We start from the raw sequence: 56,960 nt of genomic DNA on the forward strand, positions 1-56,960 counted from the left end.
CTGCCGGTCGTCATTGGCGGCGCGGCGGCCCGAGGGGCCTTCGGTCGTGGAGATGTCGGCACGCGAGGCGTCGACGCGCGGCTCGCTGCGCGGCAGGGCCGCCGTCGCCGCGGCTCCAGCCGCTGCGGCGACGAGCGCCGGCTCGATGGCGGGGGCGGCGATCTCCGCCGGCTCGTCGTCGCGCGCGGCGAAGTCGTCATGCGCGGCGAAATCCCGCACGGAGAATTCCGGCGTCGCCGATGCGCGCGGCGCGTACGCGTCCACTTCGGCTTCCGGAGCCTGCGCCTCGGAGGCGCGGGCGGCGAATTCCTCCGGTGCGAATTCGCTCGCGGGGAGCTCCTCCGGCGTCGAGAAACCATCGTCGGCGGTTTCCACGGCGAAATCCTGCGTGGACAGCTCTTCCGGGGTCAGCTCGAAGGTCGGCTCGACACCCGTCCCGGAAAGCTCGGACGCCTCTTCATAGTCGGCGGTGGAGAGATCGAAGTCGTCGGCAAGCGTCGCCGTTTCCTCGGGGCTTGCGGCCGGGGCGTGGTCGTCGTCGAGAAGGTCGAGTTCGCTGAGATACAGGGAGACGTCGCTCTCGCCTTCCTCCCCGGTGCCGCCGCGGCTCTCGATGCGCGGACCTTCCGGCTCGCGGGGCGGCGGCAGTCCGTCCTCTGCGTGCGATGTGTCGTCTGGCGCGGCGTGCCCGTCGTCCGTCGTCAGGTCGAGGTTCAGTGCCTCCTCGATGGCCGACAGTGCGACCTCCGCGGGATCCTGATGAACCTTCTTCGTATTCGTCGACATAGGCGCCTGCCTCCGGTCCGTACGCTACTCCGACCGGCTTACGCCGTCGGGCCGGGGTTTCGCGGAGTTCTGACACTCCCGTCTGCCGTGAAAAGCATGGCACTTGACGAGAGGAATGCCAGTTCCCCGCACCTTTATCCTACGCTCTTGACCAATAAAAATGGAACTGGGGTTAATGGCGGTGTTGCAGTTATCGTTAACGGCCTGTTCACCATGCTCGGAAACGTTTGATTCACATAGGACATTGCAATCCCGCATCTGTCTGTCCGGGAGCGGCCGCCGGCCCGGTTGATTCCTTTCCGCCTGGGGGTGCCGGCACCGCTGGCATTCCATGGCGACGAGGGCTATCTAGAGCGGCCCTCCTTGTAATCCTTCAAGACCGTCGAAACCGCATCCATGCCCAAGATCACCTTCATCGACCCCACCGGCACCGAGCGCGCCGTGGAAGCTCCGGTCGGCTCCACCGTGATGGAAGCCGCCATCCGCAACGGCGTGCCGGGAATCGATGCCGAGTGCGGCGGCGCCTGTGCCTGTGCGACTTGTCACGTCTATGTGGACGAAGCATGGCAGGCCGCGACGGGCGAGCCGGGGCCGATGGAAGAGGACATGCTCGACTTCGCGTCCGACGTGCAGCCCAATTCGCGCCTGTCGTGCCAGATCAAGATTACCGAGGCGCTCGACGGGCTGATCGTGCGCACGCCCGAGCATCAGGGCTGAGCGGGCCGCTCAGGGCTCCTTCGCCTCGTCGCGGCCGATGAGGCCGGAGGCCACGTCCTTCAGCGCCGGCGCGGGCAGGGCGGCGAAGGGCAGTGGGCGCGTCACCTCGATGGCGGCGAGGCCCAGCCGGGCGGTGAGCAGCCCGTTCACCACGCCTTCGCCCAGCCGGGCGGAGAGGCGGGCGGCCAGCCCCTGTCCCACCACCTGCTGGATCAGCGAGTCCCCGGCCGCCATGCTGCCGGTGACGGCGAGATGCGCCAGCACCTGCCGGAACAGCCGCACCATGCCCAGCGTGCCGGGCCGCCCGCCATAGAGCAGGGCGAGCCGGCGCACGAGGCCGAGCGCGGTCAGCAGCACGAAGATCAGGTCGACCGCCGCGCGCGGCGAGACCGCGGTGACGACCGACACCCGCTTGGCGGCATCGGAGACGAGCTGCGTCGCCTCCGCGTCGAGCGGCGCCATGAGCTGGCGCTCGGTGAGCCTGATCAGGTCGGCGCCGTCGATGATCGCGTCGAGATGGCCGGCAAGCTCGGTGCGGGCGCGGAACAGGCGCGGCGATGCGTCGGCAATGGCGAGCAGTTCCTTCGTCACCGTCTCGGCGAGCCGGCGGTCGTCCTTCGCCAGTGCCGTGGCCGCCTGCTCGCGCAGATGGTTGAGCGTGCGCAGCCGCATCAAGCCGAACACCTCGCGGGTGAGGATGGCAAGGCAGGCCAGCGCCAGCGCGGCGGCGAAGGCGAGGCCGACATAGCCGAGCCAGTCGGCGCGGGTGAACAGGTCCTCGATCAGTCGGGTGACGGCCAGCCCGACGCCGAGGCTCACCAGTCCGCCGAGGCCGGTCCAGAACAGCGTGCCCCAGCGCGAGGTCTTCGGCGGGGTGGGCGGCAGCACCACGACATCCTCCACCGCCTCGGACGGCGGGGCCGGCGTCACCACGACCGCACCGCGCGGCGCGGGGCGATCCTCCCCGGCCACGACGACGCTGGGGTCGTCAAGACGGAAGGCCTGCGGGCGGCGAGGGGTACGATCGCTCATGATGTCCTATTTCAGCCGGTCGCCGAGGAGAAATTCCAGCGCGCGATCGAGACGTATATGGGGCATGGGCAAAGCGAGGCCCTCCGCGTTGCGCTCCACCACCGGGGGACGGAAGCGGAGGAAGCGGAAATCGCCGCCCGAAGCATCCGACAGGCCGTTGAAGCCGAGCGCCGGATCGAACAGCGCCGACGGGTTCTCCGGCAGGTCGCCGGGGAAGACGGCGGCCTCCGCCAGCCCGTCGAATTCGTCGGCGTCGTGCTGGCCGGCCTCCGGCACGCCGACGATGGCCGGCAGATGCGCACGCCCGCGCTTCACCATCGCCTCGCGCGTCGCCCGCACGGCGGCCAGGGCCACCACGTCGATCTCGGCCCCCGCGCCCTCCGCCCGCGCCAGCGCCCGCTCGACGAGGCGGCGCAGGATCGCCTCCAGCGGGTCGTGGCTGGTGTGGTGGAGATGGTCGGCCTTGGTGGCGGCGAACAGCACCTTGCCGATGCGGTGGCGGAACAGGGCGGAAAGCCATGAGTTCCGGCCGATGCGGAAGGCGGTGAGGATGCCGTCGAGCGCGGCTTCCAGATCGGCCAGCGCCGCCGGGCCGGCATTGAGCGCGGAGAGCACGTCGATCAGCACGATCTGCCGGTCGAGCCGGGCGAAGTGGTCGCGGAAGAAGGGACGGACGACCCGCTCCTTATACGCCTCGAAGCGCCGCTCCATCATGGCGTGCAGCGAGCCGGACGGTGCTTCCGCTCCCTCGGGCAGGTCGAGCGGCGCGAAGGTGAGCGCGGGCGAGCCTTCGAGGTCGCCCGGCATCAGGAAGCGGCCGGGCGGCAGCAGGCTCATCGACACGGTCTCGGCGCGGCAGGCGGCGAGATAATCGGTGAACAGGGCGGCGATCCGCCGGGCTTCCGGCTCGTCCGCCGTGCCCGCCGCGTTCGAGGCTTCCAGCGCCGCCAGAAACGGGCCGGCCAGCGGCCGGCGTGCCGGCGCGCGGGCGAGGGACAGGCTCTTCGCGGAGAATTCCGCATAGGTCTGGTCCAGCAGCGGCAGGTCGAGCAGCCATTCGCCGGGATAGTCGACGATGTCGAGGGTGAGGGTCCGCCGGCCTCCGCGCGCGGGGGCATAGTCGACGGCGAGGCGCAGCTCGCTGATGCGCCGGGTGGATTCCGGCCAGCGGCGGTCGTCGACCAGCGTCGCGACATGGCCTTCATAGTCGAAGCGCGGCACGCCGTCGTCCGGCTGGGGCTCCAGCCGTGCCCCCGCGATCCGTCCCTCATGCATGGCGCGGAAGACCGGCAGCCGCCCGCCGCGCATCAGCGCGTGGATCAGGGCGGTGGTGAAAACCGTCTTGCCGGCGCGCGACAGGCCGGTGATGCCGAGCCGCAGCGTTGGGCTGGCGAGTTCCTCGGCGCGGTCGAGCATCGTCTGCGCGGTCAGGCGCGCCTCGTCGATCAGCCAGTCGAAGCGGGACGCCACGGCTACTCCTTGTCCTTCTCCACCCCGAGGGCGCGCGGGGTGACGAAGCGTTCCAGCGTGCCCTTGCCGGCGCGCAGATCCGCCCAGCGCTCGACGGGAACGTCGATCACTGCGAGCGTGCCCGTGGGGTATTTCGGCAGCACCTTGGCGCGCTGGTCGCGCTTGAGAAGCTGCGCGGCGAATTCCTCCATGCCGGGATTGTGCCCCACCAGCATCAGCGGCGAGGCGTTTTCCTGCGCCCGCACGATCTGCATCAGCCGTTCGGCCGGCGCTTCGTAGATCCCGTGCTCATAGGCGGGAGGAATCGTCACCGGCCAGGCGCCGGTGGCGATCTCCCAGGTCTCAATCGTCCGCCGCGCCGGCGAGACGAGCGCCCGCGCGGGAAGCAGGCCCTGTTCGGCCATATAGGCGCCGATGGCCTTCGCGCCGCGAATGCCGCGCGGGGCGAGGGGGCGTTCGATGTCTGGCACGCCATCGGGCCAGGCGGATTTGGCGTGGCGGAGCAGGAGCAGGCGGAGCATGGCGTGCGGCGGGTCCGGTGGCTATGGTCCCGAGCATATAGGTACGATGGCCGGGGACGCGAGCCGGTGGCGTGTCGCGTGCTGGGCACGATAAGCCGTCTATGTGACTCGTTTGACGTTAAGTGACTTTTCAGCAACCACAGGCGTCTTATGGTGCTGTAAGGAAGTAGCGTAACTCACGGGATAGTGGCGATGCGAGCGATCGGCTGGGCGGGTGTTGTGGTTGTCGCGGGCGCGATGGGGCTTTCGGCCTCGTTGGCTCAGGCGGCCGATGTATATACCGACCCTTCCTATGCGAAGGCCGAGACGGCCGATCGCCAGTGGACCCTGACGCTCGGCGGCTATGTGTTGGCCCAGCCGGAATGGGCGGGTTCGGACGATTACGAGTTCGGCTTCCGGCCGCTGATCAGCATCAGCCGCGCCGACCAGCTCAGCCGCTTCACCAGCTTCAACGACAATCCCAGCATCGCGCTGTTCGATACCGGCGTGTTCGAGGCGGGCGTCGTCGGCAAGCTCAACTGGAAGCGCGACGCCAGCAGCTCCAACGCCCTGACCGGCCTCAAGGACATCGACTACGCCTTCGAGGTCGGCGGCTACGCCCAGTGGTACCCGGCCGACTGGCTGCGCCTGCGCGGCGAACTGCGCTATGGCTTCGGCGGCTTCGACGGTCTGGTGGGCGATATCGCCCTCGACGCCATCTATTTCAGCGAGCCGCTCGGGGGCATCACGCTCTCCGCCGGTCCGCGCATGACGCTGGCCAGCTCCGGCTACATCGACACCTATTACGGAATCACCGCGCCCGAATCGGCGCTGGCCACGGCGCTGGGCAACCCGCTGGCGCCCTACAAGGCCGGCGGCGGCATCTATTCTGTGGGATTCGGCGGTCAGATCACCAAGCGGTTCACCCAGAACATCACCGGTTCGATCTTCGCCGAGTACGAATATCTGCTCGACGATGCCGCCGACAGCCCGCTTGTTGTGCAGAACGGCGACCGGAACCAGTTCCAGGCGGGCGTTTCGCTCTCCTACACCTTCTTCCTCGGCTTCGACTAGTTTGCGGGCGCAGACCGGCGCTTGCGCGGCGGTCTGCGGGGCTCTCGTTCACTTCCGAACACTTCGATTTGCCTCGTTTCGGCGCGCAAGATGCTGAAAAATCCAGCATTTTGTGTCGCGCCGATGACGTCGACGGGTGTTGTACCGGGCTTTTCGTGGCGATATAAGCTGCCCGCGATAGGGGTGCCCCCGGAACACGAGGACGAAGGCCGATGTCGGTTGAGATCGACCAGGAGTACCGCCCCCGCGAGGACGAGCCTTTCATGAACGAGCGGCAGCGGGAATATTTCCGCCACAAGCTGCTCCAGTGGAAGGAGGATATCCTGCGCGAGGCGAAAGAGACGCTGCAGCACCTTCAGGACGAAAACCAGAATCACCCGGACATTGCCGACCGGGCTTCTTCCGAGACAGACCGCGCCATCGAGCTCAGGGCGCGCGACCGCCAGCGCAAGCTGATCGCCAAGATCGACGCCGCGCTCGAACGCATCGATGACGGCAGCTACGGCTATTGCGAGGAGACGGGCGAGCCGATCTCGCTGAAGCGCCTGGAAGCGCGGCCGATCGCGACGCTGTCGATCGAGGCGCAGGAACGCCACGAGCGGCGCGAGCGGGTCTATCGCGACGATTGAACCGGCGGTACGGCCGGCCCGCTCCGGCAGCCGGTTCGGCCTCATGAAATGAAAACGGCGATCCGTTCAGCGGATCGCCGTTTTTCTTTTGCCTGGCGGCGGTCTTCTGCGCCGCCCCGTGCGGGCTAGGGGCGCTGCGCGCCGCGGCCGAGCAGGTTTGCCATTTCGTTCTCGAAGGGATCGTTGTCCGCCGGTGCATCCGTCACGCGGACCTCCGGCGCGCGCACATCCGGCGTGCGAGGCTCGGGAGCGCGGATGTCCGGGGCGCGAAGCTCCGGCGCCTCGGGGGTTTCCGCCGCCCGCGGAGCCAGGATGCGGGGCTCGGGCGCGGCCGGCTCGGCCGGGGCGGGCCTGGCTTCCGCGGGGCTTCCTTCCCCGGCGATGCGCGCCGACAGGAAGGGCGGGAGCGGCCGCTCGGCCGGTGCCGGCGCTGCGCCGGACGGTACGGGGCGGCGCAGGGTTTCCTCGAGCTGCTCGACCATGCCGGCAAAGGCGGGGTCGACCTTCACCGTCACCCGCGGCCCCGGCTCGCTGGGCGGCGTCGGGGCCGCGGGCTCGAGGACCGGCTCGGCCCGCAGCGGAATGGCGGGCGGGGCGGTCGGGACGCTCTCGGGCTCGCCGGCGCGGGTCGTCACGGGTGGCAGCGGCCGGCGGGCCGGAGCTTCCGGCGCCACGTCGAGGCGGGGAGCCCGGGGCGCGGGGGCCGGCCGAACGGCCTCCGGCGCCGCCGGAATCGCCGCCGAGGGGCGGGCGGGCGGAACCGGGGCGGCGGGCCGCTCCACGGGATGAGTCTCGACCGCCGGCTGGCGCGCGGCGCCGATGCCGCTTTCCACGAGGAAATCGCCGCCGCCGCCGAGGATGACGAGATGCTGCACGTCATCGCGCTGGATCAGCACGAGCCGTCGCGTTTCGTCGATCGGCACTTGGTCCACCACGGCCAGTCTGTGGCCGGGCACCGTCCCGTGGCTTGCGTGCTGGCGTCCGCGCCGTCCGACGAGGACGACGAGCGCCGCCAGCAGCACCAGGGCGGCCAGCACGACGAGCAGCACGCCGATCATGCCGAGTCCCGACAGAGCATCCATCATGATCTACATCTCCGCGATACGCAGTCGGCACGCCGATGATACCGGCGGCCGGGATACACATTCCGTCCTTTGTGTCGCGGAAGGGGGCTCGCGGCAAGGGGCGGGGGATTCGCGGATGGGTGCCGCCGGGGCGGGACGGGCGGCGGATAAGGCGAATCGGGCCTTGCCCCCGAGGGCCGGGTCGGGCACCAAGAAGGGAGTTTGAATCGCCTTGGTGCGCCGCCGGCGGCACGGGGCTTCTGGCTTGGACATGGCGGACAGCGGACCCGACGACCCCACGCTCGACCGATCCGAGATCGGCGGAAGTATCCGGCTGGTGCTTCTGGTCGCCCTGGCGCTCGTCGGCGCCGTCGTCTCGTTGCTGCTGCTGGGCCGCGACCGGGCCGATCCCTGGATCATCGGTCTTCTCACCGTGCTCGCGGTGGTCGGCGTCTTCGCGCTTTTCGCCTATGCGACCGGCCTGCTGCGCTTCGGCGTTCCCGATTTCCGGGATGAGCTTGCCCGCCGCATCGTCGACAGCGCCACCGACGGGGTGAGCATCGTCGACGGGCTCGGCCGGGTGCTCTACGCCAATCCGCGCTATTGCGAGATCATCGGCGCCGCCTCGCCGCAGGAGGCGCGCCCGGTCGAACGGCTCTTCACCAGCGACCCCGACGCCTCCGAGGCGGTCTACCGCCTCGCGCAGGGCGTGCGGGAGGGCAAGGCGCTGACCGAGGAGGTACGGCTCGCCGTTCCCGGCCATCCCGTGCGCTGGCTCAAGCTCGCCGCCCGCCCGGCCGGCACCAATGGGCGCGGGGCGAAGGCCGCGGTGTGGACGGTGAGCGACCTGACGCGCGAGCGCGAGCGGCAGGAAACCGCCTTCCTCGAGCTCCAGCACGCCATCGACTATCTCGACCACGCCCCGGCCGGCTTCTTCTCGGCGGCGGGCGGGGCGATCCACTACATCAACGCGACGCTGGTCGACTGGCTCGGCTACGACCTTGCCGAGTTCGGCCCCGGCGGGCTCACCGTGGCGGACATCGTACCGGGGCCGGCGGCGGCGCTGCTCACCGGCATGGCGCCGCTGCCCGGCGGCGTCCGCACCGAGGTGCTCGACCTCGATCTCAAGCGCAAGAACGGCCAGACGCTGCCGGTGCGCATCTGGCATCGCGTCGCCTATGCTTCGGACGGCACGCCGGGCGCTTCCCGCACGCTGGTGGTGAACCGCTCGCGCGAGGACAACGCCGCCGATCCCGCCCGCGCGGCGGAAGTGCGCTTCGCTCGCTTCTTCCACAATTCGCCCATCGCCATCGCCGAGGTGGACCCGGAAGGGCAGATCGTGCGCGCCAACGCCATGTTCGCCCGGCTGTTCGGCGGGCGCGAGGGCGAGCGGCGACGCCTGCTCGACGTGGTGTCGGAGACGGCGCGCGCGCTGCTGGAGCCGGCCGTCACGGCGGCGGTGCGGGGGCAGGCACCTTCCAGCCCGGTGGACATCGGCCTCGACCGTGAGCGCTCGGCGCGCTTCTACTTCGCCTCCGTCGAGGATGGCGGCGCGGATCGCGAGGCGGCGATCGTCTATGTGATCGAGACCACCGAGCAGCGGGCGCTGGAGGCGCAGTTCGCCCAGTCGCAGAAGATGCAGGCGGTCGGCCAGCTCGCCGGCGGCGTGGCGCACGACTTCAACAACGTGCTCACCGCCATCATCGGCTATTCGGACCTCCTCCTGGCCAATGCGCGGCCCACCGATCCGTCCTTCCAGGACGTGATGCAGATCAAGCAGAACGCCAACCGCGCGGCGGGGCTGGTGCGCCAGCTTCTCGCCTTCTCCCGCCGCCAGACGCTGCGCCCGCAGGTGCTGAACCTCGGCGACGTGATGAGCGATCTCTCCATGCTGCTGCGCCGTCTGCTCGGCGAGACGATCAAGCTGGAGGTGAAGGAGGAGCGCGATCTCTGGCCGGTGAAGGCGGACCTCAACCAGTTCGAACAGGTCATCGTCAATCTCGCCGTCAATGCCCGCGACGCCATGCCGGAGGGCGGCACGCTCTCCATCCGCACGGCCAATGTGAGTGCGGAGCAGGCCGCCCAATATGCCGAGGCGGGCCTGCCGGCGGCGGACCATGTGCTGGTCGAGGTGGCCGATACCGGTACCGGCATTCCCCCGGCGATCCTCGACAAGATCTTCGAGCCCTTCTTCTCCACCAAGGAGGTCGGAAAGGGTACGGGCCTCGGGCTTTCCACCGTCTACGGCATCGTCAAGCAGACCGGCGGCACGCTGCAGGTCGACAGCGAGGTCGGCAAGGGCTCCGTCTTCCGTGTCTTCCTGCCGCGTCACGTGCCGGAGAGCGTGGAACTGGCGCCCAAGGCGGTCGAGCCGGAAGCGCCCGTCAAGGCCGCCGACCTCACCGGGCGCGGCACGCTGCTGCTGGTCGAGGACGAAGAGGCGGTGCGCGCCTTCGCCGCTCGCGCGCTGGTCTCGCGCGGCTATCAGGTGCTGGAAGCGGGCTCGGGCATCGAGGCGCTGGAGGTGATGGGCGAACATGCCGGCGAGGTCGATCTCATCCTCTCCGACGTGGTGATGCCGGAAATGGACGGGCCGACGCTGCTCAAGGAGTTGCGTGCCACCCATCCCGACATCAAGGTGATATTCATGTCGGGTTATGCCGAGGAAGCCTTCGCCAAGAACCTGCCCGAGGGAGCGGATTTCGGTTTCCTGCCGAAGCCCTTCACCCTGAAGCAGCTTATCGAAGCCGTGAAGAAGAGCATGGGCCGGAGCGATTAGCTCCGGCACGACGAAGTTCGGAGAAACGCATGAGCGCTGCGATCGAGGATGTCTTCAAGGCTCTGGCTGCCGACCGTACGGCGCGGGCGGACGAGAAGGTGGCGGATCTTTTCGCCCGCGATCCCCTGCGTTTCTCGGCCTTCTCGGCCGCCTTCGAGGACATGCTGCTCGATTTCTCCAAGGTCTCGCTGACCGGGGAGACGCTCGGCCTGCTCGTCGAACTCGCGCGCGCCGCCGGCGTCGAGGCCAGGCGGGCGGCGATGTTCGCCGGCGAGCACATCAACCTCACCGAGGACCGCGCGGTGCTGCATACGGCGCTGCGCGATCGCAGCGCGACGCCGTTCGTCGTCGACGGGCAGGATGTGCGCGCCGACGTCGCCTCGGTGCTGGCGGGCATGGCGACCTTCGCCGAGGGCATCCGCTCCGGCGCGCTCAAGGGCTGGACCGGCAAGCCGATCACCGACGTGGTGAACATCGGCATCGGCGGTTCCGATCTCGGCCCGGTGATGGCGACGCTGGCGCTTGCGCCCTATCACGACGGTCCGCGCGCGCATTACGTCTCCAATGTCGACGGCGCGCACCTCTACGACACGGTGAAGGATCTCGATCCGGCATCGACGCTATTCATCGTCGCCTCCAAGACCTTCACCACGCAGGAGACGATGGCGAACGCCGCCAGCGCCCGCGCGTGGATCGTGGAGGCGCTCGGCGAGGCGGCGGTGGCGAACCACTTCGTCGCCGTCTCCACCGCCCTCGACAAGGTGGATGCCTTCGGCATCGCGCCGGACCGGGTGTTCGGCTTCTGGGACTGGGTGGGCGGGCGCTATTCGGTGTGGTCGGCCATCGGCCTGCCGGTGATGATCGCGGTCGGGCCGGCGCATTTCGGCCGCTTCCTCGACGGCGGCCATGCGATGGACGAGCATTTCCGCACCGCGCCGCTGGAGAGGAACCTTCCCGTCCTGCTCGGCCTCGTCGGCATCTGGCACCGCGACGTGTGCGGCTACGCCACTCGGGCGGTCATTCCCTACGACCAGCATCTCGCCCGCCTGCCGGCCTATCTCCAGCAGCTCGACATGGAGAGCAATGGCAAGCGCGTGACCCGCGAGGGCACGCCGGTCGCCCATGACACGGGGCCGGTGGTGTGGGGCGAGCCCGGTACCAACGGGCAGCATGCCTTTTTCCAGCTCATCCACCAGGGCACCAGCCCGATCCCGGTCGAGTTCCTCATCGCGGCGAAGGGGCACGGGGAGGAGAGCGAGCCGGGGCTGAAGCGCCAGCACGCCATGCTGATCGCCAACTGCCTCGCCCAGTCGGAAGCGTTGATGCGCGGGCGCACGCTGGAGGAGGCGAAGGCCCAGCTTCTCGCCGCCGGCCGCGACGAGGCCTCGGCCGCGACGATCGCGCCGCATCGCGTCTTCCCCGGTAGCCGCCCGTCGGTGACGATCGCCTATGAGCGGCTCGATCCCTACACGCTCGGGCGCATCGTGGCGCTCTACGAGCACCGCGTCTTCGTCGAGGGGGCGATCTGGGGCATCAACAGCTTCGACCAGTGGGGCGTCGAGCTCGGCAAGGAACTCGCCAGCACGCTGCTGCCGGCGGTGGAAAGCGGCGTGGCGCCCGATACCGTCTCGACCTCGGCGGCCGGGCTCCTGCATCATCTCGTGTCGCGTTCGTGATCCGGCGCGTTTCACTGTTCTCGGGGGAATTATGATCCGCGTCGTCGCTACCACGCCCTTCGACGGCCAGAAGCCGGGCACGTCCGGCCTGCGCAAGAAGGTCCAGGTCTTCCAGCAGCCGCATTACGTCGAGAACTTCATCCAGTCGGTGTTCGACAGTCTGCAGGACTTCGAGGGCGAGACGCTGGTGATCGGCGGCGATGGCCGCTACTACAACCGCGAAGCCATCCAGACCGTCATCAGAATGGCCGCCGCCGCCGGCTTCGGCCGGGTGATGGTGGGCCGGAGCGGCATCCTGTCGACGCCGGCGGCCTCCTGCGTCATCCGCAAACACGAGGCGTTCGGCGGCATCATCCTGTCGGCAAGCCACAATCCCGGCGGCGAGCACGGCGACTTCGGCATCAAGTACAATATCGGCAATGGCGGGCCGGCGCCCGAGCATGTCACCGAGGCAATCTTCGCGCGCTCCAGGGAGATCCGTGAATACCGCATCTCCGACGCACCGGACGTCGATCTGGACACGCCCGGCCTCACCCGCGTCGAGGACATGGTGGTCGATGTCATCGACCCCGTGGAGGACTACGCGGAGCTGATGGGCGCACTGTTCGACTTCGACGCCATCCGCGACCTGTTTTCCTCCGGTTTCACCATGCGCTTCGATGCCATGAGCGCCGTGACCGGACCCTATGCCCGGGCTATCATCGAGGAGACGCTGGGCGCGGCGCCCGGCACGGTGGTGCATGGCGAGCCGCTGCTGGATTTCGGCGGCCATCATCCCGATCCCAACCTGGTCCACGCCAAGGATCTCGCGGACCTGCTGATGTCCGACCAGGCGCCCGACCTCGGCGCCGCCTCGGATGGTGACGGCGACCGCAACATGATCATCGGCCGCGGGCGCTTCGTGACGCCGTCGGACTCGCTGGCCATCATCGCCGCCAACGCCCATCTCGCGCCGGGCTACAAGGCGGGGATCAAGGGCATCGCCCGCTCCATGCCGACGAGCGGGGCCGCCGATCGCGTCGCGGAAAAGCTCGGCATCACCTGCTACGAGACGCCAACCGGCTGGAAGTTCTTCGGCAACCTGCTCGACGCCGGCCTCGCCACCGTCTGCGGCGAGGAGAGCTTCGGCACCGGCTCCAACCATGTGCGCGAGAAGGACGGCCTGTGGGCCGTGCTAATGTGGCTCAACATCCTCGCCGTCCGGCGCCAGAGTGTCGCCGACATCGTGTCGGAGCACTGGGCGACCTATGGGCGGAACTACTACACCCGCCACGATTACGAGGAGGTCGACAGCGCGGCCGCCGACGCGCTGATGGTCGATCTGCGCCGCCGCCTCGACGTGCTGCCGGGCACCGTCGTCAACGGCCTGACCATCGAGCGCGCGGACGACTTCGCCTATGACGATCCGGTGGATGGATCGGTGACGACCCGGCAGGGTGTTCGGGTGTTCTTCGACGACGGCTCGCGCATCGTCTATCGCCTGTCCGGCACCGGCACCGCGGGGGCGACGCTGCGCGTCTATCTCGAACACTTCGAGCCCGATCCGGCCCGCCACGATCTCGACCCGCAGGACGCCCTTGCCGGGCTGATCGAGATCGCGCGCACGCTGCCGGACATCGAGGGACGCACGGGGCGCCGTGCCCCGGACGTCATCACCTGAGAAAGGCAGATCGGGGCGGTGCCGCCGCCCCGCATCAGCCGCTGGTCAGCGCAGCGAGCCGGTCCAGAGGATTTCGAGGCGACGCAGCACGCTGTAGGCGATGCCGAGCTCGTACGCCTCGTTCTCGTCGCGTCCGCTCTGCCGGTTGTCGTGCATGGTGCGGATGGCGTCGCACAGGCTCTGCGCCTTGGCGGTGAGCCGCAGCCGCGCCGAGCGGCGGTCGCGCTGCGAGGCGGAGCGGTGCACATAGCCCGCATCCACGAGCTGCTTCAGGTTGTAGGAGGCGTTCGAGCCGAGATAGTGCCCGCGCTCCAGCAGGTCGCGCACGGAAAGCTCGTCCTGGCCGATGGTGAAGAGCAGCATCACCTGGGACGGGCTGATGTCGTCGGTGCCGAGGCGGGCGAGCTCGACGCGCAGGAGGTCGAGAAACCGACGGTGCGCCCGCTCGATCAGGCGCGCAATCTCAAGATGGGTCACGGGAACCTCGGCGCCCGAGGCGTCGATAAAGGTCGAGGGGGTGGAAAATGCCAAACGCTCCGGGTTCGCCTCTTCCATCATACCCCCTTTGGCTGCCTTGCCTGACATCCGCCTGGTCCTTGCAGTTATTCGCTCAATACCGATGCGTGATCACATCGGCGTCAAGTCCGATTCTGTGGCGGTGCAGTATGACATAAGCGAGGTGGCTCTCGCTGTGGCGAGATGACCAATTAGCAAAAAATGCGCGCAGTTCCCATGAAATCTTCGAATACTGAATTTCCAGTGGTATTGACGTATGTATAGCGACGGACCTCCAAGGTCCGTCGCCAGATGCATCGGCTGCCCCGGGCAACCTGTGCGCGTCAGTTCTTTTCCTGCAGATGCGCTTCGATGAACCACAGGGCCTTGTCGAGCGAGCGCGAGGCGGCGGTGAAGATGTCCGCGGTGGTGGGGTCGCCGGCCTCATCGGATTCGGTGATCGCCTTGCGCACGCTGTTGGCGACGGCGCCGAAGCGGTCCGTGAGCGCCTTCAGGTGGTCGTGCACGGCGTAGATGTCGACCGGGTAGGGCTTGAGGTGCGTCGCTTCGGCCACGACCTGCGTGGTGCCGAGCGCCGTACCGCCGAGCTGGACGACGCGCTCGGCCATGGTGTCGTTGTGATCGTCGAGTTCGGTGCGGAAACCGTCGAGCATCTCGTGCACCGCGATGAACTGTGGGCCCTTCAGGTTCCAGTGCGCCTGCTTCGTGGCCAGTGCCAGGTCGATGCCGGCGGCGAGATTGGCGTTGAGCAGCTCGATGGCGACCTTCTTCGCGTTCGAAGGAAGGTCGTTGACGGTCTTGTGGTCGCGCATGGGTTGGTCCTCTGCTTGTGACGCCCGGCATTATGGCACCGGGAGCGCATCGCACGATGCGGATTCGCACCGACCTCGCAAAAATTGGCCGGAACGCATGCCGTTCAAGGGGTGCGGTGATGCAGGATGCGACCGATGAAGTTGAGCAGCAACTGGGCGGCGAGGATCGACGTCACCCCGCCGGGGTCGTATTCGCGCGCCACCTCCACCAGATCGACGCCCACGACGCGGCCGCGCTGCGCCAGCCCGTCCAGAAGCTCCAGCACCTCGTAATAGGCGAAGCCGCCATGGCTCGGCGTTCCTGTGCCGGGCGCGATGGAGGGATCGAAGCCGTCGATGTCGATGGTGACGTAATAGCGCCGTCCTTCCGGGATGCGGGCTAGCACCGCCTCGGGCCCCAGCTTGCGGATCTGCCGCACGCTGAGGATGTCCGAGCCCATGGCGCGCGCCGCCTCGTAGCCCTCGCGGGCGGTGGAGGAGACGTTGCGGATGCCGAGCTGGGTTAGCCCGGTCACATAGGGTTTCTCGGCGGCGCGGCGCAGCGGGCTGCCGTGGCCGCGGCGCACGCCGTGGCGTTCGTCAACGAAGTCGAGATGGGCGTCGAACTGCACGATGTGGATCGGCTCCTCGTCGGAGAACGCCTCGATGCAGGGAATGTTGATCGAGTGATCGCCGCCCAGCACCACGGGAAGCGCGCCGGCCTTGAGGATCTTGCGCACGCCCAGCTCTATGTTGGCGTGGCTCTGCTCGGTGTCGGTGTGAATCATGTCGGCATCGCCGATATCGACGATGCGCGTGGTCCCTGCCGGCAGATAGGTGATGTCGTCCTCGTGGTCATAGGCGCCGGAATGACCGAAGGCGAACAGCGTCGATGCCTCGCGGATGGCGCGGGGCCCCGAGCGCGCGCCGGAGCGCCATTGCGTGCCCAGATCGAAGGGGGCGCCGAGAATGGCGACGTCCGCTTCGATCCGATCCCAGTGGAGCTGGAGCGGGTATTTGCCGAAGGTGCAGATGCCGACGAAGGGCAGGTCGAGCCGGCCGCCTTCATACCCATGAGCCATCAGCGCGTGCCCTTCTTCTCGACGACGCCGGCCAGCACGCAGAGCAGCTCGAATAGGATGGTGGCGCCGGTCAGGGCGGTGAGGCCCGAGGGGTCGAAGGGCGGCGCGACCTCGACGAGATCGGCGCCGATGATGTCAAGCCCGTCCAGGAGGCGCACCATCGCCTGCGCCTCGCGGGTGGAGAAGCCGCCGATCTCCGGCGTGCCGGTGCCCGGCGCCTGCGAGGGGTCGATCCCGTCGATGTCGAAGGTGACGTAGGTCGGCTTGTGGCCGACGATGGCGTGCACTTCCGCCATCACGTCCTCGACCCCGCGCTTCACGAACTCCTCGATGAAGATGATGCGCACCCCGGCGTCGCGCGCGTAATCGTAATTGCCGGCATCCGAGATGGCCCCGCGCAGCCCGATCTGCACGAAGCGCCGGGGATCGATCAGCCCTTCCTCGATGGCGCGGCGGAAGGGGGTGCCGTGCGTGTATCTGCTGCCGTTGAAGAAGCTGTCGTAGGTGTCGGAATGGGCGTCGAACTGGATGAGGCCGACTGGCCCGTCCGCCGCCAGCCCGCGCAGGATTGGCAGGCTGATGAGATGGTCACCGCCGGCGGTGAGCGGCAGGGCACCGGCCGCGCGCACGCCCGCATAATGCGCCGAGATCAGGTCGAGCGAGCGCATCAGGTCGAACGGATCGGTGATCACGTCGCCGCAATCGGCGATGCGGGCGCGGTCATAGGGCGAGAGGCCGGTGACGTGGTGCACCCGGCGCATCAAGCTCGACTGGTTGCGCAGCTCGCGCGGGCCGTGGCGCGTGCCGGCGCGGTTGGTGGTGCCGAGGTCGAAGGGCAGGCCGAGAATGGCGATGTCCACTTCCGATGGCTCGGCCACCGGCAGCCGCATGAAGGTGGGAAGGCCCGCATAGCGCGGGATGCTGCCGGAATCGAGCGGTTCGAACTTGGTGGTCATGACGTAACCTCGATGGGCATTGGCGCCCGTTGAACTTGTGTCCCGGACAAGCTGCGCGCAGCGCCGATCCGGGGTCCAGCGCAAGACTCCGCCGCAGGCGACGAAACAGAATCAAGCGCTTCGCGAATTCTCCCTGGTTCCCGCCTCGGCGCTTCGCCTTCGGCTCCGCTGGGCCGGGAAACGGGTGTCACAGCCCGAATTCCTTGCGGATGGCGGCGGAGATGTGGGTGATGTAGTCCGCCATCAGCCATTCGCCCTTCTCGGCGGTGGAGCCGGTGGCGACCGCCAGCACGCCGGAGGGCGGCAGGCCGAAATCATCCGGCACGGGGAAGCGGTCATAGGGCGGGAAGGTGGCGGGGCCGTCGGTGGGCGCCTTGTCCATCTCCACGAGATCGGGGCGCAGCACCAGCATCAGCGAGGTTTCCAGCAGGCTCGCATGCTCGAGGTCGATGCCGGGGAAGCCGTCGGGGAACAGCCGGTCCAGTGTCGCGCGCCGGGCGAAGTCCCAGTATTCGAGCCGCATCACCTCGAAGCCGGTAATGCCGTCGCGGGCGATCTCCCGCCGGGCGAGGTCCAGCCCCTCCACGGAAGGCCAGCAGTTCTCGTAATGGCCGTTGACGATCACCAGCCGGCGCACGCCCTGCCGGGCGAGGTTGCGGATGACGTCGCGCAGCACGAGCGCGAAGGTGTTGGCATCGACGCTCAGCGTGCCGGGAAACTGCTCGCCGCCGCCCGAGCGGGGCATGGACTTGCAGCCATAGTTGATCGTCGGCGCTACCAGCCCGCCGACCTCGCGGGCGACGCGCTCGCACACGCCGGTCGGCAGCACCACGTCGACATTGAGCGGCAGGTGCGGGCCATGCTGCTCGGTGGAGCCGAGCGGTAGCAGCACCGGCGCGCCGGCGGCGATCTTCGCCGCGAATTCGGGCCAGCTCAGTTCGTCCAAACGCATGCTGTCGACCATGTCGTTCCCCTGATGATTCCTCAGTGCATCGCCGCGCCGCCGTCGACGCTGATGCACTGTCCGGTGATGAAGCCCGTGGCACGGCTCGCCAGGAACAGTACCGCCTGCGCGACCTCCTCCGCCTGGCCGACGCGGCCGAGCGGGTTGCCGGTTTCGAGCCGCTTCAGCTCGTCGCTGAGGTTCTCGAAGTCGAGCAGGGGCGTGTCGACGGGGCCGGGCGCGATGGCGTTCACCAGCACCCGCGGCGCCAGCTCGCGCGCCCAGGAGCGGGTGAGGGCGATGACCGCGCCCTTGGTGCCGGCATAGCCGGAGAAGCCGGCGCGCCCGAGATAGGCAAGTTCGGAGGCGACGTTGATGATGCGCCCCGTCGCCGGTCCCTCGCCGTCGAAATAGCGTAGCGCCTCGCGAGCCATCAGGATCGGGCCGCGGATGTTCACCGCCGCCATGCGCTCATAGGCGGCGACGTCGAAGCCGTCGAGCGGCGTCTCCACGCAGATGCCGGCGCAGTTGACGATCACGTCGAGACCGCCGAGTTCCCGCACGGCCGCTTCCATGCCGCCCGCCACCGCCGCCTCGTCCGCCACATTGGTGAGGATGGTCGGCCAGGTGCTGGGGCGTTCCGGCGGATGCAGGTCGAAGCCGACGACCTTGGCGCCGGCGGCGCTGAGCGCGTCGGCGCTCGCCCGGCCGATGCCGCTCGCCGCGCCGGTGACGACGACGCGCAGGCCCTTGTGTGGCGCTACCATGGACATTCTCCCCGATCGATTCCGAGACTCTGGCCGGTGATGTTGGCCGCCAGATCGGAAGCGAGGAAGAGGTAAGTGCCGGCCACGTCGTCCGGGTCCATGAAGCCGGGCAGGATCTGCGCCGCGATGATCTCGTCCAGCAGCACTTCCGGCGCGACGCCGGTACGCGCGGCCATGGCGTGGAGGGAGCGCAGCGAGGCTTCCGTGCGCACCCAGCCGGGACACACGGCGTTGACCGTGATGCCGCGCGGGCCGAGCTCCTTCGCCCAGGTCTTGGTGAGGCCGATGACTGCGTGCTTGGAGGCGACATAGGCGCCGAACAGCGCCTCGGCGCTGCGCGACCAGATGGAGGCGGTGTTGATGATGCGCCCGCCATGGCCAAGGCGCGGCAACAGGGCGCGGGTGGCGAGGAAGGTGCCGACGACGTTGATCTCCACCACCCGGCGGAAGGTCGCTTCGTTCGCCTCGCCGGCGTCGTCGAGCGGGGTGACCAGCTCCAGCCCGGCATTGTTCACCAGCACGTCGAGATGCGGGATGGCGTCGGCGATCGCGGCCATCTCGGCGGCGCGGGTGATGTCGGCGCGGTGGCCGCGTGCCCCGAGGCGCTCGGCGGCCTCGTGGATCGCCTCGTCCTCGGCCAGCATGTGCAGCTCCGCACCGGCGGCGGCGAAGGCGCGGGCGACGCCGAGGCCGATGCCCCGGCTCGCCCCGGTGACGAGCACCGTCCGCCCGGAAATGCCGTCGAGCGTCATGTGGATGTCCCGGGGCGGGGACGGGTGTTCGGATGGCGGGGCACGGCGGGCTCTCCTCACGGACGAGGTCATGCTCCCGCACATTCACTTCGCGAAAAATAGGATTTAATGGAAGGATATATCGGCAATCATCGATGTATCCCTGCCACGGAATCCCCTATGCGCCGCCTCGACAATATCGACCTGCGTCTTCTGCGCGTCTTCGTGGTGCTGGCGGAGGAGGGCGGCTTCCACGACGCGCAGATCGCGCTCAACCTCTCGCAGTCGACCCTTTCCACCCATCTCGCCGCGCTGGAGCGCAAGCTGGGCGGCCAGCTTTGCGAGCGCGGCCGGGCCGGCTTCCGTCTCACCCCCTTCGGCGAGGCGACGCTCGCCGCCGCCAAGCGGCTGTTCGAGGACGTCGACGCCTTCCACGGCCGCATCGGTCGCGACCAGCGCCGGCTCGTCGGCCGGCTGCGGGTCGGCATCGTCGACGGCGTGGTGACCAATCCGCAGCTCGGGCTGCAGACGGTGCTGGCGCGCTACATGGACTACGCCTCGGAAGTGTTCGTCGATCTCGAGCTCGGCACGCCGCTGGTGCTGGAGCGCGCGCTGATGGACGGCGCGCGCGACGTGGTGGTGGGGCCGTTCTCGCAGAAGGTGCCGGGCATCAGCTACATCCCGCTGCACCGCGAGCCGCAGGCGCTCTATTGCGGGCAGGGCCATCCGCTGTTCGAGCTGCCGGCGCGGGAGATCGGTCATGCGCGCATCGAGGAGGCGCTATTCTCGGTGCGGCGCTACCGCCACCTCGACGACCTCTACCGGGTGAACCATCCGCGCGCCAGCGGGGCGGTGGTGCAGATGGAGGCGCAGGTGATGATGATCCTGTCCGGCCGCTTCATTGGCTACCTGCCGCGCCATATCGGCGAGGATTGGGTGGCGCGCGGGCGGATGCGGGTTCTGCGGCCGGAAAGCTACGGCTTCGATTCCGTCCATTTTGCCGCCACCCGCCGGCTCAAGGGCGAGCAGCCGCTGGTCGACGCCTTCATCCGCGAGCTGAAGGCGCAGGCAAAGGCGGCGTCCGCCGAGCCGCCGGCGGAAAGCGCGGGGGAGAGCCCGCCGGATCAGGCCAGCCTGTAGATCCAGTCCGGCAGGATGTAGCGGCGGCCGACGAAGACGAAGCCGAGCGGCACGCCGCCATGCTCCACCACGCTGGCGCGCAGGGCGGCGGCGGGCGCCTTGCGGGTCTTCTCGGCGCGCACCACCAGCGCGTTGCCGTCGACCAGTTCCTCGAAGCGATGGCCGATGGCGGCGGAATCGCGCGCCGTGGCGCAGACCACCACAGCTTCGAAGGTGCTGCCGAGCTCGTTCATGAAGCGCTGCGCCTCGGCGGTCGGCAGGCGGATGTCGAGCAGCTTCGAGCGGGTGCGGTCCCGCAGCGTCCACAGCAGCGGAACCTCGCTCGGGCCGACATAGAGCCCGCCATTCTCGCGCGCAGAAGGATCGTCCGCCGCGTCGGACGGCGGGGCGGTCAGGTCGACCAGCAGCGTGCGCAGCCCGCGCTGGAGCGTGATCTCGGTGGCAATGCCGCGTGCCAGCGGCGCCAGCGCCTCATCCGGCTCGGCGGCCAGGAACTGGACGCTGCGCAGCGGTCGCCCGTCCACTTCCGTGTCGAGCAGGAAGGCCGCGAGGCCGCTCACCTCCCGCTCCATGGCGGCGGGGTCTTCCGTGGTCGAGCGGTTGGCATATTCGCCAAGCATGGGCAGTTCGAGCGAGCGCTCGGTTTCCTGCGGCATGATGAAGGTGGAGCGCAGCGCCGAGGCGATGGCGCCGGCCGCCACGCCGAACAGTACGCCGCCGAGGATGCCCGCGCCGAGGAAGGGCAGGCGCATGTTGCGGCTGGTCACGGCGGCGTCGGCCTGCTGCACCATCCGCACGCCCGCTTCGCGCTCGGCGGCAGCGGATTCCTCGATCTGCGCGGCGGTGGCCCGGCGCAGATACTCGCGATAGCTGTCGTTCAGCGTGTCGCGCTGGCGGGTCAGTTCGACGAGCCGGGTCTCGGCGACGCGCAGGTCGGCAAGGCGCTTCTCGGCGGTCTGCTGCTGGTCGCCCAGCTCCTTCTCCTGCTGGCCGAGCGCGTCCGCCTCGATGCGCAGCGACAGCAGCATGTTGTTCAAGTAGCCGATGGCGGGATTGCGCACATCGCGCGTGGTCTCGTAGGAGCGATCTTTGCGGGTGGCGATCTGCCGGCGGACCGTGTCGATCTTGCGGTTGATCTCCCGCATCATCGAGCCGTTGGGAGCGTATTGCAGGGCGATGCGGTCCCGCTCGACGAGCAGGCGGCTCAGCATGTTGTTGTCTTCGTCGTTGCCCGAGGAGTCGCTCGTCTGGTCGAAGTCGAGCACCTTTCCGGGCAGCTCCCTGAGCTGCTTTTCCGCCTCGGCGATCTGCCCGGCGAGGGCGACGCGCCGCTCGGCCACCTGGCGGCGGCGCTGTACCACGGCGTCGACCTGGTTGGCCGCCAGCACCGCATCCTGGCTGAAGTCGATGATGCCGGCGCTGGTCTTCAGCGCCTCGATGGCGGCATCGGTCTGCCCTAGCTCGCTCTTGAAGCGCTCCACCTCGATCTTCAGGAAGCGGGCGGTGGGGTTCTGCATGATGAGGCGGCGGCGCGCCAGATAGGTCTCGACCAGCTTGTCCGTGGTCTCGATGGCGAGCGTGCGGCTGGGGTGAGTGAAGGCGATCTCGATCACGTTCGAGCCGTCGCGTACCTGCACCCTGAGGTCGCTGCGGAAGCGCGCGATGGCCCGGTCCATCACGCTGCTGCTGCTGAACAGGTCGCGCAGATAGGAGAGCGGGGTCGGCGGGAACAGCCGCTCCAGCCCGATCTCCTCGATCACCGTGCGCAGCACGTCGGCGCTTTCGATGATCTGCACCTCGGACTCGACCTGCTTCAGGCCCTCGATGGACAGCACCGCCGGCCCGGTGTCGGTGACGCTCTGCTGGTTCGTCACCTCACGGCTGACGATCACCATGACGAGGCTGGAGGCGGTGTATTCGGTCTTGGCCAGCGTCGCGGCGGCGATGCCGAGCCCGATCGGCACCAGAGCGGCGAGGATCACGACGCGGATGTGGAAGAAGGCGACGATGAGGAAATCGCGAATGGTGAACGTGCCCGGCCATGCCTCGGCCCGGCCACCCGGCGCTTGGCCGTCACTCTCGGCGGCATTCGCGCCCGTCATCGACATCACTGCTTCCCGTTGGCCGCCACGGCAGGCCGAAGGCGCGTTCGCCCCGCCTGCTTGGCGCATAAGCCGAATTTGCCCGTTTAGCCCTAATGAGCGGTAAATATGGCTTTCGATGGGGCAGGTGAGGCGTCAAAAAGCGCGCGGCATCAGGCGGCGCACCACCAGCGCGGTGCCGATGGCGCCCTGGACGATGACGAGGGCGCTGAGGACAGCCGCGCCGTTCATCCCGAAGAGGGGAACGAGAATGGCGCCGGCGGCGACGCAGACGGCGAGCTGCGCCGCGTTCAGCCATCGCAGCACCCCGCCATGGCCGGTCATGGCCAGCATGATGTCCTGGCAGGGCAGCAGGCAGTTCACCAGCTGGCCGATGCTCATGATGATGAGCGCGGTGGCGGCGATCTCGAACCCGGGCCCGACCAGAGCCAACAGCGGCTCCGGGAACGCCATCATCAGCGCCAGCGGCGGCAGGCCGCACAGTGCCACGAGAAGGCGGGCGCGGCGGTTCTGCGCCCGCAGCGCATCCCACTCGCCCTGGCGGTGCAGGGCGGCGAAGCGCGGGGCGGCGATGGCGCCGATGGAGATGATCACCACCCAGATCAGCATGGACAGCCGGCTCGCGACGCTGAAGGCACCGACATCGGCGGCGGCGGCGAAGGCCGCGAGCAGAAGCAGCGGGATGGAGTTGAGCGAGACCTGCACCACCTCGACCATCCCGAGCGGCAGCGCCGTGCGCCACAGGGCGGGCAGGGCGGTGGTGCCGGCGGAGTCGGTGGTCGGGGCCGGCACGGGGGCTCCCCGCATGACGAGGACGATGCCGAGGATGGCCGAGGCGAGGTTCGTCGCCGCCAGCGTGTAGAGCATGCCGTCCAGCGACTGCACGCCGGCCAGCAGGACGAGCAGCGCGAAGGCCGGCCAGGAGGCGTTCTGCACCCATTGTCCGGCCACGCTGCGCCCGTAGCCGAACAGCACATGCGCCACGAAGTAGCACAGCGCCTGCGGCAGGATCGCCGCCGCCGCGATCAGCAGCGGGCGGACGAGATCGGGATCGTCGAAGACGTGGAGCGAGGCCGGCCGCGCGATCAGCACGGTTACGAGCGTGGCCAGCAGGCTGCCGAGGACCGTCCAGCCGAGGCCGGTGAACATGGCGGCGCGCGCGTCGGTGAGCCGCCCGACGGCGAGGTCGCCGGCCATGTGGCGCACCACCGCCTTCTCGAAGCCCGCCCGCGCGATGGTGGCGGCGAGGCCGACCCAGGTCATGCAGAGGAAGTAGAGGCCCGCCTCATGCGCGCCGAGGATGCGGGCGGCGAGCATGTAGAGGCCGAGCTTCGCCACCAGCTCGACGCCGCGCGCCATGAGCCCGCCAATGTAGGGGCCGTAGGTGGCGAGCAGCCGCCGCAGGTCGGAAAGGCGCGCCTTCGTCATGCTGTGCAACCGGGTTACGGTGCCGCGCGAGACACGCGCCGGCGGTCGTGGCATATGCCCCCCGGCACGGTCGGACGAGTCGGGCAGGGGCATCTCAGGCATGAACCATGGGCGCCGCGCCGCCGCAAGAGCGGGCCGGAAGGGCAACAGGGCAGCCGGTTGCCTGTGTGCCGTGGCGCTTGCCATGCTGACGGCCGGGCTGGTCGCCTTGCCGCCGGTCGCATGGGCGCAGGCCGGCCTCAGCGACCTGCCGGTACCGGACGTCGATCCGCGGATGGACCCCGCGCCGTTCGACGGCCGGCGGGCCATTCGTGACTATCTCAAGGCGGTCCTGCCGACGCGCTGGTGGGCGAACGAGCCGGAATTCTCGCTCGGGGCCTTCTCGGTGATGATCCACGTGCCGGACAATTGGCAGGGCAACCCGACTTCAGCGGTGATGAGGCTCTGCCCGCCCGCCTACAGCGTCCTGTGGAGCCGGCTCGACCGGATCGAATTCGTGCCGTTCTACCGCGACGCCCGCCGCGCCGGCATCACCTGCCGCAAGGGGTAAGGCGGGCTTTCCGCCGGGTTTCGAAATCGGCAGGCGCGTCAGAACGTTAACCATTAAACCTTCCATTAACCACGTTCGCCTAGCTTGGCCTGGCTACGTTGACCCGCTCAGCCGCGCCGAATCTGCCGTCCCTCCTTGCCGAATGATTTCGGAAGGAGTGGGCGTGTCCGGTCGGCGCTCCGGCGGGCTTCGATCAGGAGCCGATGTGATGCGCGTACGCCTGCGCGGTGAGGGTTTCGCCGCTTCCGCATTCCCGCCGGCCGCGTGCCGGATGCGGGGCGGGCGCGTCGTGGGCGTGCTGCTGGCCACCGTTCTGCTGGCGGGATGCCAGACCACCGACACGACCGGGACGGTCGGGCGGCCGCAGAGTCCGAACGACACCTTCACCACCGGACAGGAACTGCGCTTCACCGAGGTCAACCCAGCCGGCTTCCGGCCGTGGTCGAGCCAGATGCCGGCCTATCGGCTGGGCGCCGGCGACAAGCTGAAGATCAAGTATTTCCTCACCCGCGAGATGGACGAGGAACTCGTCGTCGCCCCCGACGGCACGGTCGCGCCCCGCGCGGTCGGCCAGCTCAAGGTCGAGGGGCTGACGCTGGCCGGCGCGCAGGAGGTGGTGCGTCGCGCCTCCAAGGTGGAGCTCGCCGACCAGAAGGTGGTGATCTCGCTGGAGGATGCCGTCTCCGCCAAGGTCTATATAGGCGGCATGGTCGAGAAGCCCGGCCCGTACAACCTTTCGGAGATGCGCAACGGCACGTTGCAGAGTATCCTCGCGGCCGGCGGCTTCACCGAGGAGGCCCGCACCGGGCAGGTGGCGATCATCCGCCGCGGCCCGGACAACATGCCGATGCTGCGTCTGATCAACGTCAAGGACATCATCCAGACCGGCTTCACGCTCGACGACGTCCAGCTCGCCGCCGGCGACATCATCTACGTTCCGCGCAGTTCCGTCTCCGAACTCAATGTCTGGATCGACCAGTTCATCAACAAGGTGGTGCCCTTCCAGCGCACGTTCAACTATACGCTGGGCACCCAGGGGGTCATCTAGCCCCGGACGCATGCGAGGAACCGATGGCGGACGCATCGCGCGGGCAGGCTGGCGGGCAAGATGGCGGGAACGAAGCCTTCCCGCCGCCGGCCGGTTTCGAGGAAGTGACCTATCTCGGCGTGCGCGTCGCCCGGCTCGATGCCGCGGCGGCCGCGGCATGCATCGCCGCGCGTCCGGCCGATGCGCCCTATGTCTATGTGGTGACGCCCAACGCCGCGCATTTCACCCTGCTGAACCTGTCGGACGACGCGCGCTTCCGCGACGCCTACGACCACGCCTGGATGCGCCTGCTCGACGGGCAGGTGCCGCGGGCGCTGGCGCGGCTGCTGTTCGGCCTCGACCTGCCGCACGCCGCCGGCAGCGACGTCGCCCTGCTTCTGCTGGAACGCCATATCGGGCCGGACGATCCGGTGACGCTGATCGGCGGCAGCCCGGAAGTGCCCCGCCGCCTCGCCGAGCGCTTCGGCCTGCGCCGTATCGCCCATCACAACCCGCCCATGGGCTTCATCAACCGGCCGGACGAAGTGGCGGCCTGCGTCGACTTCGTGCTGGCCAACCCGGCGCGCTTCGTCTTCTTCGGGGTCGGCACGCCGCAGGGCGAATATCTCGCCCGCGAAGTGGCGTTGCGCGGGGGCGCCACGGGTTGCGGGCTGTGCGTCGGCGGCGCGCTGAACTTCGCCACGGGCATCACCCGGCGCGCGCCGGCCTTCGTGCGCAAGGCCGGCCTCGAATGGGCGCACCGTCTGGTGCGCAACCCCGCCGGTCACGCGCGGCGGGTCTTCGTCGACTCGCTGCCCGTCGTCTGGATCGCCCTCAAGGCGCGGCTGAATCCTGCCGCCTACGGCATGGGCCGCGTGCCGGCGGATGGCGGGGCGAAGGACCGCGCATGAGCAAGGCGGGCGGATCCGGCACGGGCACGCCCACCGGGGACCGCCGTCGCGCGGTGGTGACGCTGCCGCGCGCCTTCGTGCCGGTCGCGGCGCCGGTTTCCACCGAGCGTCTCCCGGGCGTGCTGACGAGTGCGGCGCTGCTCTTCGCGCTGCCGTTCTTCGCGCAGAGCTTCTACTACCTGCACGAGCTGACGGCTCCCTACCTGCTGTCGAAGGCATGGCCGCTGCTCTCGCTGCCGCTGAGCCTCTACGCGGTGGTGCGCCTGCAACTGCCGGCCAAGCGCTTCTATCTGGTGTTCCTGGCCTACGCGCTGGGTTTTACGCCCTTCGTCTCGATGCTCCAGCTCGGCAACGGGCTGGTGGACGCGCTGATCACCACGGTGAAGATCTGGCCGCTCACCTATTATTTCGGCCTGTCGGCACTGCTGGTCTGGCTGGCGCCGAGCTACGGCCGCACACGGGGCTCGCTGGTCGTGCTGGGGGCGGGCACCTTCGTGCTCATGCTGGCCTTGTGGCTGCTGGTGCCGACGAGCTGGTACGTGAACGATCCCGAGCTCGGCAAGCTGTTCATGCTGGAGACCGAGCGCGGCTACCGGATCTACATGCCGATGTTCTTCGGCACGCTGTTCCTGTTCTACCTCACGCGCCGCTTCATGCAGCGCCCGAACCTGCTGCTGCCGCTGGCGATCCTGCTCGGCTTCGTGCTGCTCTTCTCCATCTACAAGCAGCGGACGGCGATCGGCGGCATGATGCTGGTATGCATCTATGCGGTGGGCGTCTCGCTGGCGCCGCGCCTCCGCTTGCTGGTCGCGGGCCTGTTCCTCGCGGTCGTGCCGCTGGGCCTCGCCTATCTCGTGCTGCGCGACGTGGAAGGGCTGGCCCAGTCCCTCGGCGGCTCGCTTTCCGTCCGGCAGGTCTCGCTGGGGCTGGCGGCGAACTTCCTCGGGGACGATCCGTGGCGCTGGCTGTTCGGCGTCGGCGCCACCACCCGCTTCGGCAGCATCACGCTGGCCGACATCTTCGGCAACAGCAACTTCTACGTCGCCGATCTCGGCTGGTTCGGCATCGTGTTCGAATACGGGCTGGTTGGCGCGGTGCTGCTGGCGGGGCTTTATGGCTGGGGCTACTTCACCCTGCTGCGCTCGACGCGCGGGGTGGAGGATCCCATGGTGCTCGCCCTGTCGGACTACATTCTCTATATGCTCGCCACGTCGGCGGTCTATTCGCTCGTCTTCACCCCCGGCGAGTTCGGCGTGGTGATGGCGCTCGCCATCTATCTCAGCCGAGCGCGTTACCGGCAGCCCTCGACACCGGCGCCGGAGCACCGCATAAGCTTCACCGTCAACCGGCATCAGATCAGGACCCGAAATGCTGCGGCGCGTCGCCAAACTGTTGCATGAACCGGCTTTCCGCCGCGCGCCCCTGACGGTCATCGGACGGGGCGTGACGTGGGCGTTCAATGTCGCGCTGGGCCGTAGCCCGGTCTTCGAGCTCGTTCCCGGCGCGCGGCTGCGCGTGCCCTCGGACCTGCGCTTCACCTCGGTCTCCGCCTATCTGCTGCGCGATGCCGTCGAGCCGGAGCTGAACTATCTCCAGAAATTCGTCGGCAAGGGCGATGTCTTCATCGACGTCGGCGCCAATATCGGCCTGTTCACGCTGAAGGCGGCACCGCGGGCCGCGCGCGTCGTCGCGGTGGAGCCGGGCGCGGAAGCCGGCGCGCAGCTCGACGCCAACATCGCCCTCAACCGCTTCGACAATGTCGCGGTGGTGCGCAAGGCGCTGTCCGACAAGCCGGGCCGCGCCGTGCTGTTCCACAATCCGCTGGGCGAGGACCCGCAGGCCTTCTCGCTCATCAGCGACGGCACCGACGCCGGCAGCGAACAGGTGGAACTGGCGACCCTCGACTCGCTCGTCCACGATCTCGGCCTGCCGCGCGTCGACTGCATCAAGATCGACGTCGAGGGCGCCGAGGGAATGGTGCTGGCGGGCGCAGCGGAAACGCTCGCCGCCTACCATCCCACGGTGATCTTCGAGATGAACTGCCCGACGCTGGTCAAGGCCGGCGGCGACACGGCGGTCGCGTGGAACGCGCTCGCGGGGCGCGGCTATCAGTTCCACGAGCTGAGCGACGACGGGGAGTTGCAGCCGCTTTCGGAGCGCCCGACGGCGTTCATGAACGTCATCGCCCGCCATCCGGCGGGCCCGGCGCTGCACTGAGCACCCCGCTTCACGGCATCGGCACGTCGCAGCCGGGCTTGTCGAGCGTCACGCAGATCAGCGTCGCCAGCGAGCGGTAGTCGGGATTGTCCGGTCCCGGCGGGCCGGGCGGCACGTCGCGCAGCGCATAGAGCATGGCGCCCGCCTTCGGGTCGGCGAGCACGGCCGAAAGCGTGGCGGCGGTGCTTTCGATCGTCGCGCGGGGCCCGCCATTCGAGGGCGGCAGCACGGCGAAGCCGAGGGCGAGCGGGCCCTTCCACACCGCGCGATAGGCGCGAAAGGCCTGATCCGGCCGATAGGAAGGGCCGGCGTCGTAGCTCATGATCGAGACGAGATCGAGCCCTTCGGCGGCCGGCGAGCGCAGCAGGGCGAGCATCGCGCCGCGCCACGGGCTGCGCGGCGGCGCGTCGGCGAAGGCGCCCTCCCCATAGGCGCCGACGCTCCAGCCTGCGGCACTGATCACGTGGGGACGCGGCAGCGCGGTGCGCAGGCGCCGGGCGATGTCGATGGAGAAGGCGTCGTCGGCGCACCGCACTCGCCCGTTCACGGGAACGCAGCGCGGGTCGGTCGGCTCGAAATCGATGTCGACACCATCGGCCCCGAGATCGCGGACGAGGCGCGCCAGCGCCGCTTCGTCCAGCCGGTCCCAGCCGTGATAGGTGGCTCCGCCCACCGACAGCAGCACGCGCAGCTGCGGCTGGCGCGCCTTCAGCAGGGCGATGGCCTCCTTCAGCACGGCGCCGGAATAGGGGTACTGGAGGCCGGTCGCCGACAGGTCGAGCCCACCTTGATAGATGAGGTCCGGCTTTACGAAGCTCAGCGCCACATGGGTGAGATAGCCGGGCAGGCGGGCGAGGGTGGTTTCCTCGGCGCGGCCAGCGGCCACCTCGTACCAGCTTGCGTGATAGGCGAGGAACGGGCGGGCCGGCTCAGCGCGGAGAGACCCGCCCGCGAGCAGCGACAGGCCGAGGGCGATCAGAACGCCCGCTCGGAGAACGCCCCTTCGGAGAATGGCCCGCCGGCCCCCGCTCAGAAGGCGGTGGTGTCGGCGAGGCCCTTGGTCATGGTGAGCAGGATGATCCGTATGTCGAACCATATCGACCAGTTCTCGATGTAGTAGAGGTCAAGTTCGACGCCGCGCGCCGCCTTTTCCTCCGTATAGATGCCCCCGCGCATGCCGTTGATCTGCGCCCAGCCGGTGATGCCGGGTTTCATGCGGTAGCGCGCAACATAGTCGCTTACCGCCTCGTAGCGCAGCTGCTCGTTGATCATCATGTTCGGCACGTGCGGCCGGGGGCCGACGACCGACATCTCGCCGCGCAGCACGTTGATCAGCTGGGGGATCTCGTCGATCGAGAGGCTGCGCAGGATCGCGCCGACCCTGGTGATGCGCGGATCGGCGCGCACCGCGCCGATGGAGCCGTCGTCGCCGGGGTCGTAATGCATGGTCCGCAGCTTGTAGACCATGAACTCGCGACGGTTCAGGCCGACGCGCGCCTGGCGGAACAGCACCGGGCCGGGCGAATCCAGCTTGATCGCCAGCGCCGCGAGCAGCAGCACTGGCGACATCACCAGCAGGCCGATGCCGGCGACGGTGTAGTCTTCCAGCGCCTTCAGCACGCCGAGCGAGCCCTTGAGCGGGCGCTGCTGGATCTGCAGCGTCGGGCTGTCGGCGATGCGGGTGACGCGCGCCGAAGCGGCGGAGAGGACATCGGGCTCCATCTCCACCATCACGTCGGTGGCGACGCGGTGGAGCTGGCGGGCGATGACGCCGATGCCGCGCATGTCGCTCCAGTTCTTGGTGACGATGACGAGGTCGAAAATGCCGGCCTTGGCGAGTTCCAGCAGGTCCTCGATGCCGCCCAGCGCGGGCGGCACGCCGTCGCCGGCCTTCTCCGCGTTGGTCGGCTGGCGTCCGCCGTCGCGGAACACGCCGACGAAGGAGATGAGGCCGCCCGCCGGCATGTCCTCCTGGTAGCGCCGGATCAGCGCATAGGCCCGGTCGAGATCGCCGATCAGCACGGTGTTGCGCACGAGCAGCTTGCGGCGGTCGATCCACGCCATGCCGGCCCGCACCAGGACGAGGCGGCCGAACAGCAGGGCGACCAGCGTCAGCGCGGCCCAGGGGCCGAAGGCTTCCGGGTCGCCCGGCTGCGGCGGCACGAGCGCGTAGTAGACCACGAAGACCGCCAGCAGCGCCGGAAGCAGGCCGATGATCACATGCACGATCTGCCGCCGGACGCGGCCATAGTGCTCCACCCGGTAGGCTTGGCCGAGCAGCAGCACGGTGCAGTAGATCGCGCCGCCGATGACGCCGAGCACCACCATCTGCGTCCAGCCGAGAATGTGCCAGACCGCGTAATAGACCAGCGCCGCCACCAGCATCATGGCGACGTCGCACAGGATCACGAGGCGGTTGAGCAGGCCGTGCGTCCAGCCGGTCATCGCGCGCGGCCCCAATTGCCGGTGGGCCGCGTCTCAGGCGAACCGGACATGGCCGCGCCGATGGATGGGGCCGACCGCCGGCCGAGGGGAGGGACAGGAGGCATCGCCGCTCTTGAAAGGTGACATCGTGGCGCCGGCCCCGATGGCCCGGCGCGGCAATATGATAATGCGGCGATAATTTATCATTTTGTCTATGGCCGCGATCCGAACGCTAAATTCCGCCCCGGACCCGGTCGCTCAGGTTGCGGCGGTCGCGGATGACGGCGGCGAGCGCGGCGTCCGCCTCCGGCGAGCGCGACAGCAGCGCGAGCTGGTCGATCTGGTTGAGCGCCACGAGGCGCAGGAGATCGTCCCGCACGGCGCCCTCGGCGTCGCGCGGCAGGGCGGCGACGATCTGCAGGTGCTCGGGCGGCAGGATGTCCGGCAGCCCGGCGGCGAGCCGGGCGCGCAGCTCCTCCTCCGTCGCCGCGCCGGGCGCCTCGACGAAGGCGTACAGTCCGAAGCTGTGTCCGGCGGTCGGGAAGTCGCAGATGTGCACGGCGCGCACGCCCTCCACCCCGGCGAGCACGGCGGCGATGCGCGGGCCCTGCTCCATGGCACGCGGGCCGCGCCCTTCCGTGTCGTGATAGTTGAGCAGGCGGCGGGTGACGAAGTTGTAGACTCGCTTGCCGGTCTTCATCCACACGCGGGTGAAGAGGCTCTTGCGGGCGAGGATCTTCCTCTCGCGGGCGGTGAGCGCCTCCGGGCAGTAGCTGCGCTTCTGCTTGAGGAAGTGACGGATGTCCTCATAGGCCGCCACGCGGAACGCCTTGCTGCGCTTCGAGAACACCATGGCGAGCTGGAAGTCCATCAGCACGGCGCGCCCGTCGGCGGCGTAGAGCCAGTTCTGCGGCTTGGCGAGATCGTTATGGGCGATGTTGCGCCGGTGCACCTCGCGCAGGCCCTTGCGGGCGGAGGCGAAGAAGGCGAGGTCGCCGCGCGGCTTGGCGATCTGCAGCGGGATGCCGTCGACGAAGCCGCGCACCAGATAGCCTTCCTCCAGCGCGTAGACCGGCACGGTGTGGCCGCTGCCCTCGGCGCGCCGGAGCGCGCGCGCCTCGCGGCGGGCGAAATGGCGGGCCAGCGGCTTCACCCACCACTTCACCTCGGCATAGTTGCGCCGCACGGCGGGGAAGGCGTTGCCTTGCGCGTCGCGCCAGAGGCCGCGCTCGATGGTCGAGAAGGTGTCGCGCTTGAGCACCGTGTCGAGCTCGAACGCGCCCCCGCTGGAAGAGGTCGGCTCGGTCACGCGGCGGCCTCGCTGGCGGCGTCGGCATGGGCCTTCGCCCAGGCGTCCAGGTCGGCGAGGGCGCGGGCGGCAAGGACCTGCTTCTTGGCGACGGTCTTCTGCGCGCCGCGCAGGCGGTTGCCCTCGGCGTCGCGCGTCGGGTTGGCGTCGAGCGGCGGGAACAGGCCGAAATTGACGTTCATCGGCTGGAAGGAGCGCGGTCCCGCCTCGACGGTCTCGATATGCCCGCCGGTGATGTGGTTGATGAGCGCGCCATGCGCGGTGGTCGCCGGCGGCAGGGCCGGCTCGGCGCCCAGCCGCTCGGTCGCGGCGAACAGGCCGGCCATCAGGCCCATGGCGGAGCTCTCCACATAGCCCTCGCAGCCGGTGATCTGGCCGGCAAAGCGCAGGCGCGGCTCGGCCTTCAGCCGCAGCGAGGGATCGAGCAGCTTGGGCGAGTTGAGGTAGGTGTTGCGGTGCAGGCCGCCGAGCCGGGCGAACTCGGCCTTCTCCAGCCCCGGGATCATGCGGAACAGGCGCACCTGCTCGGCGTGGCGGGTCTTCGTCTGGAAGCCGACCATGTTGTAGAGCGTGCCCAGCGCGTTGTCCTGCCGCAGCTGGACGACCGCGTAGGGCTTCACCGTCGGGTTGTGCGCGTTGGTCAGGCCCATGGGCTTCATCGGCCCGTGGCGCAGCGTCTCGGGGCCGCGCGCGGCCATCACCTCGACGGGCAGGCAGCCGTCGAAATAGGGCGTATTGGCCTCGAACTCGCGGAACGGCACGGCATCGCTGGCGATGAGCGCGGCGACGAAGGCCTCGTACTGCTCCTTGTCCATCGGGCAGTTGATGTAGTCCGCGCCCGTGCCGCCGGGGCCCACCTTGTCGTAGCGCGACTGGAACCAGCACACGTCCATGTCGATGGAATCGAAATGGACGATAGGCGCGATGGCGTCGAAGAAGGCCAGCGCGCTCTCGTCGGTGCGCGCGCGGAGGGCCTCGGCCAGCGCCGGCGAGGTGAGGGGGCCGGTGGCGATGATCACCGAATCCCAGTCCGAAGGCGGCAGGCCGGCGATCTCGCCGCGTTCCACCGTGATCTCGGGACGGGAGGCGATGGCGGCGGTCACGGCGGCGGAGAAGCCCTCGCGGTCGACGGCCAGCGCTCCGCCGGCGGGAATCTGGTGGCGGTCGGCACAGGCCATGATCAGCGAGCCGAGCCGGCGCATCTCCGCGTGCAGCACGCCGACGGCGTTGTTCTGCGCGTCGTCCGAGCGGAAGGAGTTGGAGCACACCAACTCCGCCAGATCGTCGGTCTTGTGGGCCTCCGTACCGCGCTCGGGGCGCATCTCGTGCAGCACCACGGGCACGCCGCGCCGCGCGAGCTGCCACGCGGCCTCGCAGCCGGCGAGACCGCCGCCGATGACGTGAACCGGGCGCCTGTCCTTGATGCTCATGACCTGTCGTTGCGTTGCCGTCCTGTCGGGAACGCGGCCTTAGCACGGATCGAGGGCAAAAAAGAAGGAAATGCCCGCCAATTGCGGCAACGGTCCCCGATGTCCCTTGCCACCTTCCGGCGGTGCAAGGCGGCGCTAGCCGGCCGGCCGCGAGCCGTGCTCCGCGTCCCCCTGCGGGGTGGGGCGCAGCAGAAGCTGCTGTGCCGGGGTGAAGGCACGGCGCCGCAACAGCACGATCGCCGCCGCGCCGGACAGGCCGGAGGCGGCGAGGATCATGGCGACGATAATGAACTGGTAGACGCCGGCATAAAGGGGGCTCGCGCCCGAGACCATCATTCCCGCCATCACGCCGGGAATCCACACGAGGCCCAGCGACTTCAGCATGTCCAGCCGCGGCAGCAGGCTGGCATAGACGGCGCTCTGCACATAGGGCGCCACCGTCGCTTCCGGTGCCGCGCCGAGGCTCAGCGCCGCCTCGATCGGCCCGACATGGGCGATGACGTCCGATTTGAAGCGCTCCATCGCCTGCGCGCAGGCATTCATGCTGTTGGCGATGATCATGCTGCCGACCGGCACCAGCACGGCGATCTGGGTGTCCAGCGCGCGGATCGCGATCATGAACAGGATGACGGTGCCGGCACCGATGCCGATGGCCAGGAAGGAGATGAGGAGCGAGCCCTCGATCTGCGGCAGCCGGCGCGCCGCCGTCCATCCGGCCGCGAACATCATGCCGAGGAGGATGAGCGCGCCGACCAGCAGGCCGCCAGTCAGGAGAAGGCCGAGCACGACGCCGACCAGCACCATCTGTAACAGGCCGCGCACCAGCGAGAACGAGGTCTCGCGGCCGACCCGCACCCCGTAGTGCCGGCAGAGCGCGGCCACGCCGAGGCATAGCAGGATGGCGGCGCCGGCCTGCAGAAGGCCCGTCGTCACCTGGTTGTCCAGCAGCTCAGTGAGCATCGAGAATCTCCCCGGTGGCGCCGAGGGCGACGAGCCGGCCGCGCTCCATGTACAGGGTGCGCGGGGCCATCCGTTCGGCCTGGGCACGGTTGTGCGTGACCAGCACGCAGGTCACCCCGCTATCGCGGTTGATGCCGAGCACCAGCTCCTCGATGGAGCGCGTCGTCTCCTCGTCGAGCGCCGATGTCGGCTCGTCCAGCAGCAGGACTTCCGGCTCGTTGGCCAGCGTGCGCGCCAGTGAGACGCGCTGGGCCTCGCCGCCCGAGAGGGTGGACACGTCGCGCTCCTGATAGCCCGGCAGGTCGACCCGGCGCAGCAGGTCGGCGATGCGGTCGGCCGGCAGCGTCTTGCCGAGCTGACCGGGGCCGAACTGCAGATTGGCGGCCACGGTGCCGGGGAACAGATAGGCGGTCTGCAGCACCATGCCGATCCGGCGGCGCAGGAGGCGGGGATCGATGCCGCGATAGTCGCTCTGCTTGAAGAACACCGTGCCGCCGGTCGGCTCGTCGAGGCGGTTCAGCAGCCGCAGGAAGGACGACTTGCCGGCACCGCTCGGCCCGGTCACCGCCAGCACCTCGCCCCGCCTTATGCCGACCGTGACGTTATCGACGAGCAGGCGGTCGGCGACGCGGCGCGAGAGGCCGCGCACATCGAGGTCGATGGCGTCGGCGGTGTGCGGGGCCGTGTCCTGGTCAGGCGGCATCTCGGTGTTCCGGGAGGAGGGGCGTCCGAAGTCCTAGGGCATCGTCGCGGCGCGCTCTTTCGAGCCTGTGACGGCACTTGCGTAATGGAATGGCGGATAGGGCGAGCATCGGATCGTTGTCGGATCGTCTCCTGCCATGATCCGATGTCGGGCCGGTGGCAAGGCCCGTCATCAGCGGCAAGTTCACGTATCAATTGCGTCAATATAATTAGCATGCTACTAATTAGCCATGAATGAAATCGAACCCCTCCGGCGGCAGGTTACCGCCCAGCTTCTCAATGCCGGCCGTCAGTGGCGCCGCATCGCCGAGCGTGAGCTGGAAGTGCTTGGCATTTCGGAAGCGTGCGCCGCTCCGCTGGTGTGGACCGGGCGGCTGGGCGGTGGCGTCCGGCAGGTGACGCTCGCGGCCTATGTCGGGATCGAGGGGCCGTCGCTGGTGCGCCTGCTCGATCAGCTCGCGGCGTCCGATCTGATCGAGCGCCGGGACGACCCGACCGACCGCCGCGCCAAGACGATCTGGCTCACCCCGGCCGGGGAGCGGCTCGCCGCGCGCATCGAGGACCTGCTGAGCGGCGTGCGCGGTCAGGTTCTGGCTGAGGTGAGCCGTGACGATCTCGAAGTCACGTTGCGCGTGCTGAAGCTGTTCGATGCCGCGTCCGTCCGTTCGGCGGAGGAGGTGTCGGCGTGACACTCCCTTCACGGCGGGACTGGCTCTTCTCCGGGAAAGCCTTCCTCGCATCCATGCTGGCGCTCTACATCGCGCTGGCCTTCGACCTGCCGCGTCCCTACTGGGCGATGGCGGCGGTCTATGTCGTCGCCAATCCGCTTGCCGGCGCGACCAGCTCCAAGGGCCTTTACCGCGCCCTCGGCACGCTGATCGGCGCCAGCGCCGCCGTGCTCTTCGTGCCGGTCTTCGTCAACGCGCCCGAGCTGCTCAGTCTCGTCGTCGCGCTGTGGACCGGCTGCCTGCTCTACATCTCCATGCTCGACCGCACGCCGCGCAGCTACGTGTTCATGCTGGCCGGTTACAGCCTGCCGCTGATCGCCCTGCCGGAGGTCGGAACGCCGGCCAACATCTTCGACATCGCGCTGGCGCGCAGCGAGGAGATCATCATCGGCATCACCTGCGCCAGCGTGGTCGGCGCCGTGGTGTTCCCCACCAGCGTCGGCACGGCGCTTGCCGCCCGCATCGCCGGCTGGCTGGACGACGCCGCCTCCTGGGCCGGGGAGATCCTGCGCGGGGAGGGGGCGCTGCCGGTCACGCCGCTGCGCCGGCAGAAGCTCGCCGCCGACATCGCCGGCCTCGACCTGATCATCAGCCAGCTCTCCTACGATGCGGCGACGCGCGATGTCGTCGCCCATGCCCGCGAGCTGCGCGGGCGCCTGCTCATGTTGCTGCCGCTGCTTTCCTCGCTCGCCGACCGTCTCCATGCGCTGAAGGCGCAGGACGGGGAACTGCCGACCGATTTCGCGGCGGTGCTCGCCCGCGCCGCCGACTGGCTGGGACGAGGCCGCGACGCCGATCCGGCCGAGGCCGACGCGCTGATCGCGGCGATGAAGGCGCAGCGCCCGCAGGATCCCGGCGACTGGGACGAGCTCATCCGCGCCAGCGCCCTCGACCGGCTCGGCGAGATCGTCGCGCTGTGGAGCGACTGCCTGGTGCTGAAGGCCGACATTGAGCGCGGCCAGCATGCCGGCCCCTGGCGCCCGCGCTTCCGCCACCGCCGGGTGGTCGGCCCGGCCCGGCACTATGATTTCGGGCTGATGCTGTTCTCCGCCGCCTCCTGCGTGCTGGCGACGCTGGCCGCCTGCGCCTTCTGGATCGCCAGCGGCTGGACGAATGGCGGCACGGCGGTGATGATGAGCGCCGTCGCCTGCTCCTTCTTCGCCGCCATGGACCGGCCGGCGCCCTTCATCCGCACCATGGCGGTCTGGAGCGGCGTCAGCCTCATCGTCTCGGCCGTCTACCTGTTCGGCATCCTGCCGCTGGTGCACGATTTCGAGATGCTGGTGCTGGTGTTCGCGCCACCCTTCCTGCTGCTCGGCCTGATGATCCCGCGCCCGCAGCTCACCATGCTGGGCATGCTGGTGGCGGTGAACACCGCCTCCTTCGTTGCCATGCAGAACCGCTACAGCGTCGATTTTGCCACCTTCGCCAATGAGGGCTTCGCGGCGCTGGCGGGGCTGACCTTCGCCTTCGCCTGGACGGTGGCGACCCGCCCCTTCGGGGTGGAGATCGCCGCCCGCCGGCTCGCGCGGGCCGGTTGGGCGGACCTCGCCGAGACCGCCGCCGGCCGCAACCGCGACGATCACGAGCGCCTCGCCGGGCGCATGCTGGACCGGCTGGGCCAGCTCGTGCCGCGCCTCGCCGCCATCGAGGACCGCGAGCTCGCCAGGGTGGACGGCTTCGCGGAGGTGCGGGTCGGCTTCAACATCGTCGAGCTGCAGAAGATGCGCCGCGGCATGGGCTTCCCGGCGCGCGCGGCCGTCGATTCCGTGCTGGCGGGCGTCGCCGCGCTCTACCGCGAGCGCGCCGCCCGCCAGAGCCTGACCGCCCCGCCGGACGCGCTGTGCGACGGCATCGACGCCGCGCTCCGCCTCGCCGCGCGCGAGGAGGGGGCGGAGGGGCGGCGCACGCTCGACGCGCTCGTCGGGCTGCGGCGTGTCTTCTTCCCCGGCACGCCCGGCCCGGCCGGCGGCTTCGCCCCGCAGGAGCGGTTCCAGCCCGGGCGGTTCCAACCCATGCCGATGGCGGCGGAATAGTCCGATGTTCGGTGAGATCGATATTTACGGCGTCTACCTGCCGAACCTGCTGGCGCTGATGCTGGCGACGCTGCTGGTGAACCTCGCGGTGCGGCGGGTGCTCGCCTTTCTCGGCGCCTATGCCTTCGTCTGGCACCGCGGGCTGTTCGACGTCGCTCTCTATGTCGTCCTGCTGCAGGGCATGTCCCTGCTGTCCCAATGGTGGCTGTCATGACCTTTTCCCTTCGCGGCATGCTCCGCATCGGCGTCACGCTGGCGGTGGCGCTGGCCGCGTTCGGCGCCGGGCGCGAGCTCTGGGCGCATTACATGGACGAGCCCTGGACGCGCGACGCCAAGGTGCGCGCCGACATCGTCGGCGTGGCGCCGGATGTTTCCGGCTTCGTCAGCGAGGTGCTGGTGCGCGACAATGAGAGCGTGAAGGCCGGCGACGTGCTCTTCCGCATCGACCGCGCCCGCTTCTCCATCGCGCTGGAGCAGGCGGAGGCGGCGGTCGAGGGCCGCAAGGCGACGCTCGAACAGGCCCGGCGCGACCGGACGCGCTATGAGCAGCTCAAGGATGTCGTCTCGCAGCAGAAGACCGAGCAGGCGCGCATGGAGGAAGCCGAGGCCGAGGCCGGCTACCGGCAGGCGCTCGCCGACCGCGACCTTGCCCGGCTGAACCTCGAGCGCTCGGAGGTGAAGGCGCCGGTGAACGGCACCATCACCAATTTCAACCTGCGGCCGGGGGACTATCTCACCGCCGGCAAGGCCGAGGTGGCGCTGGTCGACCGGGATTCGCTGCGCGTCGAGGGCTATTTCGAGGAGACGAAGCTGGCGCGCATCCATGTCGGGGCGCCGGTGTCCATCCATCTGATGGGGCAGGCGACGCCGCTGGAAGGCCGGGTCGAGAGCATCGCGGCCGGCATCGAGGACCGCGAGCGTACCGTCGGCAACGGCCTGCTGGCCAACATCAATCCCACCTTCAGCTGGGTGCGCCTCGCCCAGCGCGTGCCGGTGCGCATCGCGCTCGGTACGATCCCCGAGGGCGTCACCCTCGTCGCCGGCCTCACGGCGACGGTGTCGGTCGGCCCGTAGGCGGCACCCCCAAGAGCGGGGCAGTCCTTCCGGCGCCGTTGTGCGGAGGATGCTTGGCGTGCGGGCGCGACTCGTGGCGAGATGACGGGCAGCGGCGGTGCTCTGGCGATACCGGGCCCGCTGCGGTCGTCGCTGTGGGGTTCCGGGCGAGGGGCTCTTGCGTCGGCCTCGATAGTTTGTTCTGTTATAACATATGACGAGGTGGCCGCTGCCCGCGGACCCTCAGCCGAGGAAAGCGCGCCCCATGAACCTTGAACCACTCGTTCAGGAGCCCTTGCACGAGCGGGCCTATACGGCGCTGCGCGGGGCGTTGCGCTCCGGGCGTTTCAAGCCCGGTCAGGCCATGACCATACGTGGCCTCGGCAAGGATCTCGGCATCTCCGCGACGCCGGTGCGCGAGGCGTTGCAGCGCCTCATCGCGGCGCAGGCGCTGCGGCTCCAGCCCAACCGCACCATCATCGTGCCGGTGCTGACGCGCAGCCGTTTCCAGGAAATCACCAAGGTCCGCGTGCGGCTGGAAGGGCTTGCCGCGCAGGAGGCGACGCCCCGGCTCACGAGTCGCGACATTGCCGAGCTCGAGGCGCTTTCGGCCGCCATGACGGCCGATATCGCCCAGAAGCGCTTCACGGATTATCTCGCCAACAATGAGCGCTTCCACTTCCTCATCTACGGTGCGTCCGGCATGGAATTCCTGTGGGAACTCATTGACTTGTGCTGGTTGCAGACCGGCCCATGGCTGAACGCGCTGGCGAGTGAGGGCCGCTTCCACGCCATCGCCAATACGGTGCATGACGAGATCATCACGCTGGCCTCGGCGGGCGACGCCGACGGCGTGCGCGAGGCGGTGCAGCGGGACATTCTCGAAGCGGCGCGCCTGCTGACCCGTTTTCTCGGCGACGACGACAAGGTGCCGATGGCCGAGGCCGTCTGAGGAATTCGAGGCAGCGGACATCGAAATTTCGCTTGCCAGCCGAAAATACGGCTTCTAGTGTTATAACATATAACAAGCTAAGCAGCGGAGGCGGACAGTGATCGGCGAGTCGCGCTGGGTGCAATGGGCATCCCATCTCATTCTGGGTGGGGCTTCGGCGGTGATCCTGCTGCCGCTGCTGTGGGTTCTGCGCACCTCCTTCGCCGACAAGGTGGTCGCCTATCAGATCCCGCCGGACCTGTTCTTCGCCCCCACGCTGGACAATTACCGCGAGGTGCTGCTGCGCTTCGATTTCGGCAGCTTCTTCCTGAACAGTCTGATCGTCGCGATGGCGACCACGCTGATCGCCCTCATGCTTGGCGCGCTCGCGGCCTACGCGATCGATCGCTTCCGCACCGGCGGGCCGGTCATGCCGCTCGCCATTCTGGCGACGCAGATGATGCCGCCGATCGTGCTGGTGATCCCGTTCTTCCTCATCTTCAAGCAGGTGGGGCTCGCCGACACCCATGTCGGCCTGATCATCACCTATCTGACCTTCAACCTGCCCTATGTCGTCTGGCTGATGATGAGCTTCTTCAAGCGCGTGCCGCGCGAGCTCGACGAGGCGGCGTTGATCGACGGGGCGGGGCCCTTCGGCGTGTTCTGGCGCATCGTCCTGCCGGCGGCGCTGCCCGGCATCGGCGCGGCCGGCGTGCTCTCCTTCGTGCTGTGCTGGAACGAGTTCCTCTTCGCGCTGATGCTGACGGGGCAGCAGACCAAGACCCTCCCGGTCGCCATCTCCAGCCTCGTCACCCAGCAGGGCACGGCCATCGGCGCGGTCTGCGCTTCCACCATGCTGGCGATCGCGCCCATGGTCCTCGTCTATTTCGCCATCCGCAAACTTCTGGTCGCCGGTCTCAGCCTCGGCGCGGTGAAGGGCTGAGCAACAAGCCGGGCGGCAAACGCCCGCAGTCGAACCATCCAGAAAAGGGAACTGTCATGACACGCGTGAAATTCGGCGGCTGTGCCGCCACGATCGCTCTCATGCTCGCCGCCGGGCCGGCCCTTGCCGCCAGCGACGTCTGCAAGGGCTCCGACATCAACATCCTGATGGAGACAGTGCCGGACACCGAGGCGCTGAGCAGCCTGAAGGGCGAGTTCGAGAAGGAATACGGCGCTAAGGTCAACATCGAGGCGGTCAACTACTCGCTGATGCACGAGAAGCTGGTGCCGAGCCTCACGGCGCCGACGTCGAGCTACGACGTGCTCGTCGTCGACAGCTACTGGGTCGGCGAGTTCAAGACCGCCGGCTGGATCAGGGATCTCGACGAGCTGATCGCCCGCGACAAGATCGACACCGGCATCTATTTCCCCGCGCTGATGGCGCTGAACGGCAAGGTGCAGGGCAAGACCTACATGCTGCCCTTCTGGCAGTACGCCATGGGCATCCTGTACCGGAAGGACATCGTCGAGGATCCGGCCTTCCAGGCGGCCTACAAGGCCGAGTTCAAGCGCGACTGGCGCCTGCCGACCACGCTGGAGGAGTTCTCCGAGGTGGTGAAGTGGGCCGGCAAGTACAAGGACATGCACGGCATCGCCATGGCCGCCCAGCGCGCCGACCCGGTGGTGATGGAGGCGACCAACTACCTCTTCGCCGAGGGCGGCGACTTCTACGACCGCACCACCTGGAAACCGACCATGGACAGCCCCGAGGCGACCAAGGCGGTGACGGTCTATGCGGACCTTCTGAAGACCGCCGCGCAGCCCGGCGCGCTCGGCGCGAACTTCGACGATGTCGCCAATACGCTCAAGCAGGGCAAGGCGATCTTCGCGATCAGCTACCTCTTCCTGTTCCCCACACTGGAAGACCCCAAGGACTCGACCGTGGTCGGCAAGATGGGCTTCGCGCCTGTGCCGGGCAAGGACAGCTTCCTCGGCGCCTGGGGCTGGGCCGTGCCGACCAACGCCAAGAACCCGGACTGCTCGTGGGAGTTCCTGAAGTGGGTCGAATCCAAGGACGTCGCCTACAAGCGCGCCCTTGCCGGTGGCCAGCCGACCCAGATGTGGATCTACGAGGACGCCGAGTTCCTGAAGAAGTGGCCGGCCATGTCGCAGGTGGGTACCGCCCTCGAACATTCGAAGGGCCTGCCGATCATGTCCCGCTCGACCCAGCTCGTGGAGACCTTCGCCGAGGTCATGGGCTCGGTGCTTGCCAACGGCGTCGCTCCGGCCACCGCGCTGGAGGAATCGCAGGACAAGTTCGGTCGCCTCGTGAAGGGCGATCCGCTCCTTAAGTGACCTGACCCTCGTACCGCAGCTTTCAGGGGCGCGATCCCATGACCCTCGTCGCAGCGACCGCCGGCATCACCCCCCGCCGGCACCGCAATCTCGCGCAGTACATCTTCGTGGCGCCAACCGTGATCGTGTTGGCGCTGGTCGTGGCCGCGCCCCTGATCTACTCGATCTATCTGAGCTTTCAGGAATACATCATCACCTACGGCATGGGCGACTTTGCCGGCCTCGGCAACTACATCGCCGTCCTGTCGGACGACTTCGCCAATGTCTCGTGGGTGACGCTCAAGCTCACGGCGCTGTGCGTGGCGATCGAGTTCATTGTCGCCTTCGGCCTCGCTTTGCTGCTCAACCAGCCGCATCTGCCCGGCCGCTCCTTCTATCTCCTCGTGCTGATGATCCCGGTGCTGATGACGCCGGTGGCCGTCGCGCTGATGTTCCGGCTGATGTTCAATCCAACTCTGGGCATCGTGAACTGGCTGATCGGGCTCGCCGGCATCCCACCGCAGGGCTGGTTCGGCGATCCCAACCTCGCGCTCGGCACCGTCGTGTTCGTCGATGTCTGGCACGAGACGTCGCTGATGCTGCTCATGCTCTATGCCGGCCTCAAGGCCATGCCGAGCGAGCCGGTGGAGGCCGCGCGCATCGACGGCGCCAGCCGCCTGCAGATCCTGCTCTACGTCACCTGGCCGCTGATGAAGCCGGTGATCATGGTGACGCTGCTCATCCGCATGATCGCGGCGCTGAAGAGCTACGACCTGATCTACATGCTGACCCAGGGCGGGCCGGGCAAGGCGACGGAGACCATCTCCTTCTACGCCTACCGCCTCGGCTTCCGCTTCCTCGACATCGGCCAGGCGGCCGCGGTCTCCTTCATCCTGCTGATCGTCGTCACCATCCTGACGCTGGTCCTGCTGCGGACCATGCGGGAGGCGTGAGATGAGCGAGGCTCCCAACAGTTCCAACCGCTGGCGCCGCTTCGGCGAGTGGGATTCCCGCCCGCTGCGCCAGGACCTGTTCGCGGCGGAAAACCCGGAGGCCGGCTTCTCGGTGTTCCGCAGCCCCCACGACCCCGCCCCCTCGCTCACCGTCGAGGGGGGCCGGGTGACAGGGATGGACGGCAAGGCGGCCGGCGACTTCGACATCATCGACGCCTTCATCGCCGCCCATCACATCGATCCCGCCATGGCCGCCGTCGCCATGGCGATGGACCCGGGCGAGATCGCCCGCAAGCTGGTGGACATCAACGTTCCCCGGCAGGAACTGGAGGCGCTCGCCCGCGGCCTGACGCCGGCGCGCCTCGCCGAAGTCGTGGGCCGGTTGTCGGCGCTCGAGATCGCCTTCGCCTATTCGAAGATGCGCCAGCGCCAGACCCCCGGCAACCAGGCCCACGTCACCAACGCCAAGGACGACCCGCTCCAGCTCGCCGCCGATTCCGCCACCGCCGTGGCGCTCGGCTTCGACGAGATCGAGACCACCATGCGCGTCGCCTCGAACGGCTGGGCCAACGCGCTCGCCTGCACGGTGGGCGCGGCGGTCGGGCGGGGAGGGGTGTTGTTCCAGTGCTCCATCGAGGAGGCGGAGGAGCTGCAGATCGGCCTCGCGGGCCTCGCCTCCTATGCCGAGACCGTCTCGGTCTACGGTACAGAGCGCGCCTTCATCGACGGCGACGACACACCCTGGTCCAAGGCGCTGCTCACCGCCGCCTATGCCTCGCGCGGCATCAAGGCGCGCTGCACCTCGGGCGCGGCGGCGGAACTGCTGATGGGTTTCCACGAGCAGCGCTCGCTGCTCTATCTCGAAGCGCGCTGCCTGTGTCTGCAGCGGGCGATGGGCGTGCAGGGCACGCAGAACGGCGGCATCGACGGTGCCCCGCTCACCGCCTCCATGGCCGGCGGCGTGCGCGAACTGATGGCGGAGAACCTCATCGCCGTCTGGCTCGGCCTCGAATGCGCCTCGGGCAACGACACCCGCACCAGCGAGTCGGAGATCCGCGTCGGCGCCAAGATCACGCCCTATCTGCTCGCCGGCTCGGACCTCATCTGCTCGGGCTTCGGCTCGGTGAAGAAGTACGACAATTCCTTCAACGCCTCGCTCTTCAACGGCGAGGAGATCGAGGACTATCTCGTCCTCCAGCGCGACTTTGAGACCGATGGCGGGCTCACCCCCGTCGACGAGGACCAGGTGCTCGGCCTGCGCGTGCGCGCCGTCGAGGCGCTGGCGGCGGTGATGGACGAGCTGGGCCTTGGCAAGGTCCCGCGCGAGCGGATCATGTCGGTGGTCTTCGCCTCCGGCTCGCAGGAGACCGAGAGCTTCACCGCCGGCGAGGTCACGCCGATCAGCGCGGCAATCAAGGCGCGCGGCATCACCGCCGTGGACGTGGTGCGCGCGCTGGCGGCGCGCGGCTATACCGAGGAGGCGGAGAACCTTCTCCTCATGCTGCGCCAGCGCATCTCCGGCGATTATCTCCAGACCTCCGCCATCGTGCGCGACGGACGCGTCATCAGCGCCGTCAACGATCCCAACGAATATCACGGCCCGGGCACCGGCTACCGCATGCCGGAGGCGCGCTGGCAGGCGGTGCAGGGCATCCGCAACGTGCTGACGCGTGACCGCGTGCTGGCGGTGGAGGATATCGGCGAGGCCGGCGAGTCCGACTGGCTGCTCCCCAGGGGGGAGGCGGTGCGGGGCACGGCGCCGCACGAGGTGGTCATCGGCGTCAGTCCCGGCTTCGGCCGCCAGCTTCACCGCACCACGGCCGGCCATAGGCTGGAGGAGGTCGTCGCGGCCCTCGTCGGCGGTATCGAGGCGGGCGGCGGCACGGCGCGCATCGTGCGCATGCTGCACACGGCGGACACGTCTTTTCTCGGCCTCGCTGCCGCGCGGCTCTCGGGCTCGGGCTACGGCATCGGCATCCAGGCCAAGGGCACCACGGTGCTGCATCAGGCCGACCGCATGCCGCACCTCAATGTCGAGCTGTTCTCCAATGCCCCGCTGACCGGCCTCGATCATTACCGGGCGCTCGGCCGCAACGCGGCCCTCTACACCCATGGCGAGGCGCCCGAGCCGGTGGTCGTGCCGGTGCAGGGCGAGGCTCTGGGCGCCCGCTTCCATGTGCGCGTGGCGCTGCTTTATGCCATCGAGACCGCCCTGACCGACCCCGCCGCCACGCCGGTCGAGCTCGACTATCGGCCTCCGGCCGGCGCCGACAGGAGTGACCGCCCATGAGCGACGTCGATCTCTATCCCGTCGCCGAGAAGGCGCCGGAACAGGTGAGGACGCCGACCGGCAAGCCGCTCTCCGCGCTGACGCTGGAAGCGGTCATGTCCGGCGAGGTGGACGCGCGGGACGTGGCGATCACGCCCGAGGCGCTTTTGCTTCAGGCGCGGATCGCCCGTGCCGCCGGGAGGGTGACGCTGGCGGAGAATTTCGAGCGCGCGGCGGATCTCGTGCGCGTTCCGCAGGACCTCATCCTCGACACCTACGAGCTGCTGCGGCCGGGCCGCGCGCGCGACGCGCAGCAGCTTCTCGACCGGGCGGCGCAGCTGCGCCGCGACTATGGCGCCGAGCGCGTCGCCGCCCTGATCGAGGAAGCCGCGGCTGTCTACACGCGCCGCGGGCTTTTCGTGAAACGTTATTGAGCAGGGAGCACTGGCCTTGGCAGGCGTAACGATACGGCAAGTCTCCAAGCATTTCGGACCCGTCCGGGTGCTGGATGGGCTGGACCTCGAGATCAATGACGGCGAATTCGTCGTGCTGGTCGGCCCCTCGGGCTGCGGCAAGACCACCCTGCTGCGCATGATCGCGGGGCTGGAGTCGGTCTCCGGCGGGCAGATCATGATCGGCGAACGCGACGTCACCTGGGTCGCTCCGAAGGACCGTGACATCGCCATGGTGTTCCAGTCCTACGCGCTCTATCCGCATATGAGCGCGTCGGAGAACATGTCCTTCGGCCTGAAGCTCAGCAAGACGCCCAAGGGCGAGATCGAGAGCCGCGTCGCCGAGGCGGCGCGCATGCTGAAGATCGAACACCTTCTGGAGCGCAAGCCGCGCGAGCTTTCCGGCGGCCAGCGCCAGCGCGTCGCCATGGGCCGCGCCATCGTGCGCCGGCCGGCGCTGTATCTCTTCGACGAGCCGCTTTCGAACCTCGACGCCCAGCTCCGCACCAGCATGCGCACCGAGATCAAGCGCATGCACCTCGCGGAGAAGAAGACGGTCGTCTACGTCACCCACGATCAGATCGAGGCGCTAACGCTGGCGGACCGCATCGTGGCGATGAACAGAGGCGAGATCCAGCAGATCGGCTCGCCGGACGATCTCTACAACCGCCCGTCCTCGGTCTTCGTCGCCTCCTTCATCGGCTCGCCGTCGATGAGTTTCCTGCGTGGCAACCTCGTCGATGGCGGCCGGGTCGCGCTGGAAGGCGTCGCCACACCCCTGCCGCTGCCGCCGGCCTTTTCCGGGCTTGCGGCGCAGGCCGGCACGCCGGTCCTGCTGGGCTTGCGGCCGGAGGCTTTCGCCTACGCGCCCGAAGGCACGGGCTTCTCCATTGACGTGCAGGTGAACGTGGTCGAGCCCTGCGGCGCGGAGGTCTATGTGATCGGCGAGGTGGCGGGGCAGGAAATCACCGCCCGCTGCGTGCCCGGCCGGGTGCCGCCGCTTGGCGCGGCCGCGCGCTTCGAGATCGCGCTCGACCAGATCCACCTCTTCGACGCGGCAACGGAATGGAGCCTGCGGCCATGACGAGCCTCCTTGAGAACCGCATCGCCATCGTCACCGCCGCCGGGTCCGGCATCGGCCGCGCCGTCGCCGCGGCCATGGCGCGCGAGGGCGCGGTGGTGATCGCCACGGACCGCGATGGCGCCGCCGCCGCCGAAAGCGCGCGTTTGGCCGGCGGCAAGGCCGTGGCGGCGACGCTGGACGTCGCGGACGAGGCCGCCATCGCCGCGCTGATCGAGAACGTCCACGCCAAATACGGGCGCATCGACATCCTCCACAACCATGCCGGCCTGCAGGTGGCCGGCGGGCTGGAGGAGATCGATGGCGGTCAGCTCGACCGCTCCTGGGCGATCAACGTCCACGCGCAGTTCGCCGCCTGCCGTGCGGTGATGCCGATCATGAAGCAGCAGGGCGGGGGCGTGATCCTGAACACCGCCTCCAATGCCGGCGTGTTCCTCGACAAGGGCATGCTCGCCTACATCACCACCAAATCGGCGGTGATCACCATGACCAAGCAGATCGCGCTCGACTATGCGCGTTTCGGCATCCGTGTGAACGCCATCTGTCCCGGCTGGGTGGATACCGCCTTCAACGATCCCTACACCGCCCAGCTCGGCGGGCGCGGGGCGCTGGAGAAGGTGGTGTCCGGCATGGTGCCCATGGGGCGCTTCGGCCAGCCCGGGGAGATCGCCGAGGCGGCGGTGTTCCTCGTCTCCGACCGTTCCTCCTACATCACCGGCCATGCGCTGGTGATCGATGGCGGCGAATGCCTGGCGGGCGGTGCCAACTCCACCCCCTGATCCGGCAGTGCATGTTGCGAGTGTCTCCTATGTCCCATGTCCTGACGACCGCCCCCGCGGCGGGTTCGCTGGCGACCCCTTCGCCCTCGCTCACGCCGTCCGAGGTCGAGCGCGTCGTGCTCGACCACTACGGGCTGGCGGGCGAGGCGCGCCTGCTCACCTCCGAGCGCGACCAGAATTTCCGCTTCACCACGCCGGCGGGCGAATCCTTCGTGGTCAAGGTCACGAACCCCGCCGAGGACCGGCTGGTGACGGATTTCCAGACCAAGGCGATGCTCCACATCGAGGCGCGCGATCCCACGCTGCCGGTGCCCTGCATCCGGCGCACCCTGCTGGACGAGCCGGCCTTCGTGTTGCAGGCGGATGGGCTCTCCATGGTGGTCCGCATGATCACCTGGCTCGACGGCGTGCCGTTGCATCAGGTGGAGCGCTCCAGCGGCCAGCGACGGGCGCTGGGCGCGCAGCTCGCCCGGCTCGGCCTGGCGCTGGCGGATTTCCGCCATCCGGCGGCCGACCATTTCCTGCAATGGGACATCAAGCACGCCGCCGGCCTGCGCCCGCTGCTCTCCCATATCGAGGACGACCGGCGCCGGGGTCTCGCCACCGCCTTCCTCGACCGCTTCGATGCCGTGGCGGCGCCGGTGCTGCCGACGCTGCGCGGCCAGATCGTCCATAACGACCTGAATCCCTACAACGTGCTGGTGGCGGCCGACGACCACGACCGCATCACCGGCATCTTCGACTTCGGCGATCTCGTCGAGACGGCGCTGGTCAACGACGTTGCGGTGGCCGCGAGCTACCAGATCTCGCCCGCCGGCGATCCGTTCGACGGGGTGGTCGAGTTCGTCTCGGCCTATTGCTCCGTCCGGCCGCTGGAAGAGCGGGAGATCGCGCTCCTGTTCGACCTGATCGCGGCGCGCATGCTCACCACGGTGGCGATCACCAACTGGCGGGCGCTGCGCTACCCGGAGAACCGCAGCTACATCCTGCGCAACAGCCCTTCCGCGTGGGACGGGCTGGAGCGCTTCGCCGTCCTCGACCCCGGCAAGGTCCGGGATCGCCTCGCCGCCGCCTGTCTGGGGAACTGACGATGTCCATGGTCAACGCCTTCGATCCCGATGCCGATACGGGTCTGTCGTCCGATGAGCGGGAACTGGTCCGGCGCCGCGAGAAGCTGCTCGGCCCGGCCTACCGGCTGTTCTACCAGAAGCCGGTGCATCTGGTGCGTGGCGAAGGGGTGTGGCTCTACGATCCGGCGGGCGAACGCTACCTCGATGTGTACAACAACGTCGCCTCGGTAGGTCATTGTAATCCAAGGGTTGTCGAGGCGCTGACACGGCAGGCGTCGACGCTCAACACCCACACGCGCTACCTGCATGAGACCATCCTCACCTACGCCGAACGCCTACAAAAAAAAGTGCCGGGTGAGCTTGGGCATATCATGTTCACCTGCACCGGCTCGGAGGCGAACGACCTCGCTCTGCGCGTCACCCGCGCCTATACGGGCCGGCGGGGGATGATCGTGACGAAGCTCGCCTATCACGGGCTGACCTGCGCGGTGTCCGAACTCTCGCCCTCGCTCGGCGAGTATGTGGAGCGTGGGCCGCATGTGCGCCTTGTTCCGCCCCCGGACAGCTATCGGGGCGAGGGCGATGTCGGGAAGGCGTTCGCGACCGGCGTGCGCGCGGCCATTGCCGACATGCGCGCCAACGGCATCGAGCCGGCGGCGCTGCTGGTCGACACCATCTTCTCCTCGGATGGCGTCTTTGCCGATCCGCCCGGCTTCCTGCGCGAGGCGGTAGAGGTGATCCGCGCCGCGGGTGGACTCTTCATCGCCGACGAGGTGCAGCCGGGTTTCGGCCGTGTCGGCCCCGATTTCTGGGGCTTCGCGCGCCATGGGCTCGTGCCGGACATGGTGACGGTCGGCAAGCCGATGGGGAATGGGCACCCGATGGCCGGCGTGTTCATGAAGCCGCATCTGGTCGAGGAGTTCGGCCGCAAGGCCCGATACTTCAACACGTTCGGCGGCAATCCGGTGGCCTGCGCCGTCGGGCTCGCGGTGCTCGACGTGATCGAGGGCGAAGGACTTCCCGAACGGGCGCGCGACGTCGGTGACTATATGCGTGCCGGCCTGCGTGATCTCGCTTCCCGCTACGAGGCGATCGGCGATGTGCGCGGCGCCGGCCAGTTCACCGGCCTCGAACTGGTCGAGGACCGCGCCAGCAAGGCACCGGCCGCGGCGCTGACCACCCGGATCGTGAACGGCCTGCGCGAGCGTCATGTGCTGATCAGCGCCACCGGACCGGGCGCCAACATCCTGAAGATCCGCCCGCCGCTGGTCTTCACCCGGGAGCACGCGGATATCTTCCTCGACCGCATGGCCGACGTGTTGAAGGCGTCCGTCTAAGGGCTTCAGGACGGGCGCGAAAGCGCGCCCGTCAGCCGCGCAGACTGCGATAGGCGGACTGCAGCGTCTCGAAGGCGGTGAAGCGGCGCTCGTGCCAGGCGTGGGTCTCCGCGTTTGGCGGATAGACGACCTCGATTTCCGACATGGCCGACATCGCCGCGTCGAAGCACTCGTAGCGGCCGGCGGCGACCGCGCCGAGCACGGCGGAGCCGAGCAGAACCGGCTCGGGTGCGCTGACGGCGGCAATGTTCACCTTCGCCGCATCGGCCAGCACCTGACGTACCAGCGCGCTCTGGCCGGCGCCGCCGGAGACGACGACCGTTCCAGTTCTCACACCCTTCGCCGCCTGTGCGTCGAGGATCTGCCGCAGGCCGTAGCCGATACCGGCGAGGCCGGCCATGTAGAGCCCGACGAGGCTGCCGAGGCTTTCGTCCATGTCGAGGCCGGCGACGATGCCGCGTGCCAGATGGTCGGCGAAGGGAGCGCGGTTGCCGAGGAATTCGGGAACCACGTGCAGGGTGCCGACAAGCTTCTCGATAGCCGCCGCACCGCCCGCCGCCTCGGCCTGATTGGCAAGCCATACATTGAGGTTCAGACCTTCGGCTTTCGCCAGTTCCGCCGCCTGAGGCGCGGCAGGATGCAGGCGCACGAGGCGGTCGATAGCGGCGCCGGCCGCCGACTGGCCGCCCTCGTTCAGCCAGAAGCCCGGCACCATGGCCGAGCGATACGGGCCCCACACGCCCGGTACGAAGGCGGGTTCCGTGGTGGTGAGCAGGGTGCAGGCCGAGGTGCCGAACACATAGGCCATGCGGTCCAGAACGCCGCCATCCCCGCCGCGCGCCCCGACCGTGCCGATGCCGCCGGCATGCGCGTCGATCAGGCCCGCCGCGACGGCGGTGCCGGGCAGGAGGCCCAGTTCCTCGGCGGCCTTCGCCGTCAGTCCGCTGCCGAGCGGGGTGCCGGCGGCGACGATTTGCGTGCCGATCCGCGCGAAGCCTTCATCGGCGAGCGCGCCAAGCCCGACGCGGCGGAAATAGCTCTCGTCCCAACGCTGCTCATGGGCGAGATAGGTCCATTTGCAGGTGACGGTGCAGACCGAGCGGGCGAGGCTGCCGCTGGCCTTCCAGGTGAGGAAGTCGGCGAGATCGAGAAACTGCCACGCGCCCCTGAAGCTTTCCGGCAGTTCCTCGCTCAGCCAGAGCAGCTTCGGCGTCTCCATCTCGGGAGAGATGGTGCCACCGACATAATCGAGCACCGGGCTGCCCAGCGCGTTGATGCGGTCGGCCTGGCCGGTGGCGCGATGGTCCATCCACACGATGATGTTGCGTGCGGGGTCGCCATGGCGGCCGACGGGGATCGGGCGGCCTTCGGCGCCCAGCACGACGAGCGAGCAGGTGGCGTCGAAGCCGATGCCCTTCACATCTGCCGCCGTGATGCCGGCGCGGGAGACCGCTTCCCGCACCGTCGCGCAGACGCCGGCCCAGATATCGTCGCTCGACTGCTCGACGACATCGCCCTGTTCCTTCCAGATACGGATGTCCCGCTTGGCGACGGCGAGCTGCTTGCCGTCCCCGTCGAAGATGCCGGCCCGCACGCTGCCCGTGCCGACGTCGATTCCCGCGAAGCATCCGCTCATCGTCAGAGGTCCGTTCCGTTCGGCAGTATCACCAGATCGCGAATGGTGACGTTGCGCGGCCGGGTGAGCATGAAGATCACGCTGTCCGCCACTTCCTTTGCTTCCATCAGCGCGCCGGATGCAAGAGCCTCGTCCAGCTTGGCCTGCGGCCAGTCCTTGATGAGAGCGGTGACGACCGGCCCGGGAAGCACGGCGCCGACGCGCACACCGTGCTTCGCCACCTGACGGCGCACGGTGTGGACGAAGGCCTGCACGGCGAATTTCGAGGCGGTGTAGATCGGCTCCCACACCACTGGCACGACGCCGGCGATGGAAGAGGTGAAGATCACGTCGCCCGTCTTCCGCTCCACCATATGCGGCAGCACCGCCTGTACGGTGCGGAAGGCGGCGTTGACGTTGAGGTTCAGCACCCGATCCCACACGTCCGGGTCGCCTTCGACGGCATCGCCGCCGATATAAGCGCCGGCATTGGCGTGGAAGATGTCGAGCTGCCCGCACGTGGCGAGGATCTGCGGAACCATCGTCGCGACGCTCGCCGGATCGAGCAGGTCGACGACCACTGGCACGGCTCTCTCGCCCAGATCGGCGCAGATGGTCTCCAGCGCGTCCGCGGCGCGGTCGACGAGGACGACGGTGGCGCCTTCCTCAAGCATGGCGCGGGCGCATTCGAGGCCGATGCCCGACGCGGCGCCGGTGATGGCGGCAACCTTGCCCTCAAGCCGGTTTCCCATGTGAAACTCCGAATGGGGTTGGTGTGGAAGCGCTGGAAGCTGTTCTTTCCCTCTTCCCATTGGGGAGAGGTGGCCCGCGAAGCGGGTCGGCGAGGGGCTCTAACGATTGCGGAGCGTTGCGCCCCCTCATCCAACCCTCTCCCCGACGGGGAGAGGGAATTTGAGGCGCTCAGCCGCGCAGGCGGATCTGCAGCTTGACGTCGGTCGCCAGGCCCTTGGCCGCCCGGTCGAAGGCATCGATGCTGCGTGCGAAGTCGAAGGTCTCGGAGATCAGGGGCTTGAGGTCGACCTTGCCCGACGCGATGAGGTTCACCGCGCGGTCGAAATTGTTGGCGTAGCGGAAGACGGTCTCGATCCGCGCTTCCTTGATGATCGCCGCCGCGACGTCGAACTTCGTCGTCTCGACCGGCATGCCGATGAGAACCAGCGTACCGCCGGGGCGGACAATGTCGAAGATGCCCTCATAGGCGCGCGGGCTGCCGCTGGCTTCGAACACCACATCCGCGCCCCAGCCTTCGGTCTCGCGGGCGATGACCTCGGCGAGCGGGGTCTCGGTGATGTTCACCGGGTGGATGCCGGGATACTGGCCGGCGATAGCGAGCTTCGGCGCGCTGAGATCGGAGATGTAGACGCGCGAGCAGCCGCCAGCGAGCGCGGCCAGTGCCGTCATGATGCCGATGGGGCCGCAGCCGATCACCACGGCGACATCGCCGGGGGTGATGCGCGCGCGCGTCGCCGCCTGCAGGCCGACCGCGAAGGGCTCGACCATCGCGCCTTCGGCGAAGGAAACGTTGTCCGGCAACTTGTAGGTGAAGGCGGCGGGATGGACGACCTCGGGGGTGAGCACGCCGTGCACGGGCGGCGTCGCCCAGAAGCGCACGTCCGGATCGACATTGTAGATGCCGAGCTTGGTGGCGCGCGAATTCATGTTCGGCACGCCCGGTTCCATGCAGACCCGGTCGCCGACCTTGAGGTTCTTCACATTGGTTCCCACCGCCACGATGGTGCCGGCGGCCTCGTGGCCCAGCACCATCGGCTCGCGCACCACGAAGGAGCCGATGGCGCCGTGGGTGTAGTAGTGGACGTCGCTGCCGCAGACGCCGACCGTGTCGATGGCGATCTTCACGTCGTCCGGGCCGACCTCCAGCGGGAGGTCGATGTCACGAAGGGAAAGCTCGCCCTTCTTTTCGAGAACCAGTGCCTGCACCATGGGGCTTGTCCTGTTGGAGCTGCCGTCGTCGGAATCGTTCAGAGAGCGAGGCCGGCGGCGTCGAAGAGATAGATGTGGCGCGGGTCGATGCCGAGATTGAGGACATCGCCCGGCTTGAGATCGGGCCGGCCGGCGGTGAGCGCGATGATCGGCTCACCCTCCGAACGGGCATAGAGCTGCGTCGAGCCGCCGAGGCTCTCGGCAAAATCGAGCGTGAGCGACAGGACGGGGGTGGCGGCGTTGACCGAGAGATGCTCGGGGCGCAGGCCGACGATGACCGTCTCGCCTGTCTTCACGCGCGCGGCCGACGGCGTCTTCACGGTCAGCTTGCCGCCGGCGAAGGTCGGGTGCTCCAGCAACAGGCTGTCGCCGGCGGCGGAGGCGACCTTGGCATTGACGAAGTTCATCTTCGGCGAGCCGATGAAGCCGGCGACGAAGGTGTTGGCGGGATTGTCATAGAGCTCGGTCGGCGAGCCGATCTGCTCGACGAGGCCGGCACGCAGCACCACGATCCGGTCGGCGAGCGTCATCGCCTCCACCTGATCATGCGTGACGTAAACCATGGTGGCGCCGAGGCTGCGGTGCAGCTTGGCGATCTCGACGCGCATCTGCGAACGCAGTTCTGCGTCGAGGTTCGACAGCGGCTCGTCGAACAGGAAGAGCTTGGGGTGGCGCACGATGGAGCGACCGATGGCGACGCGCTGGCGCTGGCCGCCGGAAAGGGCGCGCGGCTTACGGTCGAGCAGGGCCTCGAGCTGGAGGATGCGGGCGGCCTCCGTCACCTGGGCCTTGATCTCGGCCTCGGGCTTCTTGGCCATGCGTAGGCCGAAAGCCATATTCTCGAACACGCTCATGTGCGGATAGAGCGCATAGGACTGGAAGACCATGGAGACCTCGCGCTTGGCGGGCTCCTCATATGTCACGTCCCGATCGTCGATGTAGAGCTCGCCCGAACTGACGTCCTCCAGCCCGGCGATCATGCGCAGCAGCGTGGACTTGCCGCAGCCGGAAGGACCGACGAACACCACGAACTCGCCTTTCGTCGCGGCAAAGCTCACGCCCTTGATGACGGGCGTGTCACCGTAGTTCTTCCGGATGTTGTCCAGTCGCAAGAAAGTCATCGGCTCAAAACTCCAGATTGGGCCAGCACCGGCATGCCGGGGCGCCGTCCGTCAGCTCTCCAGCAGAGCGGCGGCGCATCGCTCGTCCGTCACAAATCGCTTCACATATCCCGCCCGGAGGATCGCCCGGACGATCGGCACCTTGTAGAGACCGCCCGAGGCGAGGATCGAATAGCGCACCGATGTCAGCTCGTGGGGGGCGAGCGACAGCACGCGTTCGTTGAGCGGATGCTCCACCGGTCGGCCGTCGGCATCGAGAAACACGCCGAGCAGATCGCCCACCGCACCCGCCGCGCGCAGGCTTTCGAGGCTTTCAGCTACCGTCTGCGTCTGCACCAGCAGCGAGCGGGTCGTCATGTCGCCGCAGGAGAGCAGCGCCACGTCCACCGTGCGTGCCCGGCGCATGGTCTCGCTGATGCCGTGGTGGGAGAGCAGCATGGTGAGGCTCTCCGGCGTCGGGAAATACAGTGGGGCGGCGAGGTAGTAGCATTCGGCGGAGATGGCGCGGGCGTAGCCGGTCGCCACCTCGAAGGTGCTCGACCCCGAGCCGCGCGTGAGCCCGCCCATGACCGACGTCACCCAGCTCCGGGGCATGGGACGAGCAGTAATCCGCTTGAGTCCGGCGGCAAGGGTCTTGCCCCAGCCGACGCCGAGGCCCATGCCGTCCTCCAGCAGGCGATCCAGCACCGCGCCGGCGGCCTCGCCAATGACGCGCTGCTGCTCCGCCTCATCCGGCAGGGCCGGGACGACCGTCGCCTCGTCGAGGCCGTAGCGTTCCTTCAGGCGCTGCTCGGCTTCGATGCAGTCCGCCATCGGCAGGCGGATATCGATGAAGACCGAGCCGTCGGTGCGAACCTGCCCGAGGATCTTGTTGATCCGCAGCCGGGTGAGGCCGAGCTGGTCGGCGATCTCCTGCTGCGTGAGGCCGCCGATGAAGTACAGCCAGGCGACGCGCGCACGGATCTGGGCGGCCTCGATCTCCTGAGACCCCGCCAGTCTTCCACGTTCACGCATGCCGCTGCCGTTCATCGTGCTTCTCCCCTCAGGCGAAGGCCCGCCTGAGCAGCGCCGATGTCGTCTCGAGCGCCTTCAGGATCGACCCGCTGTCATGCTCGAAGGGATAGAACACTTCGAGGAAGACGGGGGCCGGCGCGATGCCGGTCCGGCGCAGCAGGGCCGCCGCGTCCACAGGATCGACCTTGCCGGGCACGGTGAAGTCCCAGTGGCGGTCGAGCAGGAAATCGGTCTGCTGGATGTGGACGGCGGTGATGACGTCCTTAAGTTCGCGGAACCAGGGCTCCATCGCGCCGTGATCGGTGCCGTAGAGAGGCTCGAACGTGCCGTGCCCCCAGTCGGGGCAGAGACGCCACGGCACCGGGCTGCCGGCCACGTCGGACATCATCTGCCGTGCCTGCGCCACGGTCCATGGCCATTCGCGGCGCATCGGTGTTGGCTCGATGTAGAGCTCGCTCAGCCCCTCGGCCGCGGCGCGGGCGCCGAGCCTGTGCATGCGGGTGATGATGTCGGTGTAGTCCGCCTCGTCGAGGGCTTCCGCCTCGCTGCCGTCGAGCCGCGCCGGGATGGCGCCCAGCGGGCCGCCGACGCGCGTGATGCCGGCGAGCGCGGCGAAGCGATAGGCGCGGCCGAGCCATTCCTCCGCATAGTCGCGCACCGCCGGATCAGGGTGCAGCAGCTGGTTGAAGGTGTAGTGGGCAAGGCCGATGAAGGCGCTGTGGATGGTGATGCCGGTCGCCTGCGCCTCCCGCCGGATGGCGGCGGCGTGGCGCTCCACGATGGCGTCGGGCCACATGGGGTCGACGAGATCGAGGGAGAACTGCACGAGGTCGAGCCCGAGGCGCTCGCGCACCACGCGGGTCCACAGTTCCGGCGTCACCCAGCGCTTCACGCAGAAGGACAGGTTGA

51 protein-coding genes and 1 pseudogene (2 of these 52 cut by a window edge) are annotated in these 56,960 nt (G+C 68.7%); 26 read left to right on the forward strand and 26 right to left on the reverse strand.

Translation table 11 applies throughout. The features are described from left to right. On the reverse strand, positions 1–786 hold the start of the coding sequence (locus tag FO470_RS07985) for an apolipoprotein A-IV repeat region-like domain-containing protein (RefSeq protein ID WP_144342412.1). It extends 5,436 nt beyond the left edge of the window; only the first 786 of its 6,222 coding nucleotides appear in the window; it begins with the start codon at positions 784–786; its stop codon lies beyond the left edge, outside the window. Positions 787–1,182: 396 nt separating this feature from the next. On the opposite strand from FO470_RS07985, the gene FO470_RS07990 reads away from it, so the two are divergent. After that, positions 1,183–1,503 (forward strand): 2Fe-2S iron-sulfur cluster-binding protein, encoded by a 321-nt coding sequence (locus tag FO470_RS07990; protein ID WP_144342413.1) that lies wholly within the window; start codon positions 1,183–1,185, stop codon positions 1,501–1,503. A 9-nt stretch (positions 1,504–1,512) separates the two neighbouring features. On the opposite strand, the gene FO470_RS07995 is transcribed toward FO470_RS07990, so the two are convergent. Genes FO470_RS07995 through FO470_RS08005 form a run of 3 tightly spaced genes read right to left on the reverse strand, consistent with a single transcriptional unit; the run spans position 1,513 to position 4,526 of the window. Beyond that, positions 1,513–2,535, reverse strand: a complete 1,023-nt coding sequence (locus FO470_RS07995; protein WP_144342414.1) for a YcjF family protein — start codon at positions 2,533–2,535, stop codon at positions 1,513–1,515. A 6-nt stretch (positions 2,536–2,541) separates the two neighbouring features. After that, complete coding sequence (locus FO470_RS08000) at positions 2,542–4,005, reverse strand: YcjX family GTP-binding protein (protein WP_144342415.1); 1,464 nt, start codon at positions 4,003–4,005, stop codon at positions 2,542–2,544. A gap of 2 nt (positions 4,006–4,007) precedes the next feature. Further along, positions 4,008–4,526 (reverse strand): SixA phosphatase family protein, encoded by a 519-nt coding sequence (locus FO470_RS08005; protein WP_144342416.1) that lies wholly within the window; start codon positions 4,524–4,526, stop codon positions 4,008–4,010. Positions 4,527–4,718: 192 nt separating this feature from the next. Here FO470_RS08005 and FO470_RS08010 point away from each other — a divergent pair, with 192 nt between their 5' ends. Together FO470_RS08010 and dksA are read left to right on the forward strand one after the other, a co-directional pair. Then, entirely contained in the window at positions 4,719–5,579 is an 861-nt protein-coding gene (locus FO470_RS08010) for a MipA/OmpV family protein (RefSeq protein WP_144342417.1), read from the forward strand. Positions 5,580–5,791: 212 nt separating this feature from the next. Further along, positions 5,792–6,208 (forward strand): RNA polymerase-binding protein DksA, encoded by a 417-nt coding sequence (gene dksA, locus FO470_RS08015; RefSeq protein ID WP_144342418.1) that lies wholly within the window; start codon positions 5,792–5,794, stop codon positions 6,206–6,208. Positions 6,209–6,333: 125 nt separating this feature from the next. Here the strand turns inward: dksA and FO470_RS08020 are convergent, their stop codons facing one another. Then, on the reverse strand, positions 6,334–7,293 hold the full coding sequence (locus tag FO470_RS08020; protein WP_144342419.1) for a flagellar biosynthetic protein FliO: 960 nt from the start codon (positions 7,291–7,293) through the stop codon (positions 6,334–6,336). A gap of 250 nt (positions 7,294–7,543) precedes the next feature. Between FO470_RS08020 and cckA the strand changes: the two genes are divergently transcribed. Genes cckA through FO470_RS08035 form a run of 3 tightly spaced genes read left to right on the forward strand, consistent with a single transcriptional unit; the run spans position 7,544 to position 13,387 of the window. Beyond that, positions 7,544–10,051, forward strand: a complete 2,508-nt coding sequence (cckA, locus tag FO470_RS08025) for a cell cycle histidine kinase CckA (RefSeq protein ID WP_144342420.1) — start codon at positions 7,544–7,546, stop codon at positions 10,049–10,051. A gap of 29 nt (positions 10,052–10,080) precedes the next feature. Then, the gene (pgi, locus tag FO470_RS08030; protein ID WP_144342421.1) at positions 10,081–11,727 is read left to right on the forward strand and encodes a glucose-6-phosphate isomerase; all 1,647 of its coding nucleotides are present in this window, start codon (positions 10,081–10,083) and stop codon (positions 11,725–11,727) included. Between the two features lie 31 nt (positions 11,728–11,758). Beyond that, a complete protein-coding gene (locus FO470_RS08035; RefSeq protein WP_144342422.1) occupies positions 11,759–13,387 on the forward strand; it encodes an alpha-D-glucose phosphate-specific phosphoglucomutase in 1,629 nt (542 codons plus the stop codon). A 45-nt stretch (positions 13,388–13,432) separates the two neighbouring features. On the opposite strand, the gene FO470_RS08040 is transcribed toward FO470_RS08035, so the two are convergent. From FO470_RS08040 to FO470_RS08070, 7 genes are all read right to left on the reverse strand, one after another. Next, positions 13,433–13,864: a MarR family winged helix-turn-helix transcriptional regulator gene (locus tag FO470_RS08040; RefSeq protein WP_244616672.1), complete on the reverse strand. Its 432-nt coding sequence runs from the start codon at positions 13,862–13,864 to the stop codon at positions 13,433–13,435. A gap of 362 nt (positions 13,865–14,226) precedes the next feature. Further along, entirely contained in the window at positions 14,227–14,715 is a 489-nt protein-coding gene (gene dps, locus FO470_RS08045) for a DNA starvation/stationary phase protection protein Dps (RefSeq protein ID WP_144342424.1), read from the reverse strand. Between the two features lie 104 nt (positions 14,716–14,819). Further along, positions 14,820–15,776 (reverse strand): agmatinase, encoded by a 957-nt coding sequence (speB, locus tag FO470_RS08050; protein ID WP_144342425.1) that lies wholly within the window; start codon positions 15,774–15,776, stop codon positions 14,820–14,822. Continuing rightward, positions 15,776–16,732 (reverse strand): agmatinase, encoded by a 957-nt coding sequence (gene speB, locus FO470_RS08055; protein WP_144342426.1) that lies wholly within the window; start codon positions 16,730–16,732, stop codon positions 15,776–15,778. The genes speB (FO470_RS08050) and speB (FO470_RS08055) overlap by 1 nt, the downstream gene beginning before the upstream one ends. 187 nt (positions 16,733–16,919) lie before the next feature. Beyond that, positions 16,920–17,696: a creatininase gene (locus tag FO470_RS08060; protein ID WP_144342427.1), complete on the reverse strand. Its 777-nt coding sequence runs from the start codon at positions 17,694–17,696 to the stop codon at positions 16,920–16,922. Positions 17,697–17,716: 20 nt separating this feature from the next. Then, on the reverse strand, positions 17,717–18,442 hold the full coding sequence (locus FO470_RS08065) for an SDR family NAD(P)-dependent oxidoreductase (protein WP_144342428.1): 726 nt from the start codon (positions 18,440–18,442) through the stop codon (positions 17,717–17,719). After that, a complete protein-coding gene (locus FO470_RS08070; RefSeq protein WP_144342429.1) occupies positions 18,436–19,194 on the reverse strand; it encodes an SDR family NAD(P)-dependent oxidoreductase in 759 nt (252 codons plus the stop codon). Before FO470_RS08070 ends, FO470_RS08065 begins: the two co-directional genes overlap by 7 nt. Positions 19,195–19,353: 159 nt before the next feature. Here FO470_RS08070 and FO470_RS08075 point away from each other — a divergent pair, with 159 nt between their 5' ends. Next, positions 19,354–20,313: a LysR family transcriptional regulator gene (locus tag FO470_RS08075; protein ID WP_144342430.1), complete on the forward strand. Its 960-nt coding sequence runs from the start codon at positions 19,354–19,356 to the stop codon at positions 20,311–20,313. Here FO470_RS08075 and FO470_RS08080 read toward each other — a convergent pair. After that, the gene (locus FO470_RS08080; protein ID WP_144342431.1) at positions 20,298–22,421 is read right to left on the reverse strand and encodes a GumC family protein; all 2,124 of its coding nucleotides are present in this window, start codon (positions 22,419–22,421) and stop codon (positions 20,298–20,300) included. The two genes, FO470_RS08075 and FO470_RS08080, sit on opposite strands and share 16 nt — an antisense overlap. Before the next feature lie 129 nt (positions 22,422–22,550). Next, the gene (locus FO470_RS08085) at positions 22,551–23,843 is read right to left on the reverse strand and encodes an oligosaccharide flippase family protein (protein WP_144342432.1); all 1,293 of its coding nucleotides are present in this window, start codon (positions 23,841–23,843) and stop codon (positions 22,551–22,553) included. A gap of 172 nt (positions 23,844–24,015) precedes the next feature. Here FO470_RS08085 and FO470_RS08090 point away from each other — a divergent pair, with 172 nt between their 5' ends. From FO470_RS08090 to FO470_RS08110, 5 genes are all read left to right on the forward strand, one after another. Further along, positions 24,016–24,393, forward strand: coding sequence for a hypothetical protein (locus FO470_RS08090; protein ID WP_144342433.1), 378 nt, complete (start codon positions 24,016–24,018; stop codon positions 24,391–24,393). A gap of 208 nt (positions 24,394–24,601) precedes the next feature. Further along, positions 24,602–25,441, forward strand: a complete 840-nt coding sequence (locus FO470_RS08095; protein WP_144342434.1) for a polysaccharide biosynthesis/export family protein — start codon at positions 24,602–24,604, stop codon at positions 25,439–25,441. Between the two features lie 23 nt (positions 25,442–25,464). Continuing rightward, entirely contained in the window at positions 25,465–26,331 is an 867-nt protein-coding gene (locus FO470_RS08100; protein ID WP_144342435.1) for a WecB/TagA/CpsF family glycosyltransferase, read from the forward strand. Then, the gene (locus FO470_RS08105; protein WP_144342436.1) at positions 26,328–27,731 is read left to right on the forward strand and encodes a hypothetical protein; all 1,404 of its coding nucleotides are present in this window, start codon (positions 26,328–26,330) and stop codon (positions 27,729–27,731) included. The genes FO470_RS08100 and FO470_RS08105 overlap by 4 nt, the downstream gene beginning before the upstream one ends. 43 nt (positions 27,732–27,774) lie before the next feature. Then, complete coding sequence (locus FO470_RS08110) at positions 27,775–28,548, forward strand: FkbM family methyltransferase (protein WP_244616662.1); 774 nt, start codon at positions 27,775–27,777, stop codon at positions 28,546–28,548. Between the two features lie 10 nt (positions 28,549–28,558). Here FO470_RS08110 and FO470_RS08115 read toward each other — a convergent pair whose 3' ends face one another. From FO470_RS08115 to FO470_RS08140, 6 genes and pseudogenes are all read right to left on the reverse strand, one after another. After that, on the reverse strand, positions 28,559–29,581 hold the full coding sequence (locus FO470_RS08115) for a glycosyl hydrolase family 18 protein (protein WP_335880650.1): 1,023 nt from the start codon (positions 29,579–29,581) through the stop codon (positions 28,559–28,561). Further along, on the reverse strand, positions 29,578–30,993 hold the full coding sequence (locus FO470_RS08120) for an exopolysaccharide biosynthesis polyprenyl glycosylphosphotransferase (RefSeq protein WP_144342440.1): 1,416 nt from the start codon (positions 30,991–30,993) through the stop codon (positions 29,578–29,580). The genes FO470_RS08115 and FO470_RS08120 overlap by 4 nt, the downstream gene beginning before the upstream one ends. Positions 30,994–31,204: 211 nt before the next feature. Next, positions 31,205–32,281 carry a serine/threonine protein kinase gene (locus FO470_RS08125; RefSeq protein WP_144342441.1) on the reverse strand — a complete coding sequence of 359 codons (1,077 nt, stop codon included), beginning with the start codon at positions 32,279–32,281 and terminating at the stop codon, positions 31,205–31,207. Further along, positions 32,278–33,711, reverse strand: a complete 1,434-nt coding sequence (gene trmFO / locus FO470_RS08130; RefSeq protein WP_144342442.1) for a methylenetetrahydrofolate--tRNA-(uracil(54)-C(5))-methyltransferase (FADH(2)-oxidizing) TrmFO — start codon at positions 33,709–33,711, stop codon at positions 32,278–32,280. The genes FO470_RS08125 and trmFO overlap by 4 nt, the downstream gene beginning before the upstream one ends. Positions 33,712–33,846: 135 nt before the next feature. Beyond that, positions 33,847–34,671 carry an ABC transporter permease gene (locus tag FO470_RS08135; RefSeq protein WP_246659516.1) on the reverse strand — a complete coding sequence of 275 codons (825 nt, stop codon included), beginning with the start codon at positions 34,669–34,671 and terminating at the stop codon, positions 33,847–33,849. Beyond that, positions 34,661–35,302: pseudogene (locus tag FO470_RS08140) on the reverse strand (ABC transporter ATP-binding protein); the annotation flags it as partial. The gene FO470_RS08135 and the pseudogene FO470_RS08140, both read right to left, overlap by 11 nt. Before the next feature lie 301 nt (positions 35,303–35,603). On the opposite strand from FO470_RS08140, the gene FO470_RS08145 reads away from it, so the two are divergent. The 14 genes from FO470_RS08145 (at position 35,604) to FO470_RS08210 (ending at position 50,339) form a co-directional block, all read left to right on the forward strand. Then, the gene (locus tag FO470_RS08145; protein WP_144342444.1) at positions 35,604–36,062 is read left to right on the forward strand and encodes a MarR family winged helix-turn-helix transcriptional regulator; all 459 of its coding nucleotides are present in this window, start codon (positions 35,604–35,606) and stop codon (positions 36,060–36,062) included. Then, the gene (locus FO470_RS08150; protein WP_144342445.1) at positions 36,059–38,137 is read left to right on the forward strand and encodes an FUSC family protein; all 2,079 of its coding nucleotides are present in this window, start codon (positions 36,059–36,061) and stop codon (positions 38,135–38,137) included. The genes FO470_RS08145 and FO470_RS08150 overlap by 4 nt, the downstream gene beginning before the upstream one ends. Positions 38,138–38,141: 4 nt before the next feature. Next, on the forward strand, positions 38,142–38,351 hold the full coding sequence (locus FO470_RS08155) for a DUF1656 domain-containing protein (protein ID WP_144342446.1): 210 nt from the start codon (positions 38,142–38,144) through the stop codon (positions 38,349–38,351). After that, positions 38,348–39,211 (forward strand): efflux RND transporter periplasmic adaptor subunit, encoded by an 864-nt coding sequence (locus FO470_RS08160; protein WP_144342447.1) that lies wholly within the window; start codon positions 38,348–38,350, stop codon positions 39,209–39,211. Before FO470_RS08155 ends, FO470_RS08160 begins: the two co-directional genes overlap by 4 nt. A gap of 244 nt (positions 39,212–39,455) precedes the next feature. Beyond that, positions 39,456–40,142, forward strand: a complete 687-nt coding sequence (locus FO470_RS08165; protein WP_159598516.1) for a GntR family transcriptional regulator — start codon at positions 39,456–39,458, stop codon at positions 40,140–40,142. Positions 40,143–40,239: 97 nt separating this feature from the next. Further along, entirely contained in the window at positions 40,240–41,064 is an 825-nt protein-coding gene (locus FO470_RS08170) for a carbohydrate ABC transporter permease (RefSeq protein WP_144342449.1), read from the forward strand. Positions 41,065–41,120: 56 nt separating this feature from the next. Then, positions 41,121–42,419 (forward strand): extracellular solute-binding protein, encoded by a 1,299-nt coding sequence (locus FO470_RS08175; RefSeq protein ID WP_144342450.1) that lies wholly within the window; start codon positions 41,121–41,123, stop codon positions 42,417–42,419. A 38-nt stretch (positions 42,420–42,457) separates the two neighbouring features. Then, positions 42,458–43,351, forward strand: coding sequence for a carbohydrate ABC transporter permease (locus FO470_RS08180; RefSeq protein ID WP_144342451.1), 894 nt, complete (start codon positions 42,458–42,460; stop codon positions 43,349–43,351). Position 43,352: 1 nt separating this feature from the next. After that, positions 43,353–45,641, forward strand: coding sequence for a propanediol/glycerol family dehydratase large subunit (locus FO470_RS08185; protein ID WP_144342452.1), 2,289 nt, complete (start codon positions 43,353–43,355; stop codon positions 45,639–45,641). Next, positions 45,638–46,054, forward strand: coding sequence for a diol dehydratase small subunit (locus tag FO470_RS08190; protein WP_144342453.1), 417 nt, complete (start codon positions 45,638–45,640; stop codon positions 46,052–46,054). The genes FO470_RS08185 and FO470_RS08190 overlap by 4 nt, the downstream gene beginning before the upstream one ends. Before the next feature lie 16 nt (positions 46,055–46,070). Further along, positions 46,071–47,156: an ABC transporter ATP-binding protein gene (locus FO470_RS08195; protein WP_144342454.1), complete on the forward strand. Its 1,086-nt coding sequence runs from the start codon at positions 46,071–46,073 to the stop codon at positions 47,154–47,156. Next, complete coding sequence (locus tag FO470_RS08200) at positions 47,153–47,932, forward strand: SDR family NAD(P)-dependent oxidoreductase (protein ID WP_144342455.1); 780 nt, start codon at positions 47,153–47,155, stop codon at positions 47,930–47,932. Before FO470_RS08195 ends, FO470_RS08200 begins: the two co-directional genes overlap by 4 nt. A 29-nt stretch (positions 47,933–47,961) precedes the next feature. Beyond that, positions 47,962–49,020: a phosphotransferase gene (locus FO470_RS08205; RefSeq protein ID WP_159598510.1), complete on the forward strand. Its 1,059-nt coding sequence runs from the start codon at positions 47,962–47,964 to the stop codon at positions 49,018–49,020. Between the two features lie 2 nt (positions 49,021–49,022). Further along, positions 49,023–50,339: an aspartate aminotransferase family protein gene (locus FO470_RS08210; RefSeq protein ID WP_144342457.1), complete on the forward strand. Its 1,317-nt coding sequence runs from the start codon at positions 49,023–49,025 to the stop codon at positions 50,337–50,339. A gap of 31 nt (positions 50,340–50,370) precedes the next feature. Here FO470_RS08210 and FO470_RS08215 read toward each other — a convergent pair whose 3' ends face one another. The 6 genes from FO470_RS08215 to FO470_RS08240 form a co-directional block, all read right to left on the reverse strand. Beyond that, positions 50,371–51,975, reverse strand: coding sequence for an FGGY-family carbohydrate kinase (locus tag FO470_RS08215; protein ID WP_144342458.1), 1,605 nt, complete (start codon positions 51,973–51,975; stop codon positions 50,371–50,373). 2 nt (positions 51,976–51,977) lie between these two features. Continuing rightward, entirely contained in the window at positions 51,978–52,706 is a 729-nt protein-coding gene (locus tag FO470_RS08220; protein ID WP_144342459.1) for an SDR family oxidoreductase, read from the reverse strand. A gap of 169 nt (positions 52,707–52,875) precedes the next feature. Then, positions 52,876–53,913, reverse strand: a complete 1,038-nt coding sequence (locus tag FO470_RS08225; protein ID WP_186291906.1) for an NAD(P)-dependent alcohol dehydrogenase — start codon at positions 53,911–53,913, stop codon at positions 52,876–52,878. Between the two features lie 41 nt (positions 53,914–53,954). Continuing rightward, positions 53,955–55,037, reverse strand: coding sequence for an ABC transporter ATP-binding protein (locus tag FO470_RS08230; protein ID WP_144342462.1), 1,083 nt, complete (start codon positions 55,035–55,037; stop codon positions 53,955–53,957). Between the two features lie 51 nt (positions 55,038–55,088). Then, positions 55,089–56,066: a sugar-binding transcriptional regulator gene (locus FO470_RS08235; RefSeq protein WP_144342463.1), complete on the reverse strand. Its 978-nt coding sequence runs from the start codon at positions 56,064–56,066 to the stop codon at positions 55,089–55,091. A gap of 13 nt (positions 56,067–56,079) precedes the next feature. Then, on the reverse strand, positions 56,080–56,960 hold the 3' portion of the coding sequence (locus FO470_RS08240) for a sugar phosphate isomerase/epimerase family protein (protein ID WP_144342464.1). 34 nt of this gene lie beyond the right edge of the window; 881 of the gene's 915 nt are visible here — the last part of the coding sequence; its start codon lies beyond the right edge, outside the window — the gene reads right to left on this strand; it ends in the stop codon at positions 56,080–56,082.

The organism is Ancylobacter moscoviensis, from assembly GCF_007559435.1.
GTDB lineage: Bacteria > Pseudomonadota > Alphaproteobacteria > Rhizobiales > Xanthobacteraceae > Ancylobacter > Ancylobacter moscoviensis.

Excerpts from the sequence above, each read along its gene's own strand:
- FO470_RS07990 (WP_144342413.1), top strand. The coding sequence starts at position 1,183 with ATGCCCAAGATCACCTTCATCGACCCCACCGGCACCGAGCGCGCCGTG.
- FO470_RS07995 (WP_144342414.1), bottom strand. The coding sequence starts at position 2,535 with ATGAGCGATCGTACCCCTCGCCGCCCGCAGGCCTTCCGTCTTGACGAC.
- FO470_RS08005 (WP_144342416.1), bottom strand. The coding sequence starts at position 4,526 with ATGCTCCGCCTGCTCCTGCTCCGCCACGCCAAATCCGCCTGGCCCGAT.
- FO470_RS08010 (WP_144342417.1), top strand. The coding sequence starts at position 4,719 with ATGCGAGCGATCGGCTGGGCGGGTGTTGTGGTTGTCGCGGGCGCGATG.
- dksA (WP_144342418.1), top strand. The coding sequence starts at position 5,792 with ATGTCGGTTGAGATCGACCAGGAGTACCGCCCCCGCGAGGACGAGCCT.
- FO470_RS08020 (WP_144342419.1), bottom strand. The coding sequence starts at position 7,293 with ATGATGGATGCTCTGTCGGGACTCGGCATGATCGGCGTGCTGCTCGTC.
- cckA (WP_144342420.1), top strand. The coding sequence starts at position 7,544 with ATGGCGGACAGCGGACCCGACGACCCCACGCTCGACCGATCCGAGATC.
- pgi (WP_144342421.1), top strand. The coding sequence starts at position 10,081 with ATGAGCGCTGCGATCGAGGATGTCTTCAAGGCTCTGGCTGCCGACCGT.
- FO470_RS08035 (WP_144342422.1), top strand. The coding sequence starts at position 11,759 with ATGATCCGCGTCGTCGCTACCACGCCCTTCGACGGCCAGAAGCCGGGC.
- dps (WP_144342424.1), bottom strand. The coding sequence starts at position 14,715 with ATGCGCGACCACAAGACCGTCAACGACCTTCCTTCGAACGCGAAGAAG.
- speB (WP_144342425.1), bottom strand. The coding sequence starts at position 15,776 with ATGGCTCATGGGTATGAAGGCGGCCGGCTCGACCTGCCCTTCGTCGGC.
- speB (WP_144342426.1), bottom strand. The coding sequence starts at position 16,732 with ATGACCACCAAGTTCGAACCGCTCGATTCCGGCAGCATCCCGCGCTAT.
- FO470_RS08060 (WP_144342427.1), bottom strand. The coding sequence starts at position 17,696 with ATGGTCGACAGCATGCGTTTGGACGAACTGAGCTGGCCCGAATTCGCG.
- FO470_RS08065 (WP_144342428.1), bottom strand. The coding sequence starts at position 18,442 with ATGGTAGCGCCACACAAGGGCCTGCGCGTCGTCGTCACCGGCGCGGCG.
- FO470_RS08070 (WP_144342429.1), bottom strand. The coding sequence starts at position 19,194 with ATGACGCTCGACGGCATTTCCGGGCGGACGGTGCTCGTCACCGGGGCG.
- FO470_RS08075 (WP_144342430.1), top strand. The coding sequence starts at position 19,354 with ATGCGCCGCCTCGACAATATCGACCTGCGTCTTCTGCGCGTCTTCGTG.
- FO470_RS08080 (WP_144342431.1), bottom strand. The coding sequence starts at position 22,421 with ATGTCGATGACGGGCGCGAATGCCGCCGAGAGTGACGGCCAAGCGCCG.
- FO470_RS08085 (WP_144342432.1), bottom strand. The coding sequence starts at position 23,843 with ATGACGAAGGCGCGCCTTTCCGACCTGCGGCGGCTGCTCGCCACCTAC.
- FO470_RS08095 (WP_144342434.1), top strand. The coding sequence starts at position 24,602 with ATGCGCGTACGCCTGCGCGGTGAGGGTTTCGCCGCTTCCGCATTCCCG.
- FO470_RS08100 (WP_144342435.1), top strand. The coding sequence starts at position 25,465 with ATGGCGGACGCATCGCGCGGGCAGGCTGGCGGGCAAGATGGCGGGAAC.
- FO470_RS08105 (WP_144342436.1), top strand. The coding sequence starts at position 26,328 with ATGAGCAAGGCGGGCGGATCCGGCACGGGCACGCCCACCGGGGACCGC.
- FO470_RS08120 (WP_144342440.1), bottom strand. The coding sequence starts at position 30,993 with ATGACCGGCTGGACGCACGGCCTGCTCAACCGCCTCGTGATCCTGTGC.
- trmFO (WP_144342442.1), bottom strand. The coding sequence starts at position 33,711 with ATGAGCATCAAGGACAGGCGCCCGGTTCACGTCATCGGCGGCGGTCTC.
- FO470_RS08135 (WP_246659516.1), bottom strand. The coding sequence starts at position 34,671 with ATGCTCACTGAGCTGCTGGACAACCAGGTGACGACGGGCCTTCTGCAG.
- FO470_RS08145 (WP_144342444.1), top strand. The coding sequence starts at position 35,604 with ATGAATGAAATCGAACCCCTCCGGCGGCAGGTTACCGCCCAGCTTCTC.
- FO470_RS08155 (WP_144342446.1), top strand. The coding sequence starts at position 38,142 with ATGTTCGGTGAGATCGATATTTACGGCGTCTACCTGCCGAACCTGCTG.
- FO470_RS08160 (WP_144342447.1), top strand. The coding sequence starts at position 38,348 with ATGACCTTTTCCCTTCGCGGCATGCTCCGCATCGGCGTCACGCTGGCG.
- FO470_RS08165 (WP_159598516.1), top strand. The coding sequence starts at position 39,456 with ATGAACCTTGAACCACTCGTTCAGGAGCCCTTGCACGAGCGGGCCTAT.
- FO470_RS08175 (WP_144342450.1), top strand. The coding sequence starts at position 41,121 with ATGACACGCGTGAAATTCGGCGGCTGTGCCGCCACGATCGCTCTCATG.
- FO470_RS08180 (WP_144342451.1), top strand. The coding sequence starts at position 42,458 with ATGACCCTCGTCGCAGCGACCGCCGGCATCACCCCCCGCCGGCACCGC.
- FO470_RS08185 (WP_144342452.1), top strand. The coding sequence starts at position 43,353 with ATGAGCGAGGCTCCCAACAGTTCCAACCGCTGGCGCCGCTTCGGCGAG.
- FO470_RS08190 (WP_144342453.1), top strand. The coding sequence starts at position 45,638 with ATGAGCGACGTCGATCTCTATCCCGTCGCCGAGAAGGCGCCGGAACAG.
- FO470_RS08200 (WP_144342455.1), top strand. The coding sequence starts at position 47,153 with ATGACGAGCCTCCTTGAGAACCGCATCGCCATCGTCACCGCCGCCGGG.
- FO470_RS08205 (WP_159598510.1), top strand. The coding sequence starts at position 47,962 with ATGTCCCATGTCCTGACGACCGCCCCCGCGGCGGGTTCGCTGGCGACC.
- FO470_RS08210 (WP_144342457.1), top strand. The coding sequence starts at position 49,023 with ATGTCCATGGTCAACGCCTTCGATCCCGATGCCGATACGGGTCTGTCG.
- FO470_RS08215 (WP_144342458.1), bottom strand. The coding sequence starts at position 51,975 with ATGAGCGGATGCTTCGCGGGAATCGACGTCGGCACGGGCAGCGTGCGG.
- FO470_RS08220 (WP_144342459.1), bottom strand. The coding sequence starts at position 52,706 with ATGGGAAACCGGCTTGAGGGCAAGGTTGCCGCCATCACCGGCGCCGCG.
- FO470_RS08230 (WP_144342462.1), bottom strand. The coding sequence starts at position 55,037 with ATGACTTTCTTGCGACTGGACAACATCCGGAAGAACTACGGTGACACG.
- FO470_RS08235 (WP_144342463.1), bottom strand. The coding sequence starts at position 56,066 with ATGAACGGCAGCGGCATGCGTGAACGTGGAAGACTGGCGGGGTCTCAG.